This is a genomic window from Pseudonocardia ammonioxydans, from assembly GCF_900115005.1.
GTDB lineage: Bacteria > Actinomycetota > Actinomycetes > Mycobacteriales > Pseudonocardiaceae > Pseudonocardia > Pseudonocardia ammonioxydans.
In genome coordinates this window covers 113996-155381 of the sequence record NZ_FOUY01000013.1, presented here as the reverse complement: position 1 = coordinate 155381, position 41386 = coordinate 113996, and the positions used below count along the sequence as shown (strand labels likewise).

Here is a 41386-nt window from a genome sequence, read left to right as displayed (position 1 = left end):
AGCCTCGATCCGCAGAACCGCGTTGGTAGTGATCTTGGCCCGTGAGGTGATCATGGCGACCTGGCTCGAGGCGTGCGGGAGTCGCTGGTCTGTCCAGCTCTTCCACGGTTGTGTGCTCTCGGGCCGGGTGCCGGCGGGGTGGGTCAGGCTGTGGCCGGCGGGCTGTGGCCGATGGTGTGGTCCCAGAGCCGTTGCCATGCCGGCGCCCAGGGCCAGCGGCTGGGTAGGTGCAGCACGGGTGCGCGGGCGGGTCGTGCCAGTCGGGCGGGGACGCCGATCAGCTGTCGGCGCAGGGTCGCGCCGCGGGCGCGTGCGTGGGCGGGGCCGGCGAGGGTGCCGGCGGCGTGGAGCAGGTTGTGCGCGATCGCGGCGCACAGGGCCCAGGCGGAGTTGGCGCCGAAGTGGCCGGACGGGAGGTGGGCCAAGGGGCCGTCGATCAGGTCGGCGAACACGGTCTCGATGATCGCGTGCCGGCGGTGGACGATGTCGGCGTCCACGGTGGACAGGCCCGTGTTAGTGAAGAACGGGTGGTAGCGCCAGGCCGGGAACAGCGCATCGGGGTAGCGGGCGTCTTTGACCCGGCGCACCACCAGCCGTGCGCTGAACTGGTCATGGGTGTGGGCGAACGCGGTGTAGGGCACCTCGGCGACCTCGGCGTCGGAGATCCACGCTCCGGTGTCGGGGTCCTGGACCGCACCCGGGTAGCGCACCGGGGTCCAGGCCGTGTCCGGGATGGAGGCGATGGCGCGTTGGACGGCCCGGTTCCTGGTCACTACCAGGGAGAACTCGGCTTTGCCGCGCCGGCACGCGCGGACCACTGCGCGATTGCCGTAGGCGGAGTCGCCGCGCACGAGGATCTTCCCCGTCGCGCCGGCAGTGCGGGCGGTGGCGATCGCTTGGGCGACCATGCGCCCGGCTCCCTTGCCCGAGCCGGTCTTGCCCGCGCGCAGCCGCATCCCCGCGATCACCGGTGCGGACTGCTCGGTGCTGATCGTGGTGGCCAACGGCGAGAGGCCCTTGCGCAGCACCTGCTTGCCGGCGATCTTGGTGTGTCCGTAGGAGGCGCCCTGCTTGGCGTGCCCGTACACCGGGCGCAGCAGCGAGTCGATGTCGATGAACGCCTGCTTGTCAACCCCGGCCAGCACCCCGGTGCGTGCGGCCAGGGCGCACAGGTGCTCGCGCAGTACCGACTCCAGCTGGCGGGCGTGTCCGAAGCTGAACTCCCGCAACAGCGTGCCCAGGGTGGAGGGCGCGTACACGTCGTCGAACACGATCGGCATCCCGCCCGCGCGCAGCATGTCCAGATCATCGATGCTGTCCGCGCCGGCGCACATCCTGGCGATCACGGTGAGCAGTTTCGGTGCCGGGTTCGCCGAGCCCGACTTGACCCGCGGCGTCTTGATCGACACCTTCCCGGCGATGATCTCTGCCAGGCCGGTCTGCTCGGCCAGCCCGAGCAGCGGCACCAGGCCCGCGTCCGACACGAGATTATCCTCGTCGAAGCGCGCCGAGTCGGCGGTGAACCTGTGACAGACTCGCACTGAAAGTGCCTCTCTCGAGCCGGGTTGATCGGTGCGTCGCAACACCCATCATCCCAGCTCAGGAGGCACTTTCCTTCTTCACGCGCCGCATTACGACGAGGTTCATCTGCGGATCGAGGCTTAGCCGCCGTGCGAGCAGATCGCTTTCGGGACGCCGATCCCGGTCAGCTCGCTCACGTCCGGCCTGGTGAGGGCGGTCCCCGGCGAGAGGGCTACTCGTCGCGAGTGGACCGACGGACGTCAGCAATTCTGACGATCACCGAGCCGGCGTCGATAACAAGATCAGAGCCCCGCCGATGAACCGGGTGCAGCTCGTTCTCGGCTGCTCCTCGTCAACTCCTCCGCACGGAATGGGGTAGCCCTCTCATGCCCGGTATGTCCCGGATCGCTCGCCTGCGGCTCGTGCTCGCCACCACGGTCACCGCCGGTGCGCTGCTGACCGGCTGCGGTCAGCCCGCGACGCCGCCCTTGTCCGACATCGCCTCCGTCGCTCCGGCTCCGCCGCCGACCTCGTCCTCGGCGTCGTCGAGCCCGGTCTCGTCGAGCGCGACACCATCGAGTGCCACGGCCGACGACGACGCCGTCGTCGAGGCCGCGACCGTCGCCGACGGTGACGTGGTCGGCCGACCGTCGGGGACACGGACGGTGACCCGGATCGTCGACGGGGACACGTTCGAAGTGGACGGCGGGGATCGGGTCCGGGTGCTCGGCATCGACTCGTGCGAGGCCGGTACGACCAGGGGCGGGGCCGCGACCGGGGCGGCGTCGCTCGTGCTGTACGGGACCACCGTGACGCTGTCGACCGAGCCGGGGATCGACCGGGACGGCTACGGGCGGATGCTGCGCTACGTCGCGATGAACGACGGCCGCGACTTCGGCCGTTACATGGTCGCCCTCGACCACACCGGCGTGTACGAGGGCCGCAACGACGCGAACGCCGGCTACGTGCGGTCGCTGCGGGCCGCTGACCCCAACGGGCGGATCTGCGGGACGGACACCACCACGACGCCGCGGTCGAGCGAGCAGCCGAAGCCTGCCCCGAAGCCGCAGTCCGCTCCCGCGCCCCGGACCACGCAGGCTCCCGCGCCGGCCTCCTCCGGTGGTGGGGCGGCCTACTACAAGAACTGCAGTGCCGCGCGGGCGGCCGGGGCGGCCCCGCTCCGGGTGGGTGAGGCGGGGTACCGGTCGGCGCTCGACCGGGACAACGACGGCGTCGCCTGCGAGTAGCCGAGCCGACCGGCCCGGAACAGCAGACGACACGCCCCCCGGGGTCCGAATCGCGGACGGTGCTCGAGTCGTGGGGCCGGCTCTCCCCGAACGACCGGGGGAGGGGGAGCCGGCCCACCCGTCACGACGCCGTCGCCCGACCGGCCGTGAACGGCAGCACGAGCCGGGAGTGGTGCAGGGCGTCCCGGTAGATCTTGTGGGTCACCGCCCGCCCGACGGGCAGATGGAACGCGTCCGGTGGCAGGAGCGCGTTGTGCGCGTCGGCGAGCGGCTCGTCGTTCGACAGCTCCGTCACCAGCCGGTGCCCGGGCCGGAACGTCGTCGCGAACGGGTAGAGCCGCAGCACGTACTCCTCGATCGTCCCCGGCTCGACCGGGACCGCCCGGGTGTGCGGGTGGTACGGGTTCCCCTCGGTCGTGCGCTCGTCCAGCTCGCGGTGCGACGCCTTGAGGAACCCGGTGGTCACCAGCTGGCGGCTCCCGTCCGGGGCCGCGTCCCACAGCCGCATGATCAGGTTGGTGTCCGGCTGGTCGATCTCGACGAACAGGTGCGCCGCGCCGGTACCGATCATCTCGGTGTCGGTCCCGAACCGGGGGGGGGCTCCAGCTGAGGATCTGCACGGTGTCGGTCACGGTCAGCGGCGCCTGGTAGAAGCCGTCCGGTGTGGCGTGTTCCGGGCCCATCAGCTCGGGCTCGCCGGCCAGCGCGTGCCGCGGGCGCAGGTACAGCGACCGGTACTCGACCTCGCGCGGCGGCCACTGCTGCCCGGTCACGACCTCGCGCGAGCCCTCGACGAACACCTGCACTTCGCGTCGAAGGCGCAGTTGATGCAGGCCGTGATCCGCGACGTCGACGAGGTCTTCACCAGCGTGGACGACCCGCCGCTGACCACCGTGGTCGAGCGGGGTGAGCGGGCGCTCGTCGAGGCGTGGCTGTCCCGCAAGTTCGATCAGTGGGGCGAGGTCCGGCGGCATCTCACGGCCGCCTACCAGGGCGCGGCGGTCGACCCGGAGATCCAGGCGGGCCTGGACGCGTGGTTCGAGGACGTGGCCGGGTCCATCCAGGAGGGGCTCGACCGCGCCGGGCGCTGCGAGCCGGAGACGCGCCGCGTCCGGGCGGTGCTCGCGTTCGGCCAGCTCGAGTACCTGGCCAAACGGTGGCTACGGGTCGGCTGGGCGGTGGACCGCGAGATCTGTCTGCGCAGCCTCACCGATTCGTGGTGCTACCTGCTCGCGAGCAGCGCGTGAGCGCACCCGGTCACCGGTGGTGGGGAAGCGGCACGGCGGGCTGCCCGGCCGTGCAGTTCCGGATCGGGCTGGGCCCGCGGAACTCCACGTTCACCGCGGCGAGATAGCTCCCGGCGGTGGTGCGGAGCCAGGCGGCGCTGCGCTCGCCCGTCTCGCTCGCGGTCATCCGGCCGACCTCGCCGCACTGGATCCGGACCTCCTCGCCGGGGGCCAGCCGCCCGGCCGGGTCCCCGGTGGTGGACGGCGCGGAGCGCAGCGCGACCCCGGGCGGGGCGACGTCGGCGCGGGGCGTGGCGGTCCACGGATCGACCGCGACGGGCGCGGGTGGCGGCTGCATCCGGACCTGCACCGGAGCGGGCGGGGGGCCCGCCAGGGGCCGGCCGACGGCGCCGAGGGTTCCGAACAGGACGGCCGCCACCGCCGCCGCGGGCAGCACGCCGCGTCGCCACCGACGGGGGCGGGTGTCGACCGGGGCGGCCGGCGGGTCCGCCACCGGCGTCGCGACGGCGGGGGCGTCCGGTGCACGTGCCGTGTCGCGTGCGACGACCGCGGGTGCGCTCGGCCCGGCCACGGGGCCGCGAGCCCGGACGGGGACGGGTTCCATCGCCGGGTCCACGGGCCGGCCGTCCCGGATCGCGGCGGCGAGCGCGTCGGCGCGCTCGGCGTCGGCGCCGAACAGCACGGGGAAGTCCCGGGCGAGAGCGCGGTACAGCCCCGCGGCCTCCTCCGCAGCGGTCAGTGCCTCGTCCCGCCGGCCCTCCGCGTCGTGCGCGACGGCGAGGCAGTGCAGCCGCGCGGCCTCCTCGGCCATGGCCAGGTGATCGACAGCGTCATCGGCCACGGGCCGCTCCTTCCCCCTGGGCCCCTGTGCGCGGGTACTCGCCGTGCGAGCTGTCCCGTTACGCCGTCGAACGGCGCGGATCCCGACACACGTGGCGGAGCGGCGCGCTCCCCAGGGTGGCCGCCGACCGGGCGCCGGCGCCACCGCCGACCGTGCGACCCCCGTCGGTGGGAGCCGGTTGCAGACGGTCGCCGTCGTGGTTCAGGGGCCGGCTGAACAGCTGAGCCCGGCCGTCACCGGCGCCGTGATCGCCCGATCCGGCCCGGCGAGAGCCCGTCACGGAGCCGCTGAACGTCGTCCCGGGCGCTGATCGCCGCGGCCGGGTTCCGGCGGGCCAGCTCAGCGACGAGACAGTCCGAGATCGCCCAGGCGGCGGTGACCTCCGACGCCGCCGACCCCGCTGTGCTGGGCAGCTCCACCATCAACACCCGGTCGCGGACGTGCTTGGGCGGATAGACCTGCGAGACGAGGACGATGCGCGCCACCCGGGACCCGGCCACGTCGATCAGGTTCTCGATGTCGCTGAGCAGGACCCGCGGCGCGAAGACGACCAGCAGGTCGTCCGGGACCAGCCGGTGCACGTCGTCGGCGAGGGCGTGGCCGCTCCCGGACAGCGTCCGCGAGCCGATCCCGGTCCGCTCGAGACCGAGGCTCAGGTAGTCCGCGACCTGGAACCCGGTACCCAGGCCGTAGACCATCGTCCGGGACGACGACTCGATCAACCCGACCACCTCGTCGAACACGCCACGCTCGAGCGTTTCGCTGAGCTGCACGAGGATCCGCGCCGACGCGGCCAGCACCGCTCGGGCCGTCGCGTCGCCGGACAGGACCTCGCGATCCTCGAGCGAGTCCAGGCGGGACCGGATCGATCCGGCGAGTCCCTCGTCCCGGCCCGCCCGGGCGGCACACGCCTGCTTCAGGCCCTTGATCCCGTCGAAGCCCAGCTTCCGGGCCGCCCGGATCACGGTCGCCTCGCTCGTCACCGCCATCCCGGCGATCTCCACGGCGGTGCTGGTCGCGAATCGGAGCGGATCCCGCTCGGCGATCACCACGACGCCTCGCTCCGCGGTCGTCAGCGTCTCCCACCCTTCCAGGTCGCGGAACCCGGTCACCACGACCTCCCAGCTGCAGTTTTTCCAACACATTGACACCACATGTAGCGAATCCTACCGTCCGGCGTGTCGTACAGCACCACCGAAGGGCAGGGCATGGTTGCCGAGTTCGTCATCGTCGGAGGCGGTGGCTACGGATGCGCGGTGGCCTATCACCTCGCACTCCGCGGCCACTCGGTCGTGGTCCTGGAGGCGGAGGAGATCGCCGCCGCGGCATCCGGGGGCGTGGGCAAGAGAGGCGTCCGCGCCAACCGCCGCGACCTCCGCGAGCTGCCGCTGATGCGGGAGGCCTACGCGTTGTGGCCGAACCTCGCCGACGAGCTCGGCGGCGACACCGGGTACGTACGGACCGGATCGCTCTCGGTGATCGAGAAGGACGTCGTCGGCAGCCGGGGCGGCCTGGTCGCGGCCGGGAGCCGCGCGTGGACCCAGTCGCGGTTCGGAGTCCCGACCGAGGTGTGGACGGGCGAGCAGGTGCGCGAGGCCGTCCCGCAGATCTCCGACGACGTCCGCGGCGCGCTCTACGCCCCGCTCGACGGGGTCGCCGCCCAGCACGCCACCACGCTCGCCTACGCCCGCGCCGCGAAGGCCCGGGGCGCGAGCCTGCACGAGGGCGCCCGGGTGGCGGAACTGCACCCGGGACGACCGGGCCGCCGGGCCTGCGTCGTCACCGACGACGGCCGGGCCTACGAGGCCGAGCGGGGCATCCTCCTCGCCGCGAACGCGGGCGTCCCCGGCCTGGTCTCGGCGGGCTTCGGGCTCGAGCTCCCGGCCTGGACGGTGTACCCGCAGGTCGTCCTGCTGCGGCCGGAGCGCCCGGTCGAACTGCCCCACCTGCTCGGGCACGACAGCCGAGTCCTCTCGGTCAAGACTCTTCCGGACGGCGTCGTTCAGCTGAGTGGAGGCTGGCGCGGGCGCCTCGACCCCGCCACCGGCGGCTCGGAGCCCGTCGAGGAGCACGTCACCGGCAACATCGCCCAGCTCGAAGCGGTCCTCCCGCACGCCGGCCGGTTCGAGCGGCTCTCGGTGCACGTGGCGAGCCCCGAGTGCGCGACGGTCGACCAGATCCCGTTCATCGACCCGGTCCCCGGGGCAGACGGCTTCTACTTCGCGACGGGCTGGACGGGCCACGGATGGGCACTGCTTCCGGCGGCATCGCGGGCCATCGCCCGGATGCTGCTCGACGGTGAGCTCCCGCCCGAGCTGACGCCGTTCTCCCTGACGCGCCTACCCTGAAGGACAGACGATGCCCGATATTGTCGAGTTCGACAGCGGCGCCCTCAACTCGCTGATGTTCTCCGTCCTCGGCCTGGGAGTACTCCTGGTTGTCGGCGCACTGCTGCGCATGGCCGTCCCTCTGATCAGGCGCCTCTACCTCCCGGCAGCGCTGCTCGGCGGGGTCGTGGGCCTGCTCTGCGGCCAGTACTTCCTCGGCATCGTCCCCGCCGAGATGTCGGCCACCTGGTCGTCGCTCGCCGGGGTGCTCATCGCGGTCGTCTTCGCGCCGATGCTGCTCGGCACCCGGATCCCGTCCCCCGGCGAGGCCTTCAAGGAGGCGGGGCCGCAGATCTGGATGTCGTGGTTCAGCAGCTTCGTCCAGGTCGCGATCCCCGCGCTCCTGGTCGTGTTCCTGCTGGGGCCGGTGTTCGGCACCGACCCGATGTTCTCGACCATCTTCGAGGCGTCGTGGTCGGGCGGCCACGGAACCGCGGCCGGGATGGACGTGACCTGGACCGGCCTGGGCTGGGCGGACGGGAGCTCGCTGGCGCTGTTCTCCGCCACCATCAGCCTGGTCTACGGCGTGATCATGGGGACGTTCATCCTCAACATCGCGGCCCGGCGGGGCCACCTGTCCACCCCGTCGTCGTCCACGCAGGACGTCGGTTCGGACATCCTCGAGACCCCGGACGGAGGGCAGACAACCACCAGCCGGCTGAACACATCGTCGTTGAGCAACCTCGCCTTCCACTCGTCGCTCATCGCGATCGCGATCCTGCTCGGCTACGGGCTCAAGTACCTCGTCGATCAGGTGATGGCCGGGGTCCCGCTGTTCCCGCTCGCGATGATCGGCGGGGTCGTGGTGCAGCTGGTCATCCGGCGGACCCGCCTCTACGAGCTCGTCGACAAGCCGACCCTCAATTCCATCGCCGGGGTCGCGCTGGACTTCCTCGTCGTGTCGGCGATCGCGTCGCTGTCGGTGCCGGTGATGCTCGCGAACTGGGCACCGCTCACCATCGTGATCGTGGCGCTGGCGGTGACGAGCGTCGTCCTCTACCACGTCGTCGGGCCGCGTGTGTTCCACAAGGACTGGGCGGAGAACTCCATCGCCCAGTTCGGCACCCAGACGGGAGTGGTGGCGATCGGGTTGATGCTGCTGCGGGTCGCGGACCCGCAGATGAGGACGAACGCCTATCGCACGTTCGCGCTGCGCTCGCCGTTCGTCAGTCCGTTCATCGGAGGTGGGCTCGTCACCGCCGCCTTCCCCCTGATCGTCGTCCAGTACGGGAACCTGTGGCTCGGGCTCGGCGCCACTGCGCTGTGCGTGGCGATGATCGGCCTCGCCCGGGTGCTCGGTATCTGGCGCGCACCGGTGCGCCGGGTCGCCGACCGGGTCGAGGTGTCCTCCGGCTGAGCACACTGCTCCCGGTTGCGGATCTGATCAAACTACATCGACCGGGTCAACCGGGCTGGTTCCGTTCGCGATCGGGCTCGCCGCGTTCGGCGAGCTCCACATCGGAGTCATCTGTGATCGTCGCGCTGGGCGCGATGGTAGGCGCGATCGCGTAGGGCGCGTTGAGAACCGTTGGCCCGGGTCGTGATCTCGCCGGCCTCGCCGTCGGCCACGTCCTTCCAGTCGTCATCGCACAGTCGGAGATCGATGCCGTACGCCGGCTTGCCGATCGATCCGAGCAGGTGGTCCGCCCCGTTCGCCGCTCCTCGGAGATCCAGCGGGTCGTGCTCGCGCGTGCTGTGGACGCGAAGTTCGAAGCCCCGGCGCGGACCTGAGCTGTCTCCTGCCCGTCGATGGCGGTTGCCCGGTCGTCCGGAGCTCGATGCGTCCTACCAGTTCGCGGGCGCGTCGCTGGCGGGGAAGGAGTCGTTCCCCCAGATGTCGACGAGGTCCGGGACGGTGGCGAGGTCGGACGTGCCTTCACCGGTTGTCGGACGCTCGTCCTGCGCCGCCGGGAGGTTCCGTGTCTGCTCCGGGGTGGGGATGGGCGTCATCGGTGTCCGTCCTTCCGGTCGAACTAAATTAGTTGATAACTCAACTATAGCACAATGGTCACCGAACAGCCATGCCGACGCGAGGAACGTCGAGTGGGCCCTCTGGGGACGGCGAGCCGCCGGAACGCGTTCGTCGTGCTAGCTTTCGCCCGTGCGGGAGCGCCGAGGCCGACGTCCGCGCCGGCGATGGCTGCTCGCGCTCGGACTGCCCGTCGTGCTGGTGGTCGGCTACGTGGTGTGGGCTTTCCTGCCGGCGCCCCCACAGTCCCCTGTGGCCGGCCACGGCCCGGTGACCACGTCGGACGAACCCTGGGTGGTCGCGATCGACGGCGGTGGCGCCCCGCCCCCTGGGGGCCCGCCGGAGAAGACGTGCGTCGGCACGCTCGTGGCGCCGCGGGCCGTCGTCACGGCCGCGCACTGCATCGGCCGTGAGCCCGCCGAGATCTCGGTCGTGATCGGGCGTACGGACCTTCGCAGTGGGGACGGGCGTTCGATCGCAGCGGTCGACACGTGGATCGCACCGGGGTGGCCCGGCGACGCGCAGGGCCTCCTCGGTGGCCTGTTCGGCCCGGTTCACTCCCCGCCCGATGTCGGCGTGCTGCTGCTCGAGACCGCGGTGCCCGGACCGTCCCTGCCCATGGCGACACTCGACCGGGCGTGGCCGGCACCCGCGTCGAAGGGCCGGGTGACGGGCTGGCGCGTCTCGCCGCACGACGAGCCCGTGCTGTGGCAGACCCCGACCATTACGCTCGACGACGCACGCTGCACCGCGGCGGCCGCCGATGCCTTCAGCCGGATGCCGCCGGTGGTGTGGCACGGCTACCGCTACGACACCGACGCCTACTTGTGCGCGGGCGAGGGGCCGAGCGCGTTCGTGGTGCGCCCGACCGACAGTGGTGCGCCGCTGGTCGTCGACGGCCACCTGGTCGGGGTGGCGAACTGGCGGCCGGGCGCCGACCGGGACGCACCGCAGTTCTACGGGCGGGTCGGTGTCCATGCCGAGCACATCACCCGGCTCGTCGAGTCCGCCGGGACCCACGGGACCTTCACACGCTGATCCACCTGTCCGGGACCCGGGCGCATGCCCGGTCCCGTACACGTCCCTCATCCAGGTGGTGTCGGAGTCGGGGCCGGGCCGGACGTGGTTGGGTGGGTGCCGACCAGACGACCGTGCACTGACCTGTGTGGACAGTGCGCCCGCGTGTCGAGGAGCGGCCCGGTGCGGGTACTCGGAGCGATCGTTGTCGTCGTCGGGTTCCTCCTCGCCGGCCAGTTCCTCTGGCTGGGCGTGGCCGGCCCGCTCGGCCTGCCGGACGGGAGCTGGCAGGAGCTCGCTGCGTCGAACATCGTCGCCTTCGCGCCACCGGCGCTCACCCTGGTGCTGTGGCTGCGGCTACGTACCGGGCGCAGTGTCGCCGACCTCGGGTTCCGTGTCCGGCGGCCGGCGCTGGGCGTGCTCATGGGTGCGGCGACCGCGTTCGTGCTCTTCGTCGTGTCCCAGCTGGTCGTGCCGGCGGGGGAGCCTGCGGCCGGGGAGACCGACGACGCGGCCGGGCCGGTCCTCCCGGGCGTCACCGTCGCCCTGGTCCTGCTGGCGACGGTCGCCGTCCAGGCCTCCACCGAGGAGCTGTTCCTGCGCGGCTACCTCCTGACGACCGTCCGCCGGTACGCGGGTACGGCGGCGGCGGTCGTGCTCAGCTCCGTCGTCTTCGGGCTGCTCCACTCGTTCAACCAGAACGCCTCGCTCGCCTATGTGGCGTCCACGGCCGCCCTCGGTCTGCTGCTGGCGTTCATCGCGCTGTCCGGCGGCGGCCTGTGGGCGTCGTGCGCGTTCCACACGATCTGGAACGCGATCCCGGCCGTCGTCCTGGCCGGGGGCCCACCGGACGGGTCGCGGGACACCGGCGGATCGGTGGCGAGCCTCGCCCACGTCGTCGTCTACCTCGCCGCCGCCGCACTCGCGTTCTGGGTCCACCGTCGCCGGACGCGACACGAGCGGACCGCCCGCGCCGGGTGAGCGGGAGGCCGTCCCGGCGTACGGGGCCGTACGGAGGCGGCACCGTCCGCGGCGCTACCGGCCGTTCCCGTCCCGGCGGCGAACGCCACCGACGTGCCGCACGACGTCCATCGCCGTCACGATCCCGCGGACCCGGCCGGACTCCGTCACCAGCACGGCGTCCCGGCCACGGACGTCCATCACCGCCGCCGCCTCGGAGAGCAGCGCCGTGCCGGGGAGCACCACCGCGTCGCCGTGCACCTCGGCGACCGGCAGCTCGATCGTGCCGAGGGGGCTGCGTTGCGCGGCCATGCCGCGCAGCAGGTCCGCCTCGGTCACGAGCCCGACGCACCGGCCGCCCCGGAACACCGGCAGGTGGTGCACGTCGTGCGCCACCATCAGGGCCAGGGTGACCCGCACCGGGGTCTGCGGGGTCACCGCCACCAGCCGCGGCGACATGATCGTGCGCAGCGGCGGGTCGTGTGGGGAGTCGAGCGTCTCGGGCGGGGCCGAGAGGTGCGTGGGTTGCTCGCGTGGCATCGCGTCCCTCGATCCTGCTCGGTCGGTGCGGACGCCGGCGAGCCTGCTCGCTCCCCGGCGCCGGCGACGCGGGCGGAGGGCCGGGTGTGCCGACGACGAACGCCCCGTGTCCCGCCGGCCCTTCGCCTCCCGGTGACGGGCTGTCGGCCGCCGCGTCGCTCCGTGCGGCCCCGAGCGTGCGGGCCCGAAGCCTCTGCCGCGCCCCGCCGACGGCCGTCACGCTGCGGTGATGACTGTCGAGCAGTACGTCACCAGGGCGAGGACCGGGGTTCGTGCGAGGCGCGGAGGCCCGGTCCTGCGGTTCGACCCGGTCGGCGGCACCCCGGGGGGCCCCGCGGTCGTTCCGGACGCCCCGGTGACCTGCCGGACCGGTCCGGGCGGCGGGGCGGCCCTCGCGTTCGCGGCGGAGGAGGCGCTGCGCCGGAACGTGCCGCTCGTCGTCGTCCCCCGCGGCGGGGAGCGGGACCGTGGTGCTCGGCGGTGGACCGGTTCCGTGGCGCCGGAGCACGGCTTCGGCCCGCCCGTCGAGCTCGACGCACCACCGTCCCGCGGGCTGCTCGTGGTCGACACCGCGCGCGACGTCGATGTCGAGCTGCGGGCCGGACGTCCCGTGGCCCGGATCCCGTCGCCGGTGCGTACCACCGGACCCGTGGTGCTCGCGCTGGTGCCGTGGACACCGGCGGCCGCCGTCTCGACCGCGGTCCAGACGGCGCTGCGCCACGGGGCACCGTTGTCCGTCGTGCGGACCTGGGCCGGAGCGGCCCCGGACCTGGGCCGGGTCGCTCCCGCGGCGCTCGACGAGTGGGACGCGGTGGTGGCCCGCCTGCACCGGGAGATCGAACACGTGCTGGCCCCGCACCGGCGCCGGTCGCCGGGCCTGCGGACGCACGCCCTCGTCGTGCGTGACGAGCTCACCCGGTTCCTGGCCGACCTGGCCGGTGGTGCCCGGCTGATCGTCACCGGCTGCTCCTACGGGCCGGACACGTCCCCGGGCGTCGCGTCGCGCGCTCTGGGGATCATGGCGGCGGTCGAGGCCCCGGTACTGGTCGTGCCGCGCGCCCCGGAACCCGGCCCGGCCGGCGCGTCCTGAGCGGGCTCAGCGCTCCGACCGGCCCGCCCACCGGGGCTCCACCTGCGCCCAGTCCTGCTCCCAGGCCCGGCCGAGACGCCACCAGGTCCACGCCAGCAGCAGGCGGCCGAGCACGGCGATCCCCGCCACGGCCGCCATCATCCCGAACAGCCAGGTCACCGCCGCGGCGATCACGGCGTCCCGGGCGTCCGGCGGCGCGACGACCGGACGCTCGCCGGTGTCCACCCAGATCTCGACGGTCTCGCCGGGAGCGTGCCGTTCGGTCAGCGTGGTGTGTCCGGTGTGCGGCAGCCCGTCCCGGCCGGTCCAGCGGACCTCGGTCTGGTGGGTCGCGTACGACCCGTGGGCGATGATCGGGGCGTCGGTGACGACCAGCGCGGGCGTGAGCCGGCGCTCGGAGACCAGCTCCCGGCCCCGCTCGACGGTGCTCCCGTGCACCGACACGGCGACGGCGGTGAGCACCGCGGCGGCGACGATCACCAGGGCCGTCAGCAGGAGCCAGACGGCGTCCTCCTGCCGTCGCGCGCGGCGGCGCAGGACGGCGGGCGCGTCGTCGCCGTGGGGCATCCCGGAGGTCGTCGCCATGGCCGCTCCCGCCCCCAGCTGGTGATCCGGCCGAGCGTGGCCGGTGACCGCGGGGAGCGCCAGGAGCCGGCGGCCCGTGAATCCCGGGCCGACCGGCCCTTCATGCGTGACGGACGGGACGTCACGGGCCGGCCCGGAGTGCGCGGGGGAGACCTCGGTCCCGCAGAACGCGGGACCTTCGCGCCTGTCTGTCGCAACCAGGTGGTGCCAGCGTGGAGCGGTCAGCCTCCGTCCCGGCCCCAGGAGTCGTCGTGGTGCACGCCCGGATCGTGATCGAGCCGATGTGCGGGGACACCCGCGCCGTCGCTCTGCGCGAGCACGGTGGTGGCGATGCCGATGTCCACGTGGATGCCGATGTCCACGTGGATGTCGGCCGCCGGGGCGGTACGACGACGGCCGCGGCTCGCACGACCGGGGGCCTCCGGTGAGCGGGCGTCCGGTCGTCGTCGGCGTCACCGGATCGCCGGGTTCGGTCGCGGTCACCCGCTGGGCCGCCCGCGAGGCGTCGGCCCGGCGCTGTGGCCTGCGCATCGTGCACGCCGCCGCCTACGACACCGGTGACGTCCCGGCCTGGCGCCGCCACGCCCGCTGGGTGCTCACCCGTGCCGCCGGGATCGCCCGCGCGACCGCGCCCGGGGTCGCCGTCGAGGCCGCGTTGGTGCACGACTCCCCGGTCCGGGTCCTGACCGGCGCTGCGAGCGAGGCCGATCTGCTGGTGCTCGGTGCGATCGGGCACCAGCGCATCGGCGACGGCCCCGCCGACCCGGCCGTCCTCACCGTCCTGCACACGGTCGGCGTCCCGATCGCGGTCGTCCACGCCGACACCGCCGACCGGACCGGTCCGGTCGTGGTGGGCATCGAGCGCCCGGAGGGCGACATCGAGCTGGTGCGCGTCGCGCACGAGTGCGCCCGGCGCCGGGGTACGGACCTGCGGATCGTGCACGCCCTGCGCCCGCGCTCCGGGCCCGGCGACGTCGCCGGGCAGGTCGAGGACCTCGCGCGACGCTGGGACTCCGACGAGGTCGCGGTGCACGCCGACGTGGTCGACGACCGGGCCCTGCCGGCGCTGCTGCGCGCCGCGGGCCACGCCGGGCTCCTCGTCCTCGAGGCCCGCCCCGCCGACCGGCGTCCCTGGCTGCGGTCGACCGTCACCGAACTGGCGCTCGGCGCGGAGTGCCCGGTGCTGGTCGTCCCGCCGCCGGTGGTCGACGCCGGGGTGCGGCGGGAGCCGGACCGGTCGGCGGTCCGGGGCGGGTGAGGGGGCGACGGCCCGACGGTCGGCTCGGCGCCGTACGTCCGGGACCGGGTCCCGCGGAGGGCGCGGGTCCTCACCAGGCCGGTAGCGCCGGAAGGCCGCCCTCGTACTGCAGGCCCTCGTCCACCTCCGCGCGCGCCAGGAACGGCAGCAACGTCTCGTAGTAGCCCTCGATCCGGACCGAGCCGTCGCCGACGGTCCACTCCTCACCCTCGCGGGCGACGACGTGCAGGCCGGGGGCGTCGGGATGGACCTGCAGCCGGTGCACGCAGATGTCGATCGCGTCGACGATCGCGTCCGGTCCGGCCTCGTGCCAGTCCCAGGTGGTGTCGAGGTCGTTGTGGTGGACGACGAGTTCCGTCGTACGCCGGGCCGGCAGCGAGTACGCGCTGATCTCCCCGGAGAACAGGGTCGGCAGCGTCTCGACCTGCACCCCGCCCTGCAGCCGCTGGAACGCGCCGAGCAGGCGTCCGTTGGCCTGGCCGAGGGCGGTGACCAGCTCGGCGGCGGACTTCCCGGCGGCGGTCTCGATGTCGGTGTCGCGCTGTTCGCGCGAGGCGTAGGCCGGGGTCTCCCGGCCGGTGACGGCCCCAGGTGGCCAGGTTCGCCAGGGCATCCGCGTCCTGGGCGAGGTGGGCGAGCACGTGCGCCCGCGTCCACCCCGGGCACCGGGTCGGCTTGCGGATCTCGGTGTCGTCGAGGCTCGCGATGGTGGCCATCGCCATGCCCGACTCGCGCCGCATCACGCCGATGTCGGCGGCCAGGCTCCGGCGAGATCTGGTCACGGTGTCCATGCCACCACTCTGCTCCGCCGGTGGGGGCCTCGCCACCGAGGTGTCCGACGGCGGTGGAGCGCCTACGCGGCGCTCTGGAAGGGGTGGCGGTGCCCGCGCATGGCGGCCTCGCTGCGGTCGGCCGCAGCGGGTGCCCGGACGTCGTCGTCCACGGGGCCGGGGGAGCAGAACTCGACGGGCCGGAGCTCGGCCGGCCGGACGCGAGCGCCGGCTGTGCTGTGCGGGCGGGTGAGCGGGGCGGTGTGCCGACCGGCCGGGCGGTACGTCGAGGACGTGTGCGGGCGGGTGGGCAGAACGGGTGCGGTGATGGAGCAGTCTCCTCGGATACGGGGCCGGCGTCGGACGACGCCGGCGGGTACACGTCGGACCCCTGTGCGTGGCGCGGGGGAGCGGCGTCGAGCCGGCTGCCGTGCGGGGTCGGCTCTGTACGGGTGTGGTCTGCACGCCTGTCGGGCGTGTGTCACCGCGGTGGTACCGGGCAGGTCTCGCGGGAGCGGGCTCCGGCTGAACCGGCGGGAGGCGACGTCGCTCGCAGCATGACTCGGCGAGCATGTGCTTCGGTGAGCATGTGGAGCAACGGGCGTGTCACACGACGTAGCACTGCGGTGACCTGAGATCGACGCTACACGGGGCGCCGGGCCGCGGCAACCGCCGCCCGCGCCGCCGCGAACGCGCCGACGGCGGCGTAGGTCCCGGTGAGCCCGCCGAGCGCCAGCACCGCGGAGCGCGGCAGGTCCTGGCGCCGCAGGTGGCCGAGGGCGGCGAGGGTGTCGGTGACGTCGACGAACAGCGTGAGCCGCTGCCAACGGCGCCGCTGCTCGAGCGGCTCGGTGAGGTATCCGGCGCCGAGCGCGACCGCGCGTCCGGCGAAGATCCGGGTCAGGTAGATCAGCTCCGGGCGGGGCTCGACACCGAGCGACCGCGCCAGTGCCGCCGGCGCGGCCAGGCTCGCCGCCCCGAGCACGATCCGGCCCACGGCCAGTGCCTCGAGGGCCGGATCGCGCGTCGTGGTGTTCTCGTGGGGTCCCATCCTGCGAGGCTGCAGAGCCCGGAGCGGGCGCTCAATGACCTCGCGGGTAAATGCACGACCTCGCGGGTAATGCACGACCCGGCAGGTAATGCCCGGCCGTGCAGGTGACTCGGCTCAGGCCCGCACCCGGTGCTCCACCCAGCGCAGCGTCGAGTAGAGCAGCTGGGTCGCGCCCGACATGAACGCCGCCCCGTGGTGGAAGCACGGGTCCATGGTGGTCACGAACAGCTCCCCGTCGGTGGAGACGGTGTCGTGGTAGGTCGTCGCCCCGACCGTGATGCCGTCCTCCTCGACGGTCACCAGCGGCACCGCGCCCTGCGGCGGGGTGAAGATCCCGTGGTGGTGCCAGATCATGGACTTCTCCGAGAAGAAGTCCCAGATCGGCGCGTCGGAGGGCTGCAGCCGCATGCCGTGGTCCTCGCCGGTGCGCCACCACCAGAAGTTCGTCGGCCGCGGCTCCCACGAGATCCCGGGCAGCCACTCGTGCGCGGCGTTCTCCCCGAAGACCACGAGCACACCGCCGCGCTCGACGACCTCGTAGAGCGCCGGTCCGTGCTTCCCGAGCAGCGCGGGGTGCTCGCGGTCGGCGACGATCACGGCGTCGGCGCCGGCGACGTCGTCCGGGGTGAAGTCGTAGAGGTAGACCGGCCGCAGCCGGTAGGGCGCCAGCGCGGGGTCCTGCAGCGTCGCCAGGTGCGACGCCGAGCCGCCGTGCACGAACGCGATCTCCGGTGCGCTCACCGCGCGCCCCCCAGCCAGTCGATGATCGTGGTCGCGAACCGTGCCGTGCTGCGGGCCGGGTCCGCGAAGGTCAATAGGTCGAGTCCACCGTGGACGACGATCTCGCCCGCGCCGAGCGTGAACGTGTAGTCGATCGGCGCCTGCAGCGGCCCGATGCCGTTGAGCACGCGGGCGCCCTCGGGCAGGTCGAGGTGGTAGCCGCGGCCGTAGAAGCCGGCCACCCCGATCGCGCGCAGCTCCTCGAAGGTGTGCGTACCGGAGACGCCGGTGCGGAACAGCACGTCGTCGAGGTCGATGCCGTCCCAGATCGGGTGCGGCGCCAACCGGCTGATCACGAGGTCGCGTGGTCCCTTGTAGACCAGCCGCCGCCAGCGGGCGAGGCCCGGGAGGAACGGCTCGACGACGTGGCCGTTGACCAGCAGCCGCCCGCCGGAGCGCACGAACTCCTCGAGCAGCGCGCGGTGCCGGCCGAGGAACAGCTGGTCGCACGAGGCAGAGAGGGTGATCCCGGCGATCGCGCCGAGGTCGAGCTGGGGCAGGTTGTAGCAGTCGTGCAGCTCCAGGCCCTCCGCCGCGACCTGCGGACCCATCCCGCCGGCCGCGGCCGGGGCGAGCGTGAGCCCGACCGTCCGGGTGCGGGTGGGAGCGGTCGCGGTCACCGGGCACCCGCCGTGGTGCCGACCCCGAAGTCGGGGACGACGACGCGCTCGTCGCGGCCGCCGATCGCCACGTCGAGCGTGCTGATCGGCAGCCCGTACAGCTCGCTGAGCGTGTCGCCGGTGAGCAGCGCGGTGGTGTCGCCGACCCGGATGTCGTCGGGATCGACGACGAGCATCGTGCGCCCGGCGACCCGCAGGGCGTGGTCGGGATGGTGGGTGGTCATGACGATGGACATTCCTTCGCTGGCGAGTGAGTCGAGCACGGCGAGCACCCGGCCCTGGTTGCGCAGGTCCAGTGCGGACGCCGGCTCGTCGAGGACGAGGGTCCCGCAGCCGGAGGCGAGGGCCCGGGCGATGAGCACCATCTGCCGTTCGCCGCCGGAGAGCCGGGTGAAGGGCCGTTCGGCCAGGTGGTCGAGGCCGACCCGGCCGAGCGCGTCGGCGGCCAGGTCGCGGTCGGTCCGCGTCGGCGTCGAGAACACCCCGACGTGCCGGGCCCGTCCCATGAGGACCATCTCCAGCACGGGGTAGTTCACCGCGGCGGAGTGGCTCTGCGGGACGTAGCCGACGGTGCCGGTGTGCCGCACGGTGCCGCTGGTCGGGGTCAGCAGCCCGGCCAGGCACTTGATCATGGTGGTCTTCCCGCGGGCGTTCGGCCCGAGGACCGCCAGCACCTCACCGGGCTCGAGCTGCAGGGAGACGTCGCGGAAGATCCACCGGTCGGCGCGGTAGCGGTGCGAGATCGCGGTCGCCTCAATCACCGAGACCCACCTGCTTCCGGAACCGGCTGAGCAGCAGGATGAAGAACGGGGCACCGATGATCGCGGTGAGGATGCCCAGCGGCAGCTCGCTCGAGGTCAGCGAGCGCGACAACGTGTCGATCAACAGCAGGTACCCGGCACCGACCAGCAGCGACGCGGGCAGCAGCACCCGGTGGTCGCTGCCCACGATCAACCGGCAGATGTGCGGCACGACCAGCCCGACCCAGCCGACGACCCCGGACACCGCGACCGCTCCGGCGGCGATCAGGGCGACCGCGACCAGCAGGACGTTGCGGGTCAGCCGCGGCGGCACGCCGAGGGCGGCCGCGTCCTCCTCACCGAGGGAGAGGATGTTGAGCCGCCACCGCAGCGCCAGCGCGATCACGACGCCGAGACCGATCGGCACCGCGGCCACCAGCACCTTGCCGTAGGACGCCGTCGCCAGCGAGCCGAGCAGCCAGAACGTCACCGCGGGCAGCGTCTCGTAGGGGTCCGCGACGAACGAGAGCAGCGAGACCAGCGCGCTGAAGAACGCGCTCACGACGACCCCGCCCAGCACCACCATCAGCAGCGGCGACCCCGAGGCGAGGCGCGCGATCGCCAGCACCAGGACCAGCGCGACCAGGCCGGTCAGGAACGCGCCGCCGACCAGCGCCGCGCTGCCCAGGCTCAGCACCAGCGCGAGCACCCCGCCGAACGAGGCACCGGCCGAGACGCCGATGACCTCCGGGCTGACCAGCGGGTTGCGGAAGACGCCCTGCAGCACCGCGCCGCCGAGCGCGAGCCCGCCGCCGACCAGCAGCGCGAGCAGGACCCGCGGCATCCGCACGTCGAGCACGGCCGAGGCCTCCTGCGGGTACCAGGTCTGCTCGATCGGGAGCACCTGCCCGATCAGCAGCCGCGCGACCTCCACCGGCGGGACCCCGTAGCGGCCGGTGGCCAGCGCGAACACCGCGATCAGCAGCACCACCAGGGCGATCGCGGGGAGCGTGAGCCAGGTGCGCAGGCGCTGCCGGGGAGTCGTGGCGACCGGGGGAGAGGGCTCGACGGCGGTGGACTCAGCGAGCGAGGACACCGTAGCCCGCCGAGTCGCTGTTGGCGTCGAAGCGCAGGAGGTCGTCGATCTGCTCGTCGGTGACGGTGGTGCCGTAGAGGAACTCGTAGTGCTCGGTGATCTCGGCGCGCAGGTCGACGGTGTAGGTGTCCGGGTGCAGCATCGCCGCGGCCCACTTCATCATCAGGTGCGACTCGGCGCTCGGCGGGTCCCACCAGAAACCGCCGGAGGGCACGGCGTAGACCCGCTTGTTCTTGACCGCGTCCAGCCCGGCCAGTGCGGGGTCGGCGTAGACGTCGGCCGGGGTCAGCGCCGTCATCGACGAGGTGAAGATGACCTCGGGGTTCCACTCGAGCAGTTGCTCGACGTTCAGCGCGCTCTGCGTGGAGTACTCGACGTCGGCCGCGACGTTCGTCGCGCCCGGCAGGGTCATCCAGTTGTGCATGTAGGCGTCGCTCGAGCTCATGCCCGCGTTGTAGCCGCCGTCGCCCGCGGTGCGCAGGAAGATCGTCCGCGGCGACGTGGTCCGGGCTGCGGCGAAGCCCCGCAGCTCGTCGATGGTCGCGTGCATCCGGTCGAGGAGTTGCGCGCCGCGCTCGGGCTTGCCGAGCAGCTGCGAGAACATCGTCACCCAGGTCTCGAGGTCCTCCTGGGTGCCGTACTGCAGCCCGATCACCGGGTAGCCGGCCGCCTCGATCGGGCCGATGAACGTCTCGTAGTCACCCTGGTCGGCCCACTGGATGACGACGTCGGGGTCGAGCTCGATGATCGTCTCGACGTTCGGGACGAAGTCCGGCCCGGCGACGACGGTGTTGTCCAGCGCCTGCGGGAACATGTCGGCGAACGTGCTGTCCTTGTCCCGGGTGATGGTCGACTGGTTCACCCCCTTCACCCGGTCGTAGCTCTGGTCGAGCGCCGTGATCATCGACGGGGCCGGGATCACGGTCGTGACGATGGAGTCGATCGGCTCGGTGAACGTGTGGGTCTTCCCGCGCTGGTCGGTGACGACGATCGGCTCGTCGAGGGTCCCGGTGGCGGCCTGGTCCTCGACCGGTGCGCGGCTGGAGCACGCACCGAGGACGAGGACGGCGGCGAGCCCGGTGGTCGCGATGCGGAGGATCCGGCGCGGGGAGCGTCTCGGACGTGAGCGGGTGTGGTGAGCGGCGAGCATGGGCCGGCCCGGTCCCTTCTGGGCTGGAGTGCGTCGCGCCGCAGAGATGCGCGGCGCGGTAGTCACACCATCGTGGTGACTTTGGCTAGCCTAACCACAACACGAGGATGTCGAGGGTAACGATGATCACGGTCCATCGGCCCGTGCCTCCGGAGTGGAGTTGCGGTGTCGCGAGATCGACGGTGCGGTGTACGTCCGGTTCGTGACACGCTGCGCCCCGGGGGGTGACCGTGGCGTTGCGAAGGTGGATGCTTCCGACGACCGGCACCCCGCTGTCCAGTGGCGGCGGGAGTGCGGAGACCCAGGCATGCGCGAGGGAGTGCGGTCGTGAGAGCCCACGACATCGTCGAAGGCGTCCCCACGGTCACCGCCGACGATCCGGTCGCCGCCGCGGTGCGCCTGATGGCGCGGACCCGGCTGCCGGGACTGATCGTCGTCGACACGCGGTCGGTGCCGACCGCGGTCCTGCCCGGCACCCAGGTGCTGCGCATGACGGTGCCCCGCAGCCACCAGGCGCACCCGTCGCTGGCGCGCACGATCGACGAGCCGCACGCCGACCTGTTCTGGTCCGAGCTCGGCGATCGCACGGTCGGGGAGTGCCTGCCCGACCGGCCGGAACGGCTGGCCGTCATCGCCCAGGACGCCACCCTGCTCGAGGCGGCCGCCCTGATGGGGCGGGCACGCAGCCCGTTGCTCGCAGTGGTCGGCGACGACGGCCGGCTCCTCGGGGGTGTCGTGCTGGGGCGGTTGCTCGCCGCGCTGTCCCAGGCCTCACCCGAGGGCTGACCGGCCCGGGACGACGGCACGGGGACCGGCGATGAGTGCGCTGCTCGCCCTGGCGATCTTCGCGGTCGCGTTCTTCTTCATCGCCACCGAGCGGGCCGACAAGGTCCGGACCGTCCTGATCGCGGCCGGGGTGATGACGGCGCTCGGGCTGGCTCCCGGCGCGGCGGTGTTCTTCTCCGAGCAGGAGGGCATCGACTGGAACGTCATCTTCCTGCTGTTCGGGATGATGGTCATCGTCGGCGTGATCAAGCAGACCGGGCTGTTCGACTTCCTGGCCATCTGGGCCGCGAAGCGCTCCCAGGGCCGGCCCTACCGGCTCATGGTCATGCTGATGATCATCACCGCGGTCGCGTCGCCGTTCCTGGACAACGTCACGATCATCATGCTGATCGTGCCGGTGACCGTCGTGGTGTGCGACCGGCTGCAGGTCCGGGCCCAGCCCTACATCATCGCCGAGGTGCTCGCGTCGAACATCGGTGGCGCGGCCACCCTCATCGGCGATCCACCCAACATCATCATCGGTAGCCGGGCGGGGTTGTCGTTCAACGACTTCCTCGTCCACATGGCACCGATCGTGGCGGTGGTGTTCGTGGTGTTCGTGCTGCTGACCCGGGTGCTGTTCCGCAAGGACTTCGAGTACCACCCGGACCGGGTCGCCGAGGTGATGACGCTCAACGAGCGCCGGGCCATCACCGATCCGCGGCTGCTCGTGCGCTCCCTGGTCGTGCTGTTCCTGGTCGTGCTCGGCTTCGGCCTGCACACCGTGCTGCACCTGGAGCCCTCGATCGTCGCCCTGCTCGGGGCGGGGGTGATGGTGCAGGTGACGCGCAGCGACGTGTACGAGACGCTGGCCGAAGTCGAGTGGCCGACGCTGGTGTTCTTCGTGGGACTGTTCGTGATGGTGGCCGGGCTCGGCCACACCGGTGTGATCGAGACGATCGGGGTCTGGGCGGTGCAGGTCGTCGGGAACGACTACTTCGCCGCCGCCACCGCGCTGATCTTCGGTTCGGCCGTGCTGGGCGCGTTCTTCGACAACATCCCCTACGCCGCCACGATGGCCCCGATCGTCGAGGAGCTGGTTGCCGGGGTGCCGGACCCGCAGACCGGCCAGGCGCTGTGGTGGTCGTTCGCACTGGGCGCCGACTTCGGCGGGAACGGCACCGCGGTGGCCGCCAGCGCGAACGTGGTCGCGATCGGGATGGCGGCGCGCACCGGGCACCGGATCTCGTTCTGGCAGTTCACCCGCTACGGCATCGTCGTCACGCTGCTCAGCTCCGTGCTCGCCTGGATCTACGTGGCGCTGCGCTACTTCGTGTGACGCCCGGTGGCCCGGCTCAGCCCCAGGTCACCGGCAGTGCGTGGACGCCGAAGATGAGCATGTCGTTGCGCAGCGGGATCTCCCCGGCGGGGACGGCCAGCCGCAGGTCGGGGATCCGGGTGAGCAGCTCGGTGAACCCGACCTTCATCTCGGCGCGGGCCAGCTGCTGCCCGATGCACTGGTGCACGCCGTGGCCGAACGCCAGGTGCGGGGCGCGGTCGCGACGCACGTCCAGCGAGTCCGGCGTGGACAGCCGTCGGGCGTCCCGGTTGGCCTCGGGGGTGGCGACGACCACGGTGGCGCCGGCCGGGATCTCGACGTCGCCGACCGTCACGGTCTCGGTGGCGATCCGGGAGACGCCGAGCTGGATGATGCTCAGGTAGCGCAGCAGCTCCTCGACGGCGTCGTCGATCAGGGACGGGTCCGCGCGCAGGGCGGCGAGCTGGTCGGGGTTCTGCAGCAGCGCGTAGGTGCCCAGGGCGAGCATGTTCGCGGTCGTCTCGTGCCCGGCGCCGAGCAGGACCAGCGCGATGTCGATGAGCTGGGCGTCGGTCAGCGGCGGGTCGGCGTCGTGGACGAGCCCGGAGAGCAGGTCGTCGGACGGGTGCGCCCGCTTGTCCGCGACCAGCTTCGCGATGAAGGCGTACAGCTCGCCCCCGGCGCGGGCCCGCTCCTCGGCGGTGGAGTCGCTGCTGAGCGCGACGCCGGTGTTGTCCTGGAAGGTGTCCCGGTCGGCGTAGTCGACACCGAGCAGCTCGCAGATCATCAGCGACGGCAGCGGGAGCGCGTAGGCGCGGACCAGGTCGGCGCCGGGCCCGGCGGCCAGCATGGCCTCGATGTGCTCGACGGCGATCTCGGACAACCGAGACTCCAGCGCCCGCATCCGGCGCACGGTGAACTGGCCCTGCAGCAGCCGCCGGATCCGGGTGTGCTCGGGCGGGTCCATGAAGATGAACATGCCGTCGGTGCGCTCGACCTCGGCGGGGCGCACGGGCTCGCCGCGCTCGGCCGCGGCGGCCAGCTCGGCGACCTCGTGCGCCTGCAGCTGGGTGGCGTCCTTGTAGCGGACGCGGTCGTTGCTGAACCGCTGGTCGCCGAGCACCTGCCGGGCCTCGTCGAAGCCGGTGACCAGGAACGAGCGGGCGCCGTTGGCCAGCTCCAGCGGCTGCACCGCGCCCCGGCCGCGACGCTCGGCGAGACCGGGCGCGGGATCGAACGGGCAGCCCGACCGGCGCTCCAGCAGCTCGGTGGGGACGATGCTGCGCAGCTCGGTCGGGGAGTGCTCGGGCGCCGTCGCGTCCGGGGTGCCGCTCGTCTCGGTGGTCATGGCGCTCCTTGCAGTTCCGGGTCGAGCTCCGGGTCGAGTTCGCGAACGGGCGGGGAGGTGCCCGGCCCGACGTTACTGCGGGGGCCGGTCGGGGGCGCTCGGCCGGAGCATCCGCACCGCCAGGTCGCTGTAGAGCCGGGCCGGCCCGTCGGGTGTGTACGGCCCGCCGGGCCGGAACCACCGGGCCACGTCGATGCCCAGCGACAGGATCGGCTGTGCAGAGCACGGGGACTGTGCGAGTGGCATCGAGGGCGCGAGGACCGGCGCATCGACCGGCGGAGTTGTGTCCCACACAACTGTCTGACACAATCAGTCGAGTGGCCGTCATCCGGTTCACCAGGCCTGCACGTCGGCACCGCATCGGACGCGCCATGCCCTGCACGTCATCGACACCGTGACACCTGTGGCGGTCCCGGCCACCGACATCGCCGACGCGCGGCTCGTCCGGATCGGGTTCGACGACCGCGGCATCGAACTGGAGATCGTCGCACTCGATCTGCCCGGCGAGTGGCTCGTCATCCATGTCATGCCGACCGCCCTGAGGAGGAAGCGATGAGCGAGCACGACCGCACCGGTCCGGACATCGACCTTGCCGCCGAGGAGATCCGCGACAGACAGGGCCGGCGGATCACCGAGGAGTACGCCGAGCGGGCCGCCGAGGAGGCACTGCAGATCGCGCGGCCCGGTCGGCCCTCGCTCGGTACCCCCGGCCGCCACTCTCCGCGCGTGTCGTTCCGCATTCCTGAGCAGACACGTCGTCGAGCCGAACAACGCGCTGCTGAGGAGGGCCGATCCGTGTCCGAACTCGCTCGCGAGGCGCTGGAACGCTACCTCCACGACACCGGCTGACCGACGGCCACCGGCCGGGAGGCGACCCGGGCTCGGTCTCAGCCCCAGAAGATCGCCGTCGGGCCGAGCGGGTACCCGAGCTTGCGCAGGGCGGTGCGAGCCTTCGCCTCCCCGGCGGGGTCGAGCATCAGGTGTCGCTCGCCGAGCCGGGTGCACAGCCCCCGCAACGAGCGGTCGCCTGCGAGCAGCGCTGCGACGCTCGCGTCGGCGCACTCGAGCACCCGTCGGCTCCCGAGATCGCGGAGCTGCGACGCGCGCGCCTCGACGTCGTCGAGCAGCCGGCGGACCGTGTCCGGCACCGCGTGTGCCGCACGCTCGTCGAGGAAGGTGCCGAGCTCGTCGGGTGTGCGGCCGGCATCGACGGCGCCGAGCAGGCTCGCGGTGGTGAGCGTCCAGACCCGGTCGGAGGTGCGGGCGGCGAACGTGTCGAGGACGAGCCGGTCGGCCGGCGCGAGGTCGGCGGTGGCGACGACGTCGTGGTTGGCGAGGACCTGCAGGGAACGTTCCGCGACGGCGGGTTCGGCGGGGACGTAGCTCGTGGTCAATCCGATGGCGAAGGCGCCGAGCGCGGTGAGGCGCACCGCGCGGAGCCCGTCGTAGCGGCTGAGGGCGTCGATCTCGTCGGCGCCCCACATGTGCCGGAAGTCGTCGCGAGCGTGCGCCGGGGGCTCGTACTCGACGTCGAGCAGACCGAGCGTCGCGGCGTACTCGAAGAGCACCGCGAGGGTGTAGCGGCCTTCGAGGACCGCCCAGTCGTGGAACCCCGCGTAGCCGAGGCTGCCGTACTCCGGATCGAGGATGTAGAGCTTCCACAGTCCGCGCTCCGACCGGGCGACAGCCGGGTGCGCGCCGGCGCGGCGCATCGCGGTGAACAGCTCGTCCACGCGGACCCACTCGCCAGGAGGGCACAGGGCGAGCGCGGCGGCGACGGCCTGGCGTCGTGGTCCGGCCGCGCTGAGCGCTGCGGCGCTCCTCTGCCCCTTGATCTGCTCCACCCGGCTGAGCTCGTCGATCGGGGCGTGTCGCGGCCAGCGTCCCCAGATCTCCCGGATCGTCTCGTCCCGGGGCCGGTCGAGAGCCTTGCGGCCCTTGGGGGTCAGCGCGAGGCGCGACCCTTCCAACTGCGCGAGTCCACCGGCCTGCATCAACAGCGGCCAGGCGAAGGACGCGATCGCGTCGTCCGGATAGAAGTCGCCACCGACGAGCGTCTCAGCGACCGCCCGGACGGTCGCAGCCGATGGACGTCTCGTCTTCTCGCTGCACCGCAGCGTGCCGGCGGCGCACAGCTGCAGGACGGCGGTCAGGTTGTGCAGCGCTTCGGGTTCGGTGTGCCGAACCGTGGACGGCGCGTCAGCGTCGGAGCCCATCGTGGCACGCTAGCGGCGCCGGGCGGCACGTTCGGATGCGGGCGGCGACCGCGGACCTCGGCCACGGGCTCGACGGCCCGCTGGACGGGCCAGAATTGCCGGTTCGGCGGCGGAGTGCTACCTACTGATCGATCAGTACGCACCGAGCTCGACCGGAAGGAGGGACCGGTGGCCACGCCGTCCCTGCTGCTCTCCCGACCCGACCTGGACTTCCTGCTGTACGACTGGCTCGACATCGGGTCGCTGACCACGCGGGCGCGGTTCGCCGAGCACTCCCGGGAGACCTTCGACGCGGTCCTCGACGTCTGCGCGGAGATCGCCGGCGAGCGGTTCGCCCCGCACAACAAGCGGAGCGACGCCGAGGAACCCCGCTTCGTCGACGGCCGGGTCGAGCTGCACCCGGAGATCGCACCGGCGCTGCAGGCACTGGCCGGTACCGGGCTGCTCGGCGCGACCGCCGACGAGTCGGCCGGCGGGATGGCCCTACCGCACGTCGTGCACGCCGCCTGCTCGGCCTGGTTCGCCGCCGCGAACATCAGCACCTTCGCCTACGCGATGCTCACCACCGCCAACGCGAACCTGCTGCTCGCCCACGGGTCCGAGGAGCAGGTCCGGCGCTGGGTGCAGCCGATGCTCGAGGGCCGCTACCACGGCACGATGTGCCTGTCCGAGACACAGGCGGGGTCCTCGCTCGCCGACATCACCACCCGGGCCGAGCCGCGCGACGACGGCACCTTCCGGATCACCGGGACGAAGATGTGGATCTCCGGCGGGGACCACGGGCTCGGCGAGAACATCGTCCACCTCGTGCTGGCGAAGATCCCCGGCGGTCCGCCCGGGGTGAAGGGGATCTCGCTGTTCGTCGTGCCCAAGTACCTGGTCGACGACGACGGCTCGCGCGGGGAGCGCAACGACGTCGTCCTCGCCGGGCTGAACCACAAGATGGGCTACCGCGGCACCACCAACACGGTGCTGAACTTCGGCGAGGGGGCGCACACGCCCGGCGGTGAACCCGGCGCGGTCGGGTACCTGGTCGGTGCGCCGCACACCGGGCTCGCGCAGATGTTCCACATGATGAACGAGGCGCGCGTCGGGGTCGGGGCGGGCGCCGTCGCGCTGGGCTACACGGGCTACCTCAAGTCCCTCGACTACGCCCGCACTCGCACCCAGGGGCGGCCGCCGTCGTCCAAGGACCCCGCCGCCGCACCGTCGGCGCTGATCGACCACGCCGACATCCGGCGGATGCTGCTCGCCCAGAAGTCCTACGTGGAGGGCGGGCTGGCGCTGGTGCTGTACTGCGGACGGCTGGTCGACGACCTGCGCACGGCGACCGACGGCGAGGAACGGGACCGGCTGGCGCTCCTGCTCGACGTGCTCACCCCGATCGCGAAGAGCTGGCCGTCGCAGTGGTGCCTGCACGCCAACGACCTGGCGATCCAGATCCACGGCGGCTACGGCTACACCCGCGAGTACGACGTCGAGCAGCACTACCGGGACAACCGGCTCAACCCGATCCACGAGGGCACCCACGGCATCCAGGCGATCGACCTGCTCGGCCGCAAGACCGCGCTGCGTGACGGGGCCGGGCTGCGTGCGCTGGAGTCCGTCCTGCGCCGGGGCGTCGACACCGCCCGGCGACGCGGCGGAGAGGCCGCGGACCTGGCGGAGCGGCTCGAGCAGGCGGTGGGCCGGCTGGTCGAGGTCACCACGCTGGTGCACGCCGAACCGGACCCGGACGTCCGCCTCGCCAACGCCTCGGTCCACCTCGAGGCGACGGGACACGTCGTCGTCGCCTGGATCTGGCTCGAGCAGTTCCTCGCGGCCGGTGACGCCGGCGACGCGCTGCGGGCGGGGAAGCGGCAGGCCGCCCGGTACTTCTTCGGCTACGAGCTGCCGCGGGTGTACCCGCAGTTCGACCTGCTCGCCCGGCTCGACCGCACCACCCTCGAGACCGACCCGGCCTGGTTCTAACCGTGCTGTCCGGGCCGGCCGCTACGGCATCGCCGCCCGGCGGAACCCGGCCGGGGTCAGCCCCGTCTCCAGCTTGAACACGTGCCCGAAGTGCGCGGGGCTGGTAAACCCCCAGCGGGCTCCGATCCGGGAGGCCGGGACGCCGGCCAGCGCCGGGTCGGCCAGGTCGCGGCGGCACTGTTCGAGCCGCCGCGCCCGGATCCAACGGGCGACGGTGGTGCCGGTCCGGTCGAACAGCCCGTAGAGGTGCCGCGGCGAGATGTGGTGGGCCGTGGCGATCCGGGCCGGTGACAGGTCGTGCTCGCCGAGGTGGCGGTCGATGAAGTCCTGGATCTGCTCCAGCGGGTCGGCCGGGGCGCGGTCGGCCGCACCGCTCGTGGACCGCAGCAGCAGCCCGACCAGGTCCATCGTTGACCGGACGACGGACGGGCCCTGCGCACCGAGCCCGTCGAGGTTGCGGTTCACGCTGAGCAGCGTGTCCCACGCGGTCGCGGACAGCCCGGGTGCATAGTCGAACGCGGTGGCCGTGATCTCGCCGATCCGTTCCCGCACGGACGGGCCCAGCCGGGCCTTTGCGAACCGCACGCAGGTGGACCGGTAGTCGTCACCGGCGACGAGGACCGCGGGGCGCGACGAGTCGTACACCGCGAACGTGCCGGGGGACAGGACCGCGGTGCGGTCATCCTGGGTGATCCGGATGCTGCCGGAGAGCTGCAGGGTCATCAGCAGGTAGCCGGTGTCGGCGTCGGAGATGACACTGCGGTCCCGGTGGGCGGCATGACGTCCGCTGACCATGTCGATGAAGTCGACCCCGGCCAGCGAACGCTGGCGGATCGCGCCGGTGAACGCGCGGGGGCGGTCGCAGTCGAACTCGAAGCGCATGACGTCGCGCGCCACGGCGCTGCGCCAGGAACCGAACGAGATCCGCGGTCCGGCCGTGGTGAGCGCCGGATCGCCGAGGTGCTCGGGCAGTGACGTCATCGTCGTCTCCCTGGTCCGTCGTCTCCTGGTACCGCCGGTCTCCCGGTACCGCCGTCGAACCCACCGGCGACGATACCCGCACGTCCGCCGGCTGCCGATGCAGCGCGGCGACAGGACCGGGCGCTCTCGCGATACCCCTCCCGGTGCGCGGTTCCTACGCTCGGTCCCGTCGGATCACTCGATGGGGAGGACTGACATGGCCTACATCAAGGGCTCGCACCACGTGACGCTGTCGGTGGGGAACGCGCAGGACGACGTCGACTTCCACGTCAAGGTGCTCGGAATGCGATTCATCAAGCGCACCGTGCTCTTCGACGGCTCGCTGCCGATCTACCACCTCTACTACTCGAACGCGCACGGCGACCCGTCTGCAGTGGTGACCACGTTCCCGTGGGCGCAGGCCGGGCTGTTCGGGACGCCCGGGACCAACCAGTCGCGCGAGGTGCTGCTCGCGATCCCGCACGGGTCCATGAACTACTGGCACGACCGGCTCACCGCACACGACGTCGAGGTCACCGACGTGGAGCGGTTCGGGCAGCGGCGCCTGGCGTTCCGGCACCCCTCGGGGATCGAGTACATGTTCGTCGGCAGCACCGGCGACGGACGGGTCGGCCACACCGGCTACGGCGTCCCCCAGGAACACGCCGTCCACGGGCTGCACGGGATCGGCGTGCACGTGCACACCCCGGACCGGATGGTCGAGTTCGCCGACCGCTCGTTCTTCGGTCAGGGCGACCCGGTCGAGGAGCGGGACGTCGTGGCGCTGCAGGTGGGCGAGGCGAAGGTCGGCAACCACGTGGAGATCACCGTCAACCGCCGCGACGACCAGGGCACCTGGCACTACGGCGCCGGTACCCACCACCACTTCGCCTGGGATCTCGAGACGCTGGAGAACCAGGACGAGGCCAAGTTCGGCATCGAGGGCGCCGGCTACACCGACATCTCCGAGCTGAAGGACCGCAAGTACTTCAAGAGCGTCTACGTGCGGACGCCGGGCGGCGCTCTGTTCGAGCTGGCGGTCACCCACGCCGAGGGCGGCTGGGACTGCGACGAGTCCCCGCACGAGCTGGGAACCCGGTTCCAGCTGCCGGAGCAGTTCGAGCATCGGCGCGAGGAGATCTTCTCCCGGCTCGAGCCGATCGACATCTGAGGGGACCGTCATGGGACAGCTCCACGTCAGCGACGAGCTCGACGCACTGATCGAACGCATCGACGGGATCTCGGCGACGCTGCAGGACAACGCCGAGAAGAGCGAGGACCTCGGCAGGCTCACCGATGAGTCGGCGGACGCGCTGGTCGGCACGGGCGCCTTCCGGATCGGCATCCCGCGCGAGCTCGGCGGCTACGAGTTCTCACCCCGGCAGGTCATCGACACCATCGCGCGCATCACCTACGCCGACGCCTCGGCCGGGTGGACGTTCATGGCCGTACAGATGATCACCGGGACGACCGCCGCCTACCTGGGCGAGGTGGCCGCGCGGGACCTGTTCCCGGACGTGGTGAACGGACGCCACGCCCTGATCGCCGGCCAGGGGACCAAGCTGGGTGATGCCGTGCGTGTTGACGGCGGCTACCGGATCAGCGGCCACTGGCACTTCGCCTCCGGGAGCGCGATGGCCAGCCACATCCACACCGCGGCGCTGTGCGCCGACACCGGCGAGGCACTGGTGCTGACCCTGCCCGCGGAGTCGACGACCCCGGTCGACAACTGGGATGTCATGGGCCTGCGCGCCACCTCCAGCCACGACTACCTGTGTGACGACGTGTTCGTCCCGGACAGCCACGCCTATCCGATCGCCACCACCGACGTCCGGCACGGCGGGGCGATCTACCGGATCGGCCTGGCGAACATGGCCGGCATCTGCCACACCGGCTGGGCGCTCGGGGTCGGCCGGCGGATGCTCGACGAGCTGCGGGAGCTGGCGGTGCGCAAGTCCGGCACCCCGGGCGCGACGGTCGACACCCAGCAGTTCCACGCCGAGTACGCCCGCGCCGAGGCCGGGCTGCGCTCCGCCCACGCGTGGGTGTCGGAGGTGTGGGCCGACAACGAGGCGACGCTCGATGCCGGCGAGAAGCTGAGCACCGAGCAGGAGACGCTGACCCGGCTCATGCTCAACAACACCACCTGGTCGGTCCATGAGGTGGGGCAGGCGGTCTACAGGTGGGCCGGCACTGCGGCGCTGCGCCGTGGTGTCCTGCAGCGGTTCTTCCGGGACCTGCACGCCGGCACCCAGCACGTCACGTCCGGCCCGGTCGTCCTGCAGAACTGCGGGCGGTGGCTGTCCGGGCTGGCCCCGGACGCGCACTGGGCCTTCCTCGACCTGCAGGAGGCGCCCGCGTGATGCACGAGTGGGGTGCCACCGCGGGGACGGCCGGCCTGGCCGTCCTCGCGGTGCACGGCCGCGGCCAGACCCCGCAGTTCATGCAGGAGACCGCCGCCCGGTTCGCCGCCCCCCGCGTGCGCTTCCACGCCCCGCACGCCGCCGGTGACAGCTGGTACCCGGAACCGTTCCTGGTGCCACTGGAGCGCAACCGGCCCGCGCTCGGTGAGTCCCTGGAGATCGTGACCGGGTGCCTGGACGAGCTGGCCGGCCGCGGGTTCCCGCGCGAGCGCGTCGTGCTCTGGGGCTTCTCGCAGGGAGCCTGCCTGCTGGCCCACCACGTCCTGACCGTCGCCCCGCAGCGCTACGCGGGCCTGATCCTCTTCACCGGTGGCTACATCGGGCCGGAACCGATCACCGGCCCGCCCGCGGGATCCCTCGACGGGCTCGCCACGGTCGTGCGCAGCATCGACCGCGATCCCTGGGTGCCGCGGTACCGGGTGGAGGAGACCGCCGCGCTGCTCGAGTGGGCCGGCGCCACGGTCGACCTCCGGATCGACCCGGGTGACGAGCACGTGATCACCGACGGGGCGTGTGCCGCCGCCGGGGAGCTGCTCACGACGGCCGGAGTGCGTGCGGGATGAACGGGACGGCGGCACTCACGCCCCGGCCAGGTCGGCGGCCGTCCAGGCCATGGCGATCGCGCCCTCGACGACGGCCCGGTCCGCGGCCGGGGTGACGCACGCGGCGGTGAACTCGGGCTGGTGGTTGACGGCGGGGAGGCAGTCCAGGCCGAGCATCGGATGGATGGTCGGCACGACGTGCGAGACGTTGCCCATGTCGGTGGCGGCGCCGGTCATCCCGGCCGGCAGCTCGGGGAAGGTGCGCCCGAGCGCCTCGGCGTTGGCCCGGTAGAGCGCCAGCAGGCCGGGGTCGGGGCGCAGATCGGCGTAGTCCGGGCAGGCCGGGGTGAGGCCGAGCTCGCACCCGGTGGCCAGCGCACCGGCCTCGAAGCAGCGCTGCACCCGGTCCGTCAGCGGTGCGAGCGCGACCTGGGAGTCCGCGCGCACGATCCACTGTCCACGGCTGGTGTCCGGGATGATGTTCGCCGCGCTGCCGGCCTCCGTGACGATGCCCTGGATCCGGTCGGTGCCGGCGGTCTGCTGGCGCAGCAGGCCGATCGCGACCTGGGCGACGGTCATCGCGTCGGCGGCGTTGACACCGCGCTCCGGGTAGGCGCCGGCGTGTGCCGGGGTGCCGCGGTAGGACACGTCGAACACCGACACCGCGGTGCCGGGCATCGCGGCCATCTCGACGGCGGCGGGATGCACCATCATCGCCGCGTCGAGCCCGTCGAACGCGCCGCGCTCGAGCATCAGGATCTTCCCGCCGCCGCCCTCCTCCGCGGGCGTCCCCAGCACGGTGATCGTCAGCCCGAGGTCGTCGGCCAGGCCGGCCAGCCCGATCCCGGCGCCCGCCGCCGCGGCGGCGATGATGTTGTGCCCGCAGGCGTGCCCGATGCCGGGCAGCGCGTCGTACTCGGCGCAGATGCCGACGTGGACCGGCCCGGACCCGACGGTGGCGCGCACCGCGGTGTTCAGGCCGTAGCAGCCGTGGTCGACGGTGAACCCGCCCGCGGCCAGCAGCTCGGCCAGCCAGGCGCTGGCGCGGACCTCTTCGAAGGCGAGCTCGGGGTGCGCGTGGATGCGGTGCGACAGCCCGAGCAGCTCCGCCTCGGCCGACCGGATCCGCGTCTCGATCTCCCGCCGGGCCTGCGGGGCGTTCACGACGCCGCCACGTACACGGTGGACGGCCGGGTGGCGGCGTCGTAGGTCGCGTGCCCACCCGTCGCGCCCATGCCGCTGTCACGCGCGGGCTCGCAGACCATGCCCGCTCCGCCGCCCTGCCACTGGTTCACCCAGGTCACCGCGGCCGGGATGGACGCCGCCTCCGCGGCGTGCGCCGGGTCGTGGGTGTAGACGGTGGCCGCCAGCCCGAACGCCGACCGGCTCGCCCGCGCCAGGCCGTCCTCCCAGGACTCGACGACCTGGACCGGGGCGACCGGCCCGAACGTCTCCTCGGTCATCACGAGCATCGCGTCGTCGACGTCGGTGAGCACCGTCGCGGGGTAGAAGCATCCCGGGCCGGATGGCGTGGTGCCGCCGGCCCGGATGGTCGCGCCGCGGGCGACGGCGTCGGCGACCTGCTGTTCGACGAGCTCGCGCTGGCGGCGGTCGACCAGCGGGCCGAGCACGGTCTGCTCGTCGCGGCCGTCGCCGGTGGTGTAGCCGGCCGCGGCCGCGCAGAGTGCGCTCACGAACTCCTCCGCGACGTCGCGGTGCACGTAGATCCGTTCCATCGACGTGCAGATCTGGCCGCTGTTCATGAACGCCCCGAACGCGACGGCGTGTGCGGTGGCGACCGGATCGACGCCGGCGTCGACGACGACCGGGTCCTTGCCGCCCAGCTCGAGCAGCGCCCGGTGCAGGCCGCGGCCGGTGCTCGCGCCGACCTCGCGACCGGCCGCCACGGATCCGGTGAACCGGACCAGCCCGACGTCCGGGTGGCTGCTCAGGGGCGCGCCGGCGCGCCGGTCGCCGTGCACCAGGTTCAGCACGCCGGCCGGGAGATCGAGCAGCTCGACCAGCCGCCCGGTGGAGAGCGGGGACCGCTCGGAGGGCTTGAGCACCACGGTGTTGCCCGCGGCCAGCAGCGGTCCGATCGCGATCAGGACAGTGAGGACCGGGAAGTTCCACGGCGTGATCACGGCCGTGACGCCGAGCGGGTGGCGCAGCACCCGGCTGCTGCTGCCGTCGTCGTGGGCGGTGACGGTGTCGAACGGGTAGCTGCGCGCGTCGGCCAGTGCCCCGCGCAGCATCGCGACGCCGTTCTCGATGAACGTCCGGCCCAGGCCGACCGGCTTGCCCATCTCGCGGCACTGCAGCTCGGCCAGTTCGCCGGCGTGCGTGGCGACGGTGTCGGCGACCCGCTCGAGCCGGCCGATCCGCTCGTCCGACGACACCGCGGCCCACCCCGGTTGCGCCGCCGTGGCCGCCGCGACGGCGCGGTCGACGTCCTCGGCGCAGCCCACCGGCCGGCGCGCGACGAGCTCGCCGGACGCCGGGTCGACGAGGTCGCCGAACGCACCGGCGGCCGAGTCCTCCCGGCGCCCGCCGATGTAGTTCTGCAGGGTGGCGACGGGCAGGGTGGCGACGGGCGGAGTCGTCATGGGAGAGGTCGCGCTCCTCGGGGACGGGGTGCTCACGAGCGGCCCAGCCGCTCGGCGATCAGCTCACCGGCCATGATCGCGGTCAGGTTCGTGTTGGCCCGGGGAACCGAGGGGAAGATCGAGGCGTCGACGACGCGCAGACCGTCGACCCCGAGGACCCGGCAGTCCGGGTCGACCACGGTGTCCACACCAGATGGGTCGCCCATCCGGCAGGTGCTCGTCGCGTGCTGGGCGTCCGCGGCCGTGGCCAGCAGGTGGTCGTCGAGCCGGGCGTCGTCGTCCAGGACGGACAGCAGGGTCGTGTTGACCCGGTCGACGGGTCCGTCCGCGATGGCCGCGGCGTCGGCACCGCGGGCCATCTCCATCAGGGCGCGGACGCCCGAGCGCAGCCGCGCCAGGTCGCGCTCGTCGGAGAGCATCGCCTCCCGGACCTCCGGCTGCACCCGCGGGTCGGTCGAGGTCAGCGTCACCGACCCGCGGGAGTACGCCTGGTTGACCCACACCCCGAACCCGCCGGCCCCGAACCGCAGGTCGGCGTGCTCCATGGCCAGCACGTTCTGGTTGAGCGACACGAACATCATGTCCAGCGGCAACGCGCCCGGTGCGTCGCTGGTGTAGCGCACGCAGACGTTGGTGTGCCGGTCGTCCGGGCTCCGCATCGCCGACGCCTCGTTCAGCGGGATCGCCACGCCGACCATCGGGTGGTCCTGCAGCCCGCGTCCCACCGGCAGATCCGCGACGACGTCGATCCCGAGCCCGCGCAGCAGGCCGGCCGGCCCGATCCCGGAGCGCATCAGGACGGTGGGGGAGTGCACCGCACCGGCGCTGAGCACGACGAGATCCGCGTGCTCCTGCACCGGCGCGTCACCGGCCAGGTAGCGCACGCCCACCGCCCGGCCCGCCTCGACGAGCACCCGGTCGACCAGGGCGTCGCCACGGATCGTGAGGTTCCCGGAGTCCCGGGCGGGTTCGAGGTAGCCGTCGTTGACGCTCACCCGCCGCCGGTCCCGGGAGTTGATCGGGTACGGCGAGACCCCGGCGGCGCCGGGCGCGTTGACGTCCTTGGCCCAGCCGTGGCCCGCTGCGAGCGCCGCATCGCACAGCGCGGTGTCCGCCGAGCCCCACTGTGAGCGCGGCATCCGGTGGATCGGGGTCGGGCCGCCGCGGCCGTGGTAGGGCTCGTCGCCGAACTGCTCGTCGTGCTCGGACCGGGCGAAGTGCGGCAACACGTCGTCGGGGGACCAGCCGGTGCAGCCCTGGCGGACCCAGTCGTCGAAGTCCGCCATCGGTGGCCGGATCGCGATCTGACCGTTGATCGACGAGCTGCCCCCGGTGCCGCGGCCGCGCCAGTACAGGGCGGCGTCCTGCTTGTCCGTCCGGGTGGCGAGCAGGTCCGGCCACACCAGCGGTGTGGTCGCCTCCCGGTCGAGCAGTGCCCGTGCCGGGTTCGGTGAGCGCCAGACCTCGGGTATCTCGGCCGACCGCAGGTCCGGTCCGGCCTCGAGCAGCAGGACGCAGCGCCCCGCCCCCGCGAGACGACTCGCGAGCACGGCGCCGGACGAACCCGCGCCCACCACGATGACGTCCCAGCCGTGCTTCGCCATGGGGAACCTCCGCCGAGCGGGGGCGACCTCCCTGATGGGGCCGCCGACGGGCGGTACTATGGCGCCCACCTGAACTCTCAGTCAATGCTGAATTTTCGTACGTGAGTGAAATGAGGGGGACGCGTGGGCGCCTCGGACACCCGCACGGCCGCCGCGGAGCTCCTGATCGAGGACTTCGCGACGGTGCTCGGGCAGACCATGGGCTGGTCGCCGACGACCGGGCGCACTGCGGGGGTGCTCCTGCTGAGCGGGGAGCCGATGACCGCCCGGCAGCTGCAGGCCGAGGTCGGCGCGAGCGCGGGGGCGATGTCCGAGATCACCCGCCTGCTGATCACCAACGGTGTCGTCCACCGGTTCAAACAGGAGGGGGCGCGGCACTACGTCCACCAGTGGCGCGCGGACGCCTGGGTCGGCTGTCTGGAACACCAGCTCGCCCAGGTGCGGAGGCTGCGCGACCTCGCCCACCGCACGGAGGCGTCGAGCGACGGCCTCCCGGCGCTGCAGCAGGAGCGGCTCGGTCAGATGGCCGCCTACTACGACTTCATGGTGGCGCGGCTGACCTCGCTGCTCGAGGACTACCGCGCGCGCCTCTGACCGTGCTCCTCGCCGAGGGGGTACCACGGGCGGCGCTGATCAGCGTCCGGGTGGCGATCGGTGCCGTCCCTGGCACGGATCAGCACCCATTCGACGATCACGAGTGGTGGGCCGGGAGCGCGGGTCACGCCTACGAAGCGACGACGCGCGCCGCCCGGAACGTCTCGCCCGGCATCGCCCGGCGCAGCTTCCAGGTGATCGCGATCGGCTTGCTGCCCTGGTGGCTCACGTACTCGCAGGCCCCGAGGCACAGGAACGGCGCGCCGGCCCCGATGTCGTCTCCCGGGGCGTCGCGCACGAACAGCAGCACGTGGGTGCCTTCCTCGCGGTGGTGCAGGTAGCGCCACCCCATCCCGGTCTCCGGCGAGGCCGCGTTCTGCGACTCCCAGTGGAACGTGTCGGGCTGGAGCGCGAAGTCCCGGTACATCGTGGTGGGGGAGAAGTCGCGCTCGGTCTTGTGCAGGTTGACGAACAGCGCGTCGACACCGGCGTCCTCGGCCCAGACGACGCCGGTCGCATGCCCGCTCGCCTTGCGGGACAGCGACGCCCAGTTCAGTGCGGCCAGCACCTCCTCGCGCCGGTAGCGGGCGTGGCTGAACAGCGGGACGTCCTGCAGACCCTCACCGAGCGACCGCGGGACGTGCCGGGCCTGGTCGAGGCCGTAGGCCACGAGCTCGCGGATCTCGGCGCAGACGGCCTCGTGCCGGCGGAGGTGATCGAATCCGGCCTGGTAGTCGGCGAACCCGCCACGGCCCGGCCAGAGCTGGAAGAACAGCATCCGGGCGAGCCGCTGCTCGCGGTCGGTGAGCTCGGCGTAGGCGGGTCCGGACGGGTCGGCGAGGCGCGCGTACACCTCGGCCCGTTCCCGGTCGTCGACGTGGGTGAGCGTCGCGAGGCGGCGCAGCAGCGCCGCCTCGTCCGGGCCGGGCGCGGGGACCGGGAACCCGGCCTCGCGGCGCAGCGCCGTCCACGACCCCTTGCCGCGGTAGATGTCGGGCAGCTCGCTGCCCGACTCGTGCAGGTAGCGCCCCAGCGCCGACTCGCCGTGGGCCCGGACCTCGGCGACGAGCGCGGTGCGGGACAGGTGCACCCGCCGGCGGACGTTGTCGAGCACGATCTGCCGGGCGACCGGGTCGAGCACCATCGCCGAGCCGGACGGCAGGAACGGGAAACCGTCCTCGACGTCCCGCTCGACCCGGGTCCGGCTGCTGCCGGTCAGGGCCCGGAAGCGCAGGTCGAACCGGAACTCGCGACGGTGCTGGCCGATGAAGTCGAGCACGGTCAGCACGGCCTTGCCCGGTGCCCGGCGCAGCCCGCGGCCGAGTTGCTGCAGGAAGACCGTCGCGCTCTGGGTCGGGCGCAGCAGGAGCACGGTGTCGACTTCCGGCACGTCGAGGCCCTCGTTGAACACGTCGACGGCGAACAGGCAGTTCACCTCGCCGGCGCGCAGCCTGCGGAGCGCACCGTCGCGGTCCTCGCGCGAGGTCTGCCCGGTGACGGTCTCGCTGGGGATGCCGGCGTCGGTGAACACGCGCGCCATGTACTCGGCGTGTGCCACGGACACGCAGAACCCGAGTGCCCGCATGCTGGTGACGTCGGAGACCTTGGACCGGGTCTCCCGGATGATCTTGCGGGCGCGGGCGTCGTTGCCGGTGTAGAGGTTGTCGAGGGTCGTGACGTCGTAGCTGCCGCGCTTCCACTCCACACCGGACAGGTCGACGTCGTCGGCGACGCCGAAGTAGTGGAACGGCACGAGCAGGTCGGCGGACAACGCGTCCCACAGCCGGAGCTCGGCGGCGGCCCGGCCGTCGAAGTACCGCTCGCGCACGTCGATGCCGTCGGACCGTTCGGGGGTGGCGGTCAGGCCGAGCAGTTCCGCCGGCCGAAGATGGTCCAGCAGTCGTCGGTACGTGGCGGCCTCGGCATGGTGGAACTCGTCGATGACGACGACGTCGAAGTGGTCCGGCGGGATGTTCTCCACGCCGTAGGCGGCCAGCGACTGGACGCTCGCGAAGACGTGGTTCCAGCGTTGTGGCCGGTCCCCGCCGACGTAGGTCTCGCCGAACGCCCCCTCGGCCAGGACGTTGCGGTAGGTCCGGAGGGACTGATCGAGGATCTCCTTGCGGTGCGCGACGAACAGCAGCCGGGGGTGCTCGGCGCGGAGACGGCGGTAGTCGAACGCGGCGACGACCGTCTTGCCGGTGCCCGTCGCGGCGATGACCAGGTTGCGGTGCCGGTCGTGCAGCGTCCGTTCGGCGGCGAGCGCCTCGAGGATCTGGTCCTGGTGCGGGTAGGGCCGCAGCTCCCCGCCCGGCACCAGTGCCGGCCCGTCCCGCCGGTGCCGGTGCAGCGCCGTGGCGAGCCGTTCGGAGTCGGCGGGGACGGCCGGGTCGTAGGGGACGAAGTCGGGTGCGGCCCAGTAGGTGTCGAACGTGGATGTGAACTTGCGGATCAGCTCCGGGGTGGCGACCGAGGAGAGCCGCACGTTCCACTCCAGACCGTCGACGAGTGCGGAGCGGGACAGGTTCGAGCTCCCGACGAAGGCGGTGTCGAACCCGGTGTCGCGGCGGAACAACCACGCCTTGGCGTGCAGCCGGGTCGTGGCGCTCGCGTAGCTGACCTTCATCTCGGCTCCGTGCCGGCGTACGAGCTCGTCGACCGCCCGTTGTTCGGTCGCGCCCATGTACGTCGTCGTGATCACGCGGAACGGGACGCCGCGCTCGCGCAGCACGTCGAGCTCCTGCTCCAGCAACCGGATGCCGTGCCAGCGGATGAACGCGCAGAGCAGATCGACCCGGTCGGCGCTGGACAGCTCCGACTGCAGCGCCGTGTGCAGCGTCGGTTCGCCGGCGGCGTTGGTGAACAGGGCCGCGTCCGAGAGCGGCGTGATCGGCGCATGGACCTCCCACGTGCCGGGCCCGATCTCGCGGGTGAGCGCGATGAGGTGCTCGAGCCGGTCCTGCAGTGTCTCGGCGGGGGCCTGCTCGGCGATCTCGATGAGCTGGTTGACCAGCGTGACGCGCTGCTCCGGTGTGCGGTCGGCGAGTGCGCGCTCGACCGCCGAGGCCACGTGCCGGGCCAGCACGCGCGGCTGTTCGGCGGCCTCGACCGGAGCCCAGCGGGGCTGGAGGTCCGCGCCGGTCCGGCCGAGGGCGGCCTTCAGGCCGGCGGTGTGCAGGCTCTCGTGCGCGCCGGCGCGCAGCGGTTCGGACACGCGTCTCCTGCCGTCGTCGGGGACGATCAGGATGCCGGGTCCGGACCGGTCGGACGTGGAACGCGGGATCGCCGCCGGCGGGCCGGCGTGTCGCGCGCTCTGATCCGGAAAGAAGGCTGGTGATGTCGGTCCAGGACTGTTCAGCCGGTGCGCCGAGGTAACGCCACCGAGGATCGTGTGTCCGGGCCGGACAGCACCTCGACGTGGGCGCCGTCGGCGTCCGGCAGCGCCCCGGTGGCCCGGGGGTCGTGCCCGGTCACCGTGATCTGGATCCGGTGCCCGGCCCGGACCAGGTACGAGGTGGGCAGCATCGCGAAGTGCAGCCGGGCGGCCTCGCCGGGCCGGGCGGGTGCGGCGTCGGCGGCGTGCGCCCGGTGCCAGGGCACGCCGTCGGGCAGCGCGTAGGGGGCCGGGTGCTCGGCACGCAGCGAGATCCGCTGCCGGCCCTCGGTGATCACGGTCGTGGTCCCGTCCGGGGCGACGTCGGACAGGTAGGCGAACACGTCGCCGTCGCGCCGGTCGGTGCGCACGTGCAGGTCGGCGACCGGGGTGCCGGTCAGCTCGGTGTCGGTCTCGAGCACCGGGCCGCGCCAGCTGTTGCCGCTGCCCGGGATGTGGCAGGGCTGGATCGTCGAGCCGCTGCCCGGGTCGGTGGGGCACTGCGCCGCGGTGTCCACGGTGAACCCGCGGGCGCCGGGCGCGGCCGACCCGAGGACGCCGTCGGCGCCGAGCGTCGTGGGCTGCGGGGTGGTCCCGGCCGGGGGCCAGCTCTGCGCGGCCTTCCACTCCAGGCCGGTGGCGTCCGCGGCGTCGGAGTCGGGGGTGGCGTAGTGGATCGGCGGCTCGGCGTCGATGCCGGTGTCGATGCCCTTGAGGTGCTGGTCGAAGAACCGGTGCGCTTCCTGCACGAGCCCGAACCCGGCGTTCTCGCAGTGCTTCCACGGCCCGACGAGCAG

40 protein-coding genes and 1 pseudogene (1 of these 41 only partly in view) are annotated in these 41386 nt (G+C 72.8%); 17 read left to right on the top strand and 24 right to left on the bottom strand.

Going from position 1 to position 41386, the window contains the following annotated elements; all coding sequences use genetic code 11:
* Positions 1-143: 143 nt before the first annotated feature.
* Complete coding sequence (locus BM093_RS14840) at positions 144-1541, bottom strand: IS1380 family transposase (RefSeq protein ID WP_093343151.1); 1398 nt, start codon at positions 1539-1541, stop codon at positions 144-146.
* A 375-nt stretch (positions 1542-1916) separates the two neighbouring features.
* On the opposite strand from BM093_RS14840, the gene BM093_RS37290 reads away from it, so the two are divergent.
* Positions 1917-2768, top strand: a complete 852-nt coding sequence (locus BM093_RS37290; RefSeq protein WP_245773527.1) for a thermonuclease family protein — start codon at positions 1917-1919, stop codon at positions 2766-2768.
* 121 nt (positions 2769-2889) lie between these two features.
* Here the strand turns inward: BM093_RS37290 and BM093_RS37285 are convergent, their stop codons facing one another.
* Positions 2890-3339, bottom strand: a complete 450-nt coding sequence (locus BM093_RS37285) for a CocE/NonD family hydrolase C-terminal non-catalytic domain-containing protein (protein ID WP_245773526.1) — start codon at positions 3337-3339, stop codon at positions 2890-2892.
* 97 nt (positions 3340-3436) lie between these two features.
* Here BM093_RS37285 and BM093_RS37280 point away from each other — a divergent pair, with 97 nt between their 5' ends.
* Positions 3437-4015 carry a hypothetical protein gene (locus BM093_RS37280; RefSeq protein WP_245773525.1) on the top strand — a complete coding sequence of 193 codons (579 nt, stop codon included), beginning with the start codon at positions 3437-3439 and terminating at the stop codon, positions 4013-4015.
* A 10-nt stretch (positions 4016-4025) separates the two neighbouring features.
* Here the strand turns inward: BM093_RS37280 and BM093_RS14820 are convergent, their stop codons facing one another.
* Positions 4026-4856 (bottom strand): hypothetical protein, encoded by an 831-nt coding sequence (locus BM093_RS14820; protein WP_093343142.1) that lies wholly within the window; start codon positions 4854-4856, stop codon positions 4026-4028.
* A gap of 233 nt (positions 4857-5089) precedes the next feature.
* Positions 5090-5968 carry a MurR/RpiR family transcriptional regulator gene (locus BM093_RS14815; RefSeq protein ID WP_177238487.1) on the bottom strand — a complete coding sequence of 293 codons (879 nt, stop codon included), beginning with the start codon at positions 5966-5968 and terminating at the stop codon, positions 5090-5092.
* Positions 5969-6034: 66 nt separating this feature from the next.
* On the opposite strand from BM093_RS14815, the gene BM093_RS14810 reads away from it, so the two are divergent.
* A complete protein-coding gene (locus tag BM093_RS14810) occupies positions 6035-7204 on the top strand; it encodes an NAD(P)/FAD-dependent oxidoreductase (RefSeq protein ID WP_093343136.1) in 1170 nt (389 codons plus the stop codon).
* A 10-nt stretch (positions 7205-7214) separates the two neighbouring features.
* On the top strand, positions 7215-8600 hold the full coding sequence (locus tag BM093_RS14805) for a sodium/glutamate symporter (protein WP_093343133.1): 1386 nt from the start codon (positions 7215-7217) through the stop codon (positions 8598-8600).
* A 428-nt stretch (positions 8601-9028) separates the two neighbouring features.
* Here BM093_RS14805 and BM093_RS35970 read toward each other — a convergent pair whose 3' ends face one another.
* Positions 9029-9193 (bottom strand): hypothetical protein, encoded by a 165-nt coding sequence (locus tag BM093_RS35970; protein ID WP_177238486.1) that lies wholly within the window; start codon positions 9191-9193, stop codon positions 9029-9031.
* 151 nt (positions 9194-9344) lie between these two features.
* Between BM093_RS35970 and BM093_RS14800 the strand changes: the two genes are divergently transcribed.
* Positions 9345-10250 carry a trypsin-like serine protease gene (locus BM093_RS14800; protein WP_093343130.1) on the top strand — a complete coding sequence of 302 codons (906 nt, stop codon included), beginning with the start codon at positions 9345-9347 and terminating at the stop codon, positions 10248-10250.
* Positions 10251-10412: 162 nt separating this feature from the next.
* Positions 10413-11210: a CPBP family intramembrane glutamic endopeptidase gene (locus BM093_RS14795; protein ID WP_177238485.1), complete on the top strand. Its 798-nt coding sequence runs from the start codon at positions 10413-10415 to the stop codon at positions 11208-11210.
* Between the two features lie 54 nt (positions 11211-11264).
* Here BM093_RS14795 and BM093_RS14790 read toward each other — a convergent pair whose 3' ends face one another.
* Positions 11265-11729: a CBS domain-containing protein gene (locus BM093_RS14790; protein ID WP_093343125.1), complete on the bottom strand. Its 465-nt coding sequence runs from the start codon at positions 11727-11729 to the stop codon at positions 11265-11267.
* A 229-nt stretch (positions 11730-11958) separates the two neighbouring features.
* Here BM093_RS14790 and BM093_RS14785 point away from each other — a divergent pair, with 229 nt between their 5' ends.
* Complete coding sequence (locus BM093_RS14785; protein ID WP_093343122.1) at positions 11959-12819, top strand: adenine nucleotide alpha hydrolase family protein; 861 nt, start codon at positions 11959-11961, stop codon at positions 12817-12819.
* A 6-nt stretch (positions 12820-12825) separates the two neighbouring features.
* On the opposite strand, the gene BM093_RS14780 is transcribed toward BM093_RS14785, so the two are convergent.
* Together BM093_RS14780 and BM093_RS35965 are read right to left on the bottom strand one after the other, a co-directional pair.
* Positions 12826-13404: an Rv1733c family protein gene (locus tag BM093_RS14780; RefSeq protein WP_093343119.1), complete on the bottom strand. Its 579-nt coding sequence runs from the start codon at positions 13402-13404 to the stop codon at positions 12826-12828.
* A gap of 221 nt (positions 13405-13625) precedes the next feature.
* Complete coding sequence (locus BM093_RS35965) at positions 13626-13766, bottom strand: hypothetical protein (protein ID WP_177238484.1); 141 nt, start codon at positions 13764-13766, stop codon at positions 13626-13628.
* A gap of 62 nt (positions 13767-13828) precedes the next feature.
* Here BM093_RS35965 and BM093_RS14775 point away from each other — a divergent pair, with 62 nt between their 5' ends.
* Positions 13829-14662 carry a universal stress protein gene (locus tag BM093_RS14775; RefSeq protein WP_177238483.1) on the top strand — a complete coding sequence of 278 codons (834 nt, stop codon included), beginning with the start codon at positions 13829-13831 and terminating at the stop codon, positions 14660-14662.
* Positions 14663-14732: 70 nt separating this feature from the next.
* Here the strand turns inward: BM093_RS14775 and BM093_RS35115 are convergent.
* The 7 genes and pseudogenes from BM093_RS35115 to BM093_RS14740 form a co-directional block, all read right to left on the bottom strand.
* A pseudogene (locus BM093_RS35115) lies at positions 14733-15378 on the bottom strand (maleylpyruvate isomerase family mycothiol-dependent enzyme).
* 697 nt (positions 15379-16075) lie between these two features.
* The gene (locus BM093_RS14765) at positions 16076-16483 is read right to left on the bottom strand and encodes a hypothetical protein (RefSeq protein ID WP_093343113.1); all 408 of its coding nucleotides are present in this window, start codon (positions 16481-16483) and stop codon (positions 16076-16078) included.
* 114 nt (positions 16484-16597) lie between these two features.
* The gene (locus BM093_RS14760; protein ID WP_093343110.1) at positions 16598-17224 is read right to left on the bottom strand and encodes a hypothetical protein; all 627 of its coding nucleotides are present in this window, start codon (positions 17222-17224) and stop codon (positions 16598-16600) included.
* Entirely contained in the window at positions 17221-17883 is a 663-nt protein-coding gene (locus BM093_RS14755) for a hypothetical protein (RefSeq protein ID WP_093343107.1), read from the bottom strand. Before BM093_RS14755 ends, BM093_RS14760 begins: the two co-directional genes overlap by 4 nt.
* Complete coding sequence (locus BM093_RS14750; protein WP_093343104.1) at positions 17880-18644, bottom strand: ABC transporter ATP-binding protein; 765 nt, start codon at positions 18642-18644, stop codon at positions 17880-17882. Before BM093_RS14750 ends, BM093_RS14755 begins: the two co-directional genes overlap by 4 nt.
* Positions 18637-19719, bottom strand: coding sequence for a FecCD family ABC transporter permease (locus tag BM093_RS14745; RefSeq protein WP_218162774.1), 1083 nt, complete (start codon positions 19717-19719; stop codon positions 18637-18639). Before BM093_RS14745 ends, BM093_RS14750 begins: the two co-directional genes overlap by 8 nt.
* Complete coding sequence (locus BM093_RS14740) at positions 19703-20869, bottom strand: ABC transporter substrate-binding protein (RefSeq protein WP_093343101.1); 1167 nt, start codon at positions 20867-20869, stop codon at positions 19703-19705. Before BM093_RS14740 ends, BM093_RS14745 begins: the two co-directional genes overlap by 17 nt.
* A 327-nt stretch (positions 20870-21196) precedes the next feature.
* Here BM093_RS14740 and BM093_RS14735 point away from each other — a divergent pair, with 327 nt between their 5' ends.
* Positions 21197-21655: a CBS domain-containing protein gene (locus BM093_RS14735; protein WP_093343098.1), complete on the top strand. Its 459-nt coding sequence runs from the start codon at positions 21197-21199 to the stop codon at positions 21653-21655.
* 31 nt (positions 21656-21686) lie between these two features.
* Positions 21687-22973, top strand: a complete 1287-nt coding sequence (locus BM093_RS14730; protein WP_093343095.1) for an ArsB/NhaD family transporter — start codon at positions 21687-21689, stop codon at positions 22971-22973.
* Between the two features lie 16 nt (positions 22974-22989).
* On the opposite strand, the gene BM093_RS14725 is transcribed toward BM093_RS14730, so the two are convergent.
* Both BM093_RS14725 and BM093_RS38350 read right to left on the bottom strand, forming a co-directional pair.
* The gene (locus BM093_RS14725) at positions 22990-24300 is read right to left on the bottom strand and encodes a cytochrome P450 (RefSeq protein WP_093343092.1); all 1311 of its coding nucleotides are present in this window, start codon (positions 24298-24300) and stop codon (positions 22990-22992) included.
* 72 nt (positions 24301-24372) lie between these two features.
* Positions 24373-24546: a TetR-type transcription factor C-terminal domain-containing protein gene (locus BM093_RS38350; protein WP_177238482.1), complete on the bottom strand. Its 174-nt coding sequence runs from the start codon at positions 24544-24546 to the stop codon at positions 24373-24375.
* A 157-nt stretch (positions 24547-24703) separates the two neighbouring features.
* On the opposite strand from BM093_RS38350, the gene BM093_RS35955 reads away from it, so the two are divergent.
* Both BM093_RS35955 and BM093_RS14720 read left to right on the top strand, forming a co-directional pair.
* The gene (locus BM093_RS35955) at positions 24704-24856 is read left to right on the top strand and encodes a hypothetical protein (RefSeq protein WP_177238481.1); all 153 of its coding nucleotides are present in this window, start codon (positions 24704-24706) and stop codon (positions 24854-24856) included.
* The gene (locus BM093_RS14720) at positions 24853-25149 is read left to right on the top strand and encodes a ribbon-helix-helix protein, CopG family (RefSeq protein ID WP_093343089.1); all 297 of its coding nucleotides are present in this window, start codon (positions 24853-24855) and stop codon (positions 25147-25149) included. Before BM093_RS35955 ends, BM093_RS14720 begins: the two co-directional genes overlap by 4 nt.
* Before the next feature lie 38 nt (positions 25150-25187).
* On the opposite strand, the gene BM093_RS14715 is transcribed toward BM093_RS14720, so the two are convergent.
* Entirely contained in the window at positions 25188-26516 is a 1329-nt protein-coding gene (locus BM093_RS14715; RefSeq protein ID WP_093343086.1) for a helicase-associated domain-containing protein, read from the bottom strand.
* 168 nt (positions 26517-26684) lie between these two features.
* Between BM093_RS14715 and BM093_RS14710 the strand changes: the two genes are divergently transcribed.
* Positions 26685-28487, top strand: coding sequence for an acyl-CoA dehydrogenase (locus tag BM093_RS14710; RefSeq protein WP_093343083.1), 1803 nt, complete (start codon positions 26685-26687; stop codon positions 28485-28487).
* Positions 28488-28508: 21 nt separating this feature from the next.
* Here BM093_RS14710 and BM093_RS14705 read toward each other — a convergent pair whose 3' ends face one another.
* On the bottom strand, positions 28509-29468 hold the full coding sequence (locus BM093_RS14705) for an AraC-like ligand-binding domain-containing protein (protein ID WP_093343080.1): 960 nt from the start codon (positions 29466-29468) through the stop codon (positions 28509-28511).
* A gap of 181 nt (positions 29469-29649) precedes the next feature.
* Between BM093_RS14705 and BM093_RS14700 the strand changes: the two genes are divergently transcribed.
* Genes BM093_RS14700 through BM093_RS14690 form a run of 3 tightly spaced genes read left to right on the top strand, consistent with a single transcriptional unit; the run spans position 29650 to position 32433 of the window.
* Positions 29650-30618: a VOC family protein gene (locus tag BM093_RS14700; protein ID WP_245773524.1), complete on the top strand. Its 969-nt coding sequence runs from the start codon at positions 29650-29652 to the stop codon at positions 30616-30618.
* 10 nt (positions 30619-30628) lie between these two features.
* Positions 30629-31810 carry an acyl-CoA dehydrogenase family protein gene (locus BM093_RS14695; protein WP_093343074.1) on the top strand — a complete coding sequence of 394 codons (1182 nt, stop codon included), beginning with the start codon at positions 30629-30631 and terminating at the stop codon, positions 31808-31810.
* Positions 31810-32433: an alpha/beta hydrolase gene (locus BM093_RS14690; protein WP_093343193.1), complete on the top strand. Its 624-nt coding sequence runs from the start codon at positions 31810-31812 to the stop codon at positions 32431-32433. The genes BM093_RS14695 and BM093_RS14690 overlap by 1 nt, the downstream gene beginning before the upstream one ends.
* A gap of 15 nt (positions 32434-32448) precedes the next feature.
* Here the strand turns inward: BM093_RS14690 and BM093_RS14685 are convergent, their stop codons facing one another.
* From BM093_RS14685 to BM093_RS14675, 3 genes are read right to left on the bottom strand one after another with little or no spacing between them, the layout of a single operon-like run.
* A complete protein-coding gene (locus BM093_RS14685; protein WP_093343071.1) occupies positions 32449-33576 on the bottom strand; it encodes a M20 family metallopeptidase in 1128 nt (375 codons plus the stop codon).
* On the bottom strand, positions 33573-35018 hold the full coding sequence (locus tag BM093_RS14680) for an aldehyde dehydrogenase family protein (protein WP_093343068.1): 1446 nt from the start codon (positions 35016-35018) through the stop codon (positions 33573-33575). Before BM093_RS14680 ends, BM093_RS14685 begins: the two co-directional genes overlap by 4 nt.
* A 32-nt stretch (positions 35019-35050) precedes the next feature.
* Positions 35051-36622: a GMC family oxidoreductase gene (locus BM093_RS14675; protein WP_093343065.1), complete on the bottom strand. Its 1572-nt coding sequence runs from the start codon at positions 36620-36622 to the stop codon at positions 35051-35053.
* A 123-nt stretch (positions 36623-36745) separates the two neighbouring features.
* On the opposite strand from BM093_RS14675, the gene BM093_RS14670 reads away from it, so the two are divergent.
* Positions 36746-37216 carry a GbsR/MarR family transcriptional regulator gene (locus BM093_RS14670; RefSeq protein WP_093343062.1) on the top strand — a complete coding sequence of 157 codons (471 nt, stop codon included), beginning with the start codon at positions 36746-36748 and terminating at the stop codon, positions 37214-37216.
* 130 nt (positions 37217-37346) lie between these two features.
* Here the strand turns inward: BM093_RS14670 and BM093_RS14665 are convergent, their stop codons facing one another.
* On the bottom strand, positions 37347-40430 hold the full coding sequence (locus BM093_RS14665) for a DEAD/DEAH box helicase (protein WP_093343059.1): 3084 nt from the start codon (positions 40428-40430) through the stop codon (positions 37347-37349).
* Between the two features lie 140 nt (positions 40431-40570).
* Positions 40571-41386, bottom strand: the final stretch of a protein-coding gene (locus BM093_RS14660; protein WP_093343056.1) for a CocE/NonD family hydrolase. Its footprint extends 951 nt past the window's final position; 816 of the gene's 1767 nt are visible here — the last part of the coding sequence; the start codon falls outside the window, past its right edge; the stop codon is at positions 40571-40573.

Excerpts from the sequence above, each read along its gene's own strand:
- BM093_RS14785 (WP_093343122.1), top strand. The coding sequence starts at position 11,959 with ATGACTGTCGAGCAGTACGTCACCAGGGCGAGGACCGGGGTTCGTGCG.
- BM093_RS14700 (WP_245773524.1), top strand. The coding sequence starts at position 29,650 with ATGGGGAGGACTGACATGGCCTACATCAAGGGCTCGCACCACGTGACG.
- BM093_RS14740 (WP_093343101.1), bottom strand. The coding sequence starts at position 20,869 with ATGCTCGCCGCTCACCACACCCGCTCACGTCCGAGACGCTCCCCGCGC.
- BM093_RS14730 (WP_093343095.1), top strand. The coding sequence starts at position 21,687 with ATGAGTGCGCTGCTCGCCCTGGCGATCTTCGCGGTCGCGTTCTTCTTC.
- BM093_RS14805 (WP_093343133.1), top strand. The coding sequence starts at position 7,215 with ATGCCCGATATTGTCGAGTTCGACAGCGGCGCCCTCAACTCGCTGATG.
- BM093_RS14765 (WP_093343113.1), bottom strand. The coding sequence starts at position 16,483 with ATGGGACCCCACGAGAACACCACGACGCGCGATCCGGCCCTCGAGGCA.
- BM093_RS37285 (WP_245773526.1), bottom strand. The coding sequence starts at position 3,339 with ATGATCGGTACCGGCGCGGCGCACCTGTTCGTCGAGATCGACCAGCCG.
- BM093_RS14695 (WP_093343074.1), top strand. The coding sequence starts at position 30,629 with ATGGGACAGCTCCACGTCAGCGACGAGCTCGACGCACTGATCGAACGC.
- BM093_RS14690 (WP_093343193.1), top strand. The coding sequence starts at position 31,810 with ATGCACGAGTGGGGTGCCACCGCGGGGACGGCCGGCCTGGCCGTCCTC.
- BM093_RS14715 (WP_093343086.1), bottom strand. The coding sequence starts at position 26,516 with ATGGGCTCCGACGCTGACGCGCCGTCCACGGTTCGGCACACCGAACCC.
- BM093_RS14675 (WP_093343065.1), bottom strand. The coding sequence starts at position 36,622 with ATGGCGAAGCACGGCTGGGACGTCATCGTGGTGGGCGCGGGTTCGTCC.
- BM093_RS35970 (WP_177238486.1), bottom strand. The coding sequence starts at position 9,193 with ATGACGCCCATCCCCACCCCGGAGCAGACACGGAACCTCCCGGCGGCG.
- BM093_RS14790 (WP_093343125.1), bottom strand. The coding sequence starts at position 11,729 with ATGCCACGCGAGCAACCCACGCACCTCTCGGCCCCGCCCGAGACGCTC.
- BM093_RS38350 (WP_177238482.1), bottom strand. The coding sequence starts at position 24,546 with ATGCCACTCGCACAGTCCCCGTGCTCTGCACAGCCGATCCTGTCGCTG.
- BM093_RS14780 (WP_093343119.1), bottom strand. The coding sequence starts at position 13,404 with ATGGCGACGACCTCCGGGATGCCCCACGGCGACGACGCGCCCGCCGTC.
- BM093_RS14725 (WP_093343092.1), bottom strand. The coding sequence starts at position 24,300 with ATGACCACCGAGACGAGCGGCACCCCGGACGCGACGGCGCCCGAGCAC.
- BM093_RS14705 (WP_093343080.1), bottom strand. The coding sequence starts at position 29,468 with ATGACGTCACTGCCCGAGCACCTCGGCGATCCGGCGCTCACCACGGCC.
- BM093_RS14680 (WP_093343068.1), bottom strand. The coding sequence starts at position 35,018 with ATGACGACTCCGCCCGTCGCCACCCTGCCCGTCGCCACCCTGCAGAAC.
- BM093_RS37290 (WP_245773527.1), top strand. The coding sequence starts at position 1,917 with ATGTCCCGGATCGCTCGCCTGCGGCTCGTGCTCGCCACCACGGTCACC.
- BM093_RS14720 (WP_093343089.1), top strand. The coding sequence starts at position 24,853 with ATGAGCGAGCACGACCGCACCGGTCCGGACATCGACCTTGCCGCCGAG.